The 56539-nt window shown below is 58.4% G+C and carries 53 protein-coding genes, 1 tRNA gene and 1 pseudogene (1 of these 55 cut by a window edge); 20 read left to right on the plus strand and 35 right to left on the minus strand.

Annotation, left to right across the window (positions count from 1 at the left end):
• The 12 genes from MK208_RS04800 to MK208_RS04855 all read right to left on the minus strand — a co-directional run.
• Positions 1–956, minus strand: partial view of an LLM class flavin-dependent oxidoreductase gene (locus MK208_RS04800; RefSeq protein WP_294114464.1) — the 5' portion only. It extends 34 nt beyond the left edge of the window; the window shows 956 of its 990 coding nt (coding positions 1–956); it begins with the start codon at positions 954–956; the stop codon falls past the left edge of the window.
• A gap of 130 nt (positions 957–1086) precedes the next feature.
• On the minus strand, positions 1087–2304 hold the full coding sequence (locus MK208_RS04805; RefSeq protein WP_294114466.1) for an aminotransferase class I/II-fold pyridoxal phosphate-dependent enzyme: 1218 nt from the start codon (positions 2302–2304) through the stop codon (positions 1087–1089).
• 114 nt (positions 2305–2418) lie between these two features.
• Positions 2419–3723: an FAD-binding oxidoreductase gene (locus MK208_RS04810; protein ID WP_294114468.1), complete on the minus strand. Its 1305-nt coding sequence runs from the start codon at positions 3721–3723 to the stop codon at positions 2419–2421.
• A 76-nt stretch (positions 3724–3799) separates the two neighbouring features.
• Positions 3800–5170: a glutamine synthetase family protein gene (locus MK208_RS04815; RefSeq protein WP_294114470.1), complete on the minus strand. Its 1371-nt coding sequence runs from the start codon at positions 5168–5170 to the stop codon at positions 3800–3802.
• Complete coding sequence (locus MK208_RS04820; RefSeq protein WP_294114472.1) at positions 5167–5850, minus strand: type 1 glutamine amidotransferase; 684 nt, start codon at positions 5848–5850, stop codon at positions 5167–5169. Before MK208_RS04820 ends, MK208_RS04815 begins: the two co-directional genes overlap by 4 nt.
• A 59-nt stretch (positions 5851–5909) precedes the next feature.
• Positions 5910–7226: a glutamine synthetase family protein gene (locus MK208_RS04825; RefSeq protein ID WP_294114473.1), complete on the minus strand. Its 1317-nt coding sequence runs from the start codon at positions 7224–7226 to the stop codon at positions 5910–5912.
• A gap of 192 nt (positions 7227–7418) precedes the next feature.
• Positions 7419–8225: an ABC transporter permease subunit gene (locus tag MK208_RS04830; protein ID WP_294114475.1), complete on the minus strand. Its 807-nt coding sequence runs from the start codon at positions 8223–8225 to the stop codon at positions 7419–7421.
• Complete coding sequence (locus tag MK208_RS04835; protein WP_294114567.1) at positions 8222–9112, minus strand: ABC transporter permease subunit; 891 nt, start codon at positions 9110–9112, stop codon at positions 8222–8224. The genes MK208_RS04830 and MK208_RS04835 overlap by 4 nt, the downstream gene beginning before the upstream one ends.
• Positions 9113–9225: 113 nt before the next feature.
• Positions 9226–9933 (minus strand): transporter substrate-binding domain-containing protein, encoded by a 708-nt coding sequence (locus MK208_RS04840; protein ID WP_294114477.1) that lies wholly within the window; start codon positions 9931–9933, stop codon positions 9226–9228.
• A gap of 27 nt (positions 9934–9960) precedes the next feature.
• A complete protein-coding gene (locus MK208_RS04845) occupies positions 9961–10734 on the minus strand; it encodes an ATP-binding cassette domain-containing protein (RefSeq protein ID WP_294114479.1) in 774 nt (257 codons plus the stop codon).
• 128 nt (positions 10735–10862) lie between these two features.
• Positions 10863–11597 (minus strand): PhnD/SsuA/transferrin family substrate-binding protein, encoded by a 735-nt coding sequence (locus MK208_RS04850; protein ID WP_294114481.1) that lies wholly within the window; start codon positions 11595–11597, stop codon positions 10863–10865.
• Positions 11594–12034, minus strand: coding sequence for a TerB family tellurite resistance protein (locus tag MK208_RS04855; RefSeq protein WP_294114482.1), 441 nt, complete (start codon positions 12032–12034; stop codon positions 11594–11596). Before MK208_RS04855 ends, MK208_RS04850 begins: the two co-directional genes overlap by 4 nt.
• Positions 12035–12205: 171 nt before the next feature.
• On the opposite strand from MK208_RS04855, the gene MK208_RS04860 reads away from it, so the two are divergent.
• From MK208_RS04860 to MK208_RS04880, 5 genes are all read left to right on the plus strand, one after another.
• On the plus strand, positions 12206–13939 hold the full coding sequence (locus MK208_RS04860; RefSeq protein ID WP_294114483.1) for an ATP-binding protein: 1734 nt from the start codon (positions 12206–12208) through the stop codon (positions 13937–13939).
• Entirely contained in the window at positions 13936–15276 is a 1341-nt protein-coding gene (locus MK208_RS04865) for a sigma-54 dependent transcriptional regulator (protein WP_294114485.1), read from the plus strand. Before MK208_RS04860 ends, MK208_RS04865 begins: the two co-directional genes overlap by 4 nt.
• A gap of 123 nt (positions 15277–15399) precedes the next feature.
• Positions 15400–16410, plus strand: a complete 1011-nt coding sequence (gene dctP, locus MK208_RS04870) for a TRAP transporter substrate-binding protein DctP (protein WP_294114487.1) — start codon at positions 15400–15402, stop codon at positions 16408–16410.
• A 217-nt stretch (positions 16411–16627) separates the two neighbouring features.
• The gene (locus MK208_RS04875) at positions 16628–17260 is read left to right on the plus strand and encodes a TRAP transporter small permease (protein ID WP_294114489.1); all 633 of its coding nucleotides are present in this window, start codon (positions 16628–16630) and stop codon (positions 17258–17260) included.
• Positions 17261–17274: 14 nt separating this feature from the next.
• Positions 17275–18675 (plus strand): TRAP transporter large permease, encoded by a 1401-nt coding sequence (locus tag MK208_RS04880; RefSeq protein ID WP_294114491.1) that lies wholly within the window; start codon positions 17275–17277, stop codon positions 18673–18675.
• A gap of 21 nt (positions 18676–18696) precedes the next feature.
• Here MK208_RS04880 and MK208_RS04885 read toward each other — a convergent pair whose 3' ends face one another.
• From MK208_RS04885 to guaA, 8 genes are all read right to left on the minus strand, one after another.
• Positions 18697–19128: a TerB family tellurite resistance protein gene (locus MK208_RS04885; RefSeq protein ID WP_294114494.1), complete on the minus strand. Its 432-nt coding sequence runs from the start codon at positions 19126–19128 to the stop codon at positions 18697–18699.
• Positions 19125–19418, minus strand: coding sequence for a DUF1330 domain-containing protein (locus tag MK208_RS04890; RefSeq protein WP_294114496.1), 294 nt, complete (start codon positions 19416–19418; stop codon positions 19125–19127). The genes MK208_RS04885 and MK208_RS04890 overlap by 4 nt, the downstream gene beginning before the upstream one ends.
• A 67-nt stretch (positions 19419–19485) precedes the next feature.
• Complete coding sequence (locus MK208_RS04895; protein ID WP_294114497.1) at positions 19486–20403, minus strand: DMT family transporter; 918 nt, start codon at positions 20401–20403, stop codon at positions 19486–19488.
• 103 nt (positions 20404–20506) lie between these two features.
• Positions 20507–21625 carry an outer membrane protein transport protein gene (locus MK208_RS04900; protein WP_294114499.1) on the minus strand — a complete coding sequence of 373 codons (1119 nt, stop codon included), beginning with the start codon at positions 21623–21625 and terminating at the stop codon, positions 20507–20509.
• A 113-nt stretch (positions 21626–21738) separates the two neighbouring features.
• A complete protein-coding gene (locus tag MK208_RS04905) occupies positions 21739–22611 on the minus strand; it encodes a DMT family transporter (protein WP_294114501.1) in 873 nt (290 codons plus the stop codon).
• Complete coding sequence (locus tag MK208_RS04910; protein WP_294114502.1) at positions 22608–22886, minus strand: antibiotic biosynthesis monooxygenase; 279 nt, start codon at positions 22884–22886, stop codon at positions 22608–22610. Before MK208_RS04910 ends, MK208_RS04905 begins: the two co-directional genes overlap by 4 nt.
• Positions 22887–22966: 80 nt before the next feature.
• Positions 22967–23314: a hypothetical protein gene (locus MK208_RS04915; RefSeq protein WP_294114504.1), complete on the minus strand. Its 348-nt coding sequence runs from the start codon at positions 23312–23314 to the stop codon at positions 22967–22969.
• A gap of 106 nt (positions 23315–23420) precedes the next feature.
• Positions 23421–24980: a glutamine-hydrolyzing GMP synthase gene (guaA, locus tag MK208_RS04920; RefSeq protein ID WP_294114506.1), complete on the minus strand. Its 1560-nt coding sequence runs from the start codon at positions 24978–24980 to the stop codon at positions 23421–23423.
• Positions 24981–25206: 226 nt separating this feature from the next.
• Here guaA and MK208_RS04925 point away from each other — a divergent pair, with 226 nt between their 5' ends.
• Positions 25207–26757 (plus strand): trimethylamine methyltransferase family protein, encoded by a 1551-nt coding sequence (locus MK208_RS04925; protein WP_294114508.1) that lies wholly within the window; start codon positions 25207–25209, stop codon positions 26755–26757.
• Here MK208_RS04925 and MK208_RS21065 read toward each other — a convergent pair whose 3' ends face one another.
• On the minus strand, positions 26758–26964 hold the full coding sequence (locus MK208_RS21065) for a DUF6477 family protein (protein ID WP_366010510.1): 207 nt from the start codon (positions 26962–26964) through the stop codon (positions 26758–26760).
• Between the two features lie 980 nt (positions 26965–27944).
• Between MK208_RS21065 and MK208_RS21070 the strand changes: the two are divergent.
• Positions 27945–28378, plus strand: a pseudogene (locus MK208_RS21070) (DUF6456 domain-containing protein).
• Between the two features lie 52 nt (positions 28379–28430).
• Here the strand turns inward: MK208_RS21070 and MK208_RS04935 are convergent.
• Positions 28431–28979 (minus strand): peroxiredoxin, encoded by a 549-nt coding sequence (locus MK208_RS04935; RefSeq protein ID WP_294114510.1) that lies wholly within the window; start codon positions 28977–28979, stop codon positions 28431–28433.
• 219 nt (positions 28980–29198) lie between these two features.
• Between MK208_RS04935 and lipA the strand changes: the two genes are divergently transcribed.
• Positions 29199–30149, plus strand: a complete 951-nt coding sequence (lipA, locus tag MK208_RS04940) for a lipoyl synthase (RefSeq protein ID WP_294114512.1) — start codon at positions 29199–29201, stop codon at positions 30147–30149.
• Between the two features lie 93 nt (positions 30150–30242).
• On the opposite strand, the gene MK208_RS04945 is transcribed toward lipA, so the two are convergent.
• From MK208_RS04945 to soxR, 3 genes are all read right to left on the minus strand, one after another.
• On the minus strand, positions 30243–31781 hold the full coding sequence (locus MK208_RS04945) for a trimethylamine methyltransferase family protein (protein ID WP_294114514.1): 1539 nt from the start codon (positions 31779–31781) through the stop codon (positions 30243–30245).
• A gap of 230 nt (positions 31782–32011) precedes the next feature.
• Positions 32012–33196 (minus strand): aminotransferase class I/II-fold pyridoxal phosphate-dependent enzyme, encoded by a 1185-nt coding sequence (locus tag MK208_RS04950; RefSeq protein WP_294114515.1) that lies wholly within the window; start codon positions 33194–33196, stop codon positions 32012–32014.
• A gap of 140 nt (positions 33197–33336) precedes the next feature.
• On the minus strand, positions 33337–33828 hold the full coding sequence (gene soxR, locus MK208_RS04955) for a redox-sensitive transcriptional activator SoxR (protein ID WP_294114517.1): 492 nt from the start codon (positions 33826–33828) through the stop codon (positions 33337–33339).
• 99 nt (positions 33829–33927) lie between these two features.
• On the opposite strand from soxR, the gene MK208_RS04960 reads away from it, so the two are divergent.
• Complete coding sequence (locus tag MK208_RS04960; RefSeq protein ID WP_294114519.1) at positions 33928–34302, plus strand: VOC family protein; 375 nt, start codon at positions 33928–33930, stop codon at positions 34300–34302.
• Positions 34295–35329, plus strand: coding sequence for a DMT family transporter (locus MK208_RS04965; protein ID WP_294114521.1), 1035 nt, complete (start codon positions 34295–34297; stop codon positions 35327–35329). Before MK208_RS04960 ends, MK208_RS04965 begins: the two co-directional genes overlap by 8 nt.
• On the opposite strand, the gene MK208_RS04970 is transcribed toward MK208_RS04965, so the two are convergent.
• Positions 35279–35626 carry an MmcQ/YjbR family DNA-binding protein gene (locus tag MK208_RS04970; protein WP_294114522.1) on the minus strand — a complete coding sequence of 116 codons (348 nt, stop codon included), beginning with the start codon at positions 35624–35626 and terminating at the stop codon, positions 35279–35281. The genes MK208_RS04965 and MK208_RS04970 overlap by 51 nt on opposite strands.
• A 223-nt stretch (positions 35627–35849) precedes the next feature.
• On the opposite strand from MK208_RS04970, the gene cysS reads away from it, so the two are divergent.
• The 3 genes from cysS to MK208_RS04985 all read left to right on the plus strand — a co-directional run bounded on the left by cysS (position 35850) and on the right by MK208_RS04985 (position 39767).
• Positions 35850–37238, plus strand: coding sequence for a cysteine--tRNA ligase (gene cysS, locus MK208_RS04975; RefSeq protein WP_294114523.1), 1389 nt, complete (start codon positions 35850–35852; stop codon positions 37236–37238).
• 85 nt (positions 37239–37323) lie between these two features.
• Positions 37324–38955, plus strand: coding sequence for a citramalate synthase (cimA, locus tag MK208_RS04980; RefSeq protein WP_294114524.1), 1632 nt, complete (start codon positions 37324–37326; stop codon positions 38953–38955).
• A gap of 38 nt (positions 38956–38993) precedes the next feature.
• Positions 38994–39767, plus strand: coding sequence for a squalene/phytoene synthase family protein (locus MK208_RS04985; protein WP_294114525.1), 774 nt, complete (start codon positions 38994–38996; stop codon positions 39765–39767).
• A gap of 16 nt (positions 39768–39783) precedes the next feature.
• Here MK208_RS04985 and MK208_RS04990 read toward each other — a convergent pair whose 3' ends face one another.
• The gene (locus MK208_RS04990; RefSeq protein ID WP_294114526.1) at positions 39784–41013 is read right to left on the minus strand and encodes an MFS transporter; all 1230 of its coding nucleotides are present in this window, start codon (positions 41011–41013) and stop codon (positions 39784–39786) included.
• 91 nt (positions 41014–41104) lie between these two features.
• Between MK208_RS04990 and MK208_RS04995 the strand changes: the two genes are divergently transcribed.
• A complete protein-coding gene (locus MK208_RS04995; protein ID WP_294114528.1) occupies positions 41105–41737 on the plus strand; it encodes a DNA-3-methyladenine glycosylase 2 family protein in 633 nt (210 codons plus the stop codon).
• Positions 41738–41795: 58 nt separating this feature from the next.
• The gene (locus MK208_RS05000; RefSeq protein WP_294114530.1) at positions 41796–43010 is read left to right on the plus strand and encodes an MFS transporter; all 1215 of its coding nucleotides are present in this window, start codon (positions 41796–41798) and stop codon (positions 43008–43010) included.
• Between the two features lie 75 nt (positions 43011–43085).
• Here the strand turns inward: MK208_RS05000 and glnA are convergent, their stop codons facing one another.
• The gene (gene glnA, locus MK208_RS05005) at positions 43086–44492 is read right to left on the minus strand and encodes a type I glutamate--ammonia ligase (protein WP_294114531.1); all 1407 of its coding nucleotides are present in this window, start codon (positions 44490–44492) and stop codon (positions 43086–43088) included.
• 39 nt (positions 44493–44531) lie between these two features.
• The gene (locus tag MK208_RS05010; protein WP_164642114.1) at positions 44532–44870 is read right to left on the minus strand and encodes a P-II family nitrogen regulator; all 339 of its coding nucleotides are present in this window, start codon (positions 44868–44870) and stop codon (positions 44532–44534) included.
• Between the two features lie 175 nt (positions 44871–45045).
• On the opposite strand from MK208_RS05010, the gene MK208_RS05015 reads away from it, so the two are divergent.
• The 5 genes from MK208_RS05015 to MK208_RS05035 all read left to right on the plus strand — a co-directional run bounded on the left by MK208_RS05015 (position 45046) and on the right by MK208_RS05035 (position 49809).
• Positions 45046–46842: an NAD(P)H-hydrate dehydratase gene (locus tag MK208_RS05015; protein WP_294114536.1), complete on the plus strand. Its 1797-nt coding sequence runs from the start codon at positions 45046–45048 to the stop codon at positions 46840–46842.
• An 83-nt stretch (positions 46843–46925) separates the two neighbouring features.
• Positions 46926–47984 (plus strand): Hint domain-containing protein, encoded by a 1059-nt coding sequence (locus MK208_RS05020; RefSeq protein ID WP_294114537.1) that lies wholly within the window; start codon positions 46926–46928, stop codon positions 47982–47984.
• Positions 47985–48063: 79 nt separating this feature from the next.
• A tRNA-Leu gene (locus MK208_RS05025) sits at positions 48064–48148 on the plus strand.
• 184 nt (positions 48149–48332) lie between these two features.
• Complete coding sequence (locus tag MK208_RS05030) at positions 48333–48704, plus strand: BlaI/MecI/CopY family transcriptional regulator (protein ID WP_294114538.1); 372 nt, start codon at positions 48333–48335, stop codon at positions 48702–48704.
• The gene (locus MK208_RS05035; protein WP_294114539.1) at positions 48694–49809 is read left to right on the plus strand and encodes a M56 family metallopeptidase; all 1116 of its coding nucleotides are present in this window, start codon (positions 48694–48696) and stop codon (positions 49807–49809) included. The genes MK208_RS05030 and MK208_RS05035 overlap by 11 nt, the downstream gene beginning before the upstream one ends.
• Before the next feature lie 370 nt (positions 49810–50179).
• Here the strand turns inward: MK208_RS05035 and MK208_RS05040 are convergent, their stop codons facing one another.
• The 6 genes from MK208_RS05040 to MK208_RS05065 all read right to left on the minus strand — a co-directional run bounded on the left by MK208_RS05040 (position 50180) and on the right by MK208_RS05065 (position 56344).
• Positions 50180–50458 carry a DUF2160 domain-containing protein gene (locus MK208_RS05040; RefSeq protein ID WP_294114542.1) on the minus strand — a complete coding sequence of 93 codons (279 nt, stop codon included), beginning with the start codon at positions 50456–50458 and terminating at the stop codon, positions 50180–50182.
• A gap of 1 nt (position 50459) precedes the next feature.
• Complete coding sequence (locus MK208_RS05045) at positions 50460–51257, minus strand: carbohydrate ABC transporter permease (protein ID WP_294114544.1); 798 nt, start codon at positions 51255–51257, stop codon at positions 50460–50462.
• A gap of 14 nt (positions 51258–51271) precedes the next feature.
• Positions 51272–52135, minus strand: a complete 864-nt coding sequence (locus MK208_RS05050) for a sugar ABC transporter permease (RefSeq protein ID WP_294114547.1) — start codon at positions 52133–52135, stop codon at positions 51272–51274.
• Between the two features lie 106 nt (positions 52136–52241).
• Positions 52242–53333 (minus strand): ABC transporter ATP-binding protein, encoded by a 1092-nt coding sequence (locus MK208_RS05055; RefSeq protein ID WP_294114549.1) that lies wholly within the window; start codon positions 53331–53333, stop codon positions 52242–52244.
• A gap of 13 nt (positions 53334–53346) precedes the next feature.
• Entirely contained in the window at positions 53347–54408 is a 1062-nt protein-coding gene (locus tag MK208_RS05060) for an ABC transporter ATP-binding protein (protein WP_294114551.1), read from the minus strand.
• 199 nt (positions 54409–54607) lie between these two features.
• The gene (locus MK208_RS05065; RefSeq protein WP_294114553.1) at positions 54608–56344 is read right to left on the minus strand and encodes an ABC transporter substrate-binding protein; all 1737 of its coding nucleotides are present in this window, start codon (positions 56342–56344) and stop codon (positions 54608–54610) included.
• Positions 56345–56539: the final 195 nt, after the last annotated feature.

Here is a 56539-nt window from a genome sequence, read left to right on the forward strand (position 1 = left end):
ATCTCAAAAGATTTCAGGCGCGCAGCGTGGTCATGGATCATGCCGGTGAGCATAATTTCATCCGGTTGATAGGTGCCGATCAAGTCACGCAATTGGGTGGCGACCGTGTCTTTGGTGCCGACAGCCGTCACACGGAGCGCTGCGTTGACCAGACGCGCTTCGGCGGGGCTGGCGACGTCTTCAAATTGCGCGACAGGTTTGGGCAGCGGGCCGGGCGTGCCTTTGCGCAGGTTGAGGAAGGCTTGCTGCGGAGAAGTGCGCAGGCGGCGGGCTTCCTGCTCTGAGTCGGCGACAAAAACGTTCACGGCCATCATGAAGTGCGGCGTTTGGGTTTTGCCTGCGGTGAAGCGGTGGCGGTAGAGCTCGGAGGCTTCTTCCAGCGCATCGGGGGCGAAATGCGAGGCAAAGGCATAAGGCAGGCCAAGTTGTGCGGCCAATTGCGCGCCAAACAGGCTGGAGCCCAGAATCCAGATTGGCACATCGGTGCCGTCGCCGGGAATGGCGCGCACGGGTTGGTCGGCGGAGGATTTTTGGAAAAGCCCAAGCAGATCAATGACATCTTGCGGGAAGTGGTCTGCGCCGGTCATGCCGCGCCGCAGGGCAGTGGCGGTTTTCATATCTGTGCCCGGCGCGCGACCAAGGCCCAGATCTACGCGACCTGGATAGAGTGTCGCCAAAGTGCCAAATTGCTCTGCCACGATCAGCGGTGGGTGGTTGGGCAGCATGATGCCGCCTGAGCCCACGCGCATGGATTTGGTTGCCGCCAGAATCTGACCAATGAGTACAGCTGTCGCGGAGGAGGCGATGCCCGGCATGTTGTGATGTTCAGCCACCCAATAGCGGGTGAAGCCCCACTCATCGGCATGACGCGCCAGATCAAGCGTGTTTTGCAGCGCGTCTGACGCAGTTCCGCCCTCGGGAATGGGCGACAGGTCGAGCAGGGAAGAAGGGATCATGGCGCGCTCCGGCTTTCACAGGGTTTCCAGCATATAGAAAGCCAATTGCGGAAAGCTAGGGGGCAGGGCGTGCGGACAAAAGAATAGCGGGCCACAGGGACCCGCTTCTCCGTAAAATTGTCGTGGTGTGTCAGGTGCCGTAGGCCTGCACCGCGCCCATCACATCTTCGGCGGCCCCAGTGAGCGCCCCTGCGATCAGGTCAAGCTCGTCGCGTTTCAGGCGGGCAGGAAGGCGCACGTCACAGGCGGACATCAGCATGGCGCGGGTCTGTGGAAGCTCTTGCTTTTCGGGCACAAACTGCCAGTTCCAGAAGGCGCGGGCATTGTCGGTGGATTGGCCAAAGACCTGCACTTTGATGCCGCGCGCATTGGCGGCTTCCTGGAAGGCCAGGATCTGCGTGTTGTCCATGCCTTCGAGGTTGAACTGAATGGAATCCGGCGCGCGCTCTTCCGGTGTCAGCTTTTCGGGCACTTGCAACCAAGGCGAGGCATTTAGCAATCCGGCGACATAGTCGTGGTTGGCGCGGCCATCGCGCACGCGGCGGGGGACTTCGTCCAGTTGAGGGCGAATGATGGCGGCGGCGAGGTTGGAGAGACGCAGGTTGTAGAGCGGCAGTTGGTTCTGCCAGCGGGCAAAGGCCGTTTCCAGTTCGCCGGTGTTGTCGCCTTCAGGCGCTTTGTGCTTTTTCCAGTTGTGCTCATAGGCACCGGACATAATCACCGCGCGGGCGATCAGGTCGGCGTCATCTGAGACCATGATGCCGCCTTCGCCGGAGTTGACCAGCTTGTAGGATTGGAAAGAAAAGCAGCCCACTTTGCCAATGGTGCCGATGTTGCGGCCATGCCATGTGGTGCCAAGGCTGTGGGCGGCGTCTTCGATCACAGGGATGTTGCGCGCTTCACAGAGGTCCTTGATGGCGTCCATGTCAGAGGTGTGGCCGCGCATGTGGCTGATGATCACGGCCGAGATGTTATCATCCAGCCGCGCTTCAAAGTCAGCGATATCAATGCGGTAGTTTGTGCCGACTTCACACAGTACCGGCACCAGATCAGCGTGCACAACGGAGGAGGGCACAGCGGCGAAGGTGAAGCCAGGCAGCAGCACGCGCGCATCGCGTGGCAGGTCCAGTGCTTTCAGCGAGAGAAAGAGCGCGGCGGAGCAGGAGGATACAGCCAGCGCGTATTTGCTGCCCAACATAGCGGCGAATTCCGCTTCCAGCAGGGCAACAGGTGCGTTTTCAGCAGCGGTGTAGCGGAACAGGTCGCCGGTTTGCAGGAGGCGCTCGATTTCCTCACGGGCGGACGCCGGAATTGGTTCGGCGTCATACACATTGGGTGGCAATGTCATAGTTTTCAACTTTCTTAAGTTGGGATTTCGAAAACATAAAACAATGTGCCGTGACAAGGAAGGGTAAACACAGCTGCGGGTGTGAAACTTCGATGAATAAATGTCGCGGTGGGATCAGACGCCAAGCCGGTCGCGCAGGGCGTACCAAGTCATCGCCAACGCCAGTAGAGGACTGCGCATTCTGGCGCCACCGGGGAATGGTGTCGCGGGCACGCGGGCCATGGTGTCAAAGCCCTCAGCTTCGCCGCCAAGCGCCATGGCAATCAACTGCCCTGCGTGGGTGGCGGTGCCAACGCCGTGGCCGGAATAGCCGGAGGCGGAAATCACATTGGGGGCCAGGCGGCGCAGATAGGGCATGCGCTTCATGGTGATCGCGAGGGTTCCGCCCCAGGCGTAGTCGATGCCGATGTCTTTGAGGTGCGGGAAGATCTCAACCATGGGTTTGCGCACGGTGGCCGCAATGTCGGTGGGGAAGGTGTAGCCATAGCTTTCGCCACCGCCAAACAGCAGGCGATTGTCGTGGCTGAGGCGGAAGTAGTTGATGACAAACTTGGTGTCCGCCACAGCCACATCACGCGCCAGAACCTTGGCGACATCCGCGCCCAAAGGTTCGGTGGCGGCGATGAAGTTGTTGATCGGCATGACGCGGCTGGCGACTTTGGGCTCCAGATCGCCGAGGTAGCCATTGCAGGCCAGCACGAGGTGATCGGCCGTTACGGTGCCTTTGTCCGTGGTGACGGTGACTTTGCTGCCGTGGTCAATTTTGGTCACGCGGGAGGTTTCATGGATGGTTGCGCCTGCGTCCGAGGCTGCTTGGGCGAGGCCAAAGGCGAAGGCCAGCGGGTGCAAGTGACCCGCACCCAGATCCAGTGAGCCGCCGACATATTTGGGCGAAGGGCAGATCGATTGCAGCGCGTCGCGGTCCAGAGGTTCGATCTGGTCATAGCTATAGCGGGTTTGCAGGTGCTCGGCATACTCGTGTTCTTCGCGTACCTCTTTCGCGGAAAAACAGGCGTGGGCGATGCCGGGTTTGTAGTGGCAGTTGATATTATGTTTGGAGATCAGACCTTTGACGAGCTCTTTGGAGTCTTCTGCCAGCTGCCAGAGCTTGGTGGCATCGTCCTGTCCAACCAGTTTTTCCAGCCCGTCCTGTTCCATGCGTTGGCCGGAGCCGAGCTGCCCGCCATTGCGCCCGGAAGCGCCAAACCCCACGCGGTGGGCTTCCAGTAGGACCACGTCAAAGCCGCGTTCGGCCAGATGCAAGGCCGTGGAGAGACCGGTAAAGCCGCCACCAATCACGCAGACATCTGCTGTGCGCGCGCCTTCCACTGGGGCAAAAGGGGGCAGCGGCTTGGCCGTCGCCGTATACCAGCTGTCAGGATAGTGACCTGTGCGGTCATTGGCATCGAGCAGGTTCATCGTGCCCCTCGCTTTCTCTTTCTGAAAATACCTCCGCCGGAGGCAGCGGGTTGGCCGCTGGCCAACCGCTTGGCTGTTACACGTTCAGCAATAGGTGCTCGCGCTCCCATGGGGAGATGACGGCGAGGAATTCCTCGTACTCCGCACGCTTCACGATGGAGTACACGCGTGCAAAGTCCGGTCCCAGAATGTCGTGTAGATCCTTGGCTTCGTCAAACAGATCCAAAGCGCCGCCCAGGATACGTGGAATGGCTTCTTCACCGTCGTATGCGTCGCCCTTGAATTGCTTGTCGGGGCGCTCTTGCTCTAGCAGGCCAAGGTAGCCACAGGCCAGCGAGGCCGCGATGCCTAAGTAGGGGTTGCAATCCATACCGGCGATGCGGTTTTCCACGCGGCGGGCTTGTGGCGAGGAAATCGGGATGCGGATGCCGGTGGTGCGGTTGTCTCGCGCCCATTCCAGATTGATTGGGGCGGCGTGATCGCGCACGTAGCGGCGATAGGAGTTCACATAAGGCGCCATGACGGCGATCGCGGCGGGCAGGTGGTTCTGCAGGCCAGCGATAAAGTGGAAAAACGCGTCCGTTTCTCCGCCCTGAGGACCGGAGAAGATGTTCTGGCCGGTTTCCGTATCCACAACCGAGTGGTGGATGTGCATGGCCGATCCGGGTTCGTCTTCGATCGGTTTGGCCATAAAGGTGGCGTAGCAATCGTGGCGCAGCGCGGCTTCACGGATCAAGCGTTTGAAGTAGAAGACCTCGTCCGCCAGTTTAAGCGGATCGCCGTGCACCATGTTGATTTCGAGCTGACCAGCGCCGCCTTCCTGTGTGATGCCATCGATCTCAAAGCCTTGGGCTTCGGCAAAGTCGTAGATGTCGTCGATCACCGGGCCAAATTCGTCCACGGCGGTCATGGAGTAGGCCTGACGTGCGGCGGCAGGGCGGCCTGAGCGGCCCATCATCGGTTTGATTTCCTGCCGCGGGTCGGTGTTGCGGGCCACAAGGAAGAATTCCATCTCCGGCGCCACGATGGGCTCCCAGCCTTTGTCGCGGTAAAGCTGGATCACGCGTTTGAGCACGTTGCGCGGGGAGAATTCGACCGGGGTTCCATCCAAATTATAGGCGTCGTGGATCACTTGCAGCGTCCAATCGGCGGTCCAAGGCGCGGCGGTGGCGGTGGACCAATCCGGGCGCAGGATCATGTCTTTTTCGATAAAGCCTTCGTCTCCGGCGGCTTCACCCCAACCGCCGGTAAGCGTCTGGTAGAAAATGGAATCTGGGAGGTGGAAATACTCTTGGCGGGCAAATTTGGTGGCCGGTACGGCTTTGCCGCGGGCAATCCCCGGAAGGTCGGAGATGATGCATTCAACTTCGTCGAGACGGTGGCCCTCCAAATAGGCGCGGGCGGCGTCTGGGGTTTTGGAAAGCCAGTCGGATTTGGGGGCGTTCATCGGGGGCGCTCCTGTCGGAAGAAGTCTGCAAATTGATCTGCAATGGTTTGACTGTTGGTCGGCTCATCAAGGTCGTCGATGGCGGCGTCGAGGATGTCGTCTGGCACCACGCCGCGGCCGCGGGTGTTGATCAGGCCGTCGACAAAGTCGGCGGAGAATTCAGGGTGGGCCTGCACGGTGAGGGCGCGGTCTCCATAGAGAATGGCTGCGTTCTTGCAGAAATCGTTGGAGGCGATGGTCACGGCGCCGGGGGGGAGTTCGGTGACCTGGTCCTGGTGCCAGGCGTTCATCGACAGTTCTGTACCGGCGAAGTCGTAGGTTTGATGGCCCACAGCCCAGCCGCCGTCGAATTTTTCCACTTTGCCACCAAGGGCTTGGGCGATGATCTGATGGCCAAAGCACACGCCGACAATTGGGATGTTTTGTGTGACGGCTTCCCGGATCAGATCCTCCAGAGGGGGGATCCAAGGGTGGTCTTCGTAGACGCCGTGTTTGGAGCCTGTGATGAGCCAGCCGTCGGCGTCGGTGACGGCTTCGGGGAATTCTCCGTCCACAACTTTGTAGCCAGCAAATTCAAAATTCTGCCCGGAAAGCAGGGACTTAAACATCTCGATGTAGTTGCCGTAGTGCGGTTCAAGCTCTTCAGGCGCGTGGCCGGTCAGAAGGATGCCGATTTTCATGTGTCACCAGAATTTGATCAAATTTATGGTAGCGGGAGACAGGCGCTCGCGCAAGCGTGTCATACACGCTCCAGATAGGTTTTCCAGCGGACCGCTGCGTCGATCTCGGCGAGTTTTCGCGCCTCTTGGCGTTTGGTCATCACCAGATTGTCGATCAGCTGCTTTGGCAGGCAGCGCGCGATAAAGGCGTCACTTTCAAACAGCGCAATGGCGTCGTCCCAGCTTTGGGCCAGTTGCGGCAGGTCCTGCGCATAGGCGTTGCCGCTGGTTGGGTTTGGGGGCTGCAAACCTTCCGCGATGCCTTCGATGGCGGCGCCAAGGATGGCGGCGAGCATCAGGTAGGGGTTCACATCCCCCCCGGAGACCCGATGTTCGATGCGGCGGGCGGCGTTGGGGCCACCGGGAATGCGGATTGCAGCGGTGCGGTTTTCGTAGCCCCAGCACACGGTTGTGGGGGCGTGGGCGCCGGGTGCAAAGCGGTCATAAGACGGCCCGTGTGGCGCAAAGATCAGGGTCGAGGCGCGCATGGCCTCTAGGCAGCCTGCTACAGCGGACTTCAGCAGGTCGGAGCCTTCTGCGGTGCCATCGTCAAAGACGTTTTTGTCGTTCTCATCCACAACAGAAAAATGCACGTGCATGCCGTTTCCGGCGTCATCGCCGTAAGGTTTGGCCATGAAGGTGGCGGCAAAGCCATGGTTGCGGGCGGTTTCACGCAGCAACTGCTTGATCAGCAAGGCATCGTCGGCGGCTTTCATCGCGGTTTGGTGGTTGAGGGTGACCTCAAACTGCCCCACGCCGCCTTCGCAGGTCATGGTTTGCAAAGGGATGCCCATGGCCGCAGCGCCATCGTAGATGTCGCTGAAAAAGCCATCAAAAGCATCAAGTTCCGAGACGCTGAGGATCTCAGATGCGTCGAGTTGGCGGCCATTGCGGGGGTGCTTTGGCGGTACAAGATGCGCGCCGCTGTCGTCCACCAGCGTGAATTCCATTTCGGTGGCGGCCACCACGGTCCAGCCGCGGGCGGCGTAGCGTTCCAATACGGTGGCCAGAGCCTGAATCGGGTCGCCCATGAAGGGGCTGCCGTCTTCGTTGGTCATGCCCATAAGGACCAATTGGGATGGTGTCTTGAGCCATGGCATCGGTACGGCGCCGCGGGGGGACGGGGTGAGCACGCCATCGGCGTCGCCGCTTTCAAAGACCAGCGGGCTGTTCTCGATGTCACAGCCCCAGATGTCCAGATTGAGGGCGGAGAGGGGCAGACGCGCGCCGCCTTTGTCGAGTTTTGCGAGATGTTCAGACGGCAGTCGTTTGCCGCGCAATTGGCCGTTGAGATCTACTGCGCCAATCCGGAAGGTTGCGCTTTGTGCCGGGTCCATGGGTCACCATTTCGATAATTTGATCAAAATATCGGGGGCGCGGGATGAATTGTCCAGAAGAATTTTTAGCAGCCATTTTCCACGTCGGTATTGCGTCTGTATCGCGACTGTATTGCGGAGGTGGCGTAAATGCAGAAACACCCGCCAAGTTTTGGCGGGTGTTTTGCAGATTTTCAGGTGGTCTGACCTCGATTAGCGGATCAGATTTGGTCGTACCCGCAGCTTTTTCACAGACGCCTGAGGCAGGTGTTTGTTCAGGCGTTTGTTGACCAGGCCGAAGATCCAGATGATCACCAGTGTGAGCATGATGAAATACATCGCCAGGATCGGATAGGGCACAAACGGGTTGTAGGTTTTGTCCGCAAAGTAGTTTGCATAGTAGAGCGCGTCGCCCTGTTGCCGCCAGGCCGGGAAGCCGGAGAAGAACACCAGCGTGGTGGCGTGGAACAGGAAGATGGCTTCGTTGGTGTAGGCCGGCCACGCCAGGCGCATCATGGTTGGGAACATGATGCGGCGGAAGCGGAACCAGCCGGTGATGCCATAGGCGTCCGCGGCTTCGATGTCGCCTTTCGGGATGGACCGCAGAGCGCCATAGAAAATCTCTGCCGAGTAGGCTGAGGTGTTCAGGAACAGCACAATCAACGCGCCCAGTGCCGCCGAAGACAGCGGGTTGAAGATCGGCGAGACGCCTTTGAGCGAGAGGAACAGGAAGTAGCCAAAGAAGAACTGGATAAACAGCGGGCTGCCCCGGAAGAGGAAGATGAACCACTCTGCCGGTTTGCGGGCCCAGTAGTTGTTGGAGTTTTTGGCCACCGCCAGAAGATTGGCAAAGAAGAAGCCGGTCAGCACGGCGAGCACGCCATAGTAGACGTTCCAGATCAGGCCGGAGCCAATCAGGGTGAAGTGCTCACACAGGGTGAAGTCCGTGCGCGGCAACATGCGCTCGCCATAGCCCAGAGAGCGGAAGGCGTAGTTCTGAATGGTGTCGATACAGCTCATGCCGCGCTCCCTGCTTTGCGTTGGGCTTCACCGTCGATGGTGGCCTGACCATGGGACAGGCGCTTGGTGATGCGTGCGAGGACAACCTCGGAGACGCGGGTGAAGAGCAGGTAGAAAATCAGCAGCGCAAGGAAGTACCACATGCGCCAGTCGCCGTGCGGGTAGTCAGTGAAACGGGCGGTCTTGGACGCGCCGAGATCACGAGCCCAGTAGACGATGTCTTCGACGCCGAGCAGGAACAGCAAGGGGGTGGCCTTGATCAACACCATCCAGAGGTTGGACAGGCCGGGCAGGGCGTAGATCCACATTTGCGGCATCAGGATGCGCCAGAAGGTCTGGCGCGGGGTCATGCCATAGGCCTCGGCGGTTTCCAGCTGTGGCCGGGGCACGGCCTGCATGGCGCCAAACAGGACGTTGGCGGCAAAGGCGCCAAAGACGATGGCAAAGGTGAAGACCGCCAGCCAGAAGCCATAGATTTCGTGAATCCATTGGGGCGAGGAACTAAGCGGAATTTTGGCGATGTCACAGACGAGGAACTCGCCGCCTTGGCGGACCGGTTCCGTCCAGTCGGGACATTTGACCTTGTGGCGCATCCATTCGATCGCTTGATCCAGCGCAATCACAAAGAAGAGGAAGAAAGCGATATCCGGCACGCCGCGCACAATGGCGATGTAGCCCTTGCCAAACCAACGCACGAGGAAGAAGCGCCCGCGGGCGGCCATGGCGCCACCGAGGCCAAACAACAGCGCGGTTGGGGCGGTGATTGCCAGCAGCAACAGCACCGTGCCAAACGAGGCGTAGAAGGCCATGTGCTTCCCGGTGGTGAGATAGCAGTTAAGCCAGGACAAACCTTCTAGGACCGAAGGATCTGAGCAATAGGCAAAAATGGCTGGCCTCTTTCGTCTGATCTTGGGGGCAGTGTGGCCGCGCAGGGCGGTCCGCCGGGTGGGAAAAGGGGGAGCCAACGCCCCCCCTTAAGTGGTTTGCAAATGGGGAAGGCTTAGAACTTGCCTTCGATTTCCCACTTGTCCAGCAGGGTGTTCAGCGTGCCGTCTGCCTTCATGGAGGCGATGGCTGCGTCGAACTTGCCGCGCAGTTCGTCGTCAGACTCGCGGAAGGCCATACCGATGCCGCCGCCGAGGTATACGTCCTCGATGAAGGTCAGGTCGGTTTCAGCCACAAATGGCGCCAGGAAGTCTTTGTCCGCCATCACGGCGTCCACTTCGCCCGCGTTCACAGCTGCGATGGTTTCATCTGGGGTGTTGAATTCCACCAGAGTTGCGCCAGTGGTGGCCACGTGGCTGGACTGGATGGTGCTGGTTTGCGCAGCAACGATGGCGGAGTTCACGTCAACGTCGGCAGACAGAGCTGCATATGCGGATGGGGATGGGCGGGTGTAACCTTGGGTGAAGTCCATGGTCTCTTCACGCTCATCGGTGATGGACATGCCTGCGATGATGGCGTCGTAGTTGCCGGACTGCAGGTTCGGAATGATGCTGTCCCAGTCGTTGGTGACCCACTCGCAGGTCAGCTCCGCGCGTTTGCAGAGCTCGTCGCCCAGCTCACGCTCAAAACCGTCGACTTCACCAGCGTCGTTGATGAAGTTGTATGGAGGGTAGGCGCCCTCGGTGCCAAGGCGCACGGTGTCGGCCATGGCGAAGCCTGCGGTCAGCGCCAGTGCGGCGGTGCTCAGGATCAGGTTTTTCATAGTATTGCTCCCTATGGTTGGTTGTTTTTATGCGGCGGTTGAAGACAGGAACTGTTTCAAACGCTCGGATTTTGGGTTGCCGAACAATTCGTCCGGCGCGCCTTGTTCTTCGATCAGGCCTTGGTGCAAAAACACAACGTGATCAGACACATCGCGGGCCATTTTCATGTCGTGGGTCACGATCATCATGGTGCGGCCTTCTTCGGCCAGCGCTTTGATCACACGCACAACTTCTTGTTCCAGCTCCGGGTCGAGCGCCGAGGTGGGCTCGTCAAACAGCAGCGCTTCAGGCTCCATCGCCAAGGCGCGGGCAATGGCGGCGCGCTGTTGCTGGCCACCGGAGAGCTGCGCCGGGTAGGCGTCGTGTTTGTCGGCGATGCCCACTTTGTTCAGATACGCATGCGCGGCTTCTTCCACTTCCCCCTTGTCGCGGCCCAACACGGTGACTGGCGCTTCCATCACATTTTGCAGGATGGTCATGTGGGACCACAGGTTGAACTGCTGAAACACCATCGACAGGTTGGTGCGGATGCGCAGGATCTGTTTGGGATCAGAGGGCTCACGGCCATGGCCGGTGCCTTTCCAGGTCACAGGCTCGCCTTTGAAGAGGATCTCGCCCTGTTGGCTGTGCTCCAGAAGGTTGGCGCAACGCAGGATGGTGGATTTGCCGGAACCAGACGAGCCAATCAGCGACACCACATCGCCGCGGTGCGCGGTGATGTCCACGCCCTTGATAACTTCGAGATTGGCATAGGCCTTGTGCAGGTCGCGGATTTGCAGAACGGGCGTGGCTTCGCTCACAGTGTCCCCATCAGTATTGGGTTAATCATTGGTTGCCCAATAGGAATGAAAATTTGCGCAATTGCAACTTTCAAAAGGGCGGCTGAGCCCCCGGAAGCGACATTTTGGTCAAAGATTTGGCCAATTGGTCAGGGGGCTGGCGGGTTTGGCACAGCCTCATAAGAGCTTTGCGGCAGGGTCACCAGACCTTGCAGAAACAATTCCTCGCGTTGACCTAACGTCAGGTTTTGAATGGCGTCATGTAACGCTTTCTGGATTCGGGGTGCATCTTGGTAACGTGCGGAAATAAATGGCAAAGCTGGCGTGGGCGTGGTCGGATCGACGACAACAAGGTTTTCGGCAAAAGCGTCATGGCGCTGCATCAATTTCCAGCTGATCACATCCAATGCGGCGAAATCTGCCGTGCCATCGGCCACCAAACGGGCTGATTCCCGATGGGCGCCGCTTTGAATTCGGGTCCCGATTCGTAAGCCGCGTTCGTCAAAATGACGCCAGACGGCGGCCCAACCGGATTGCGAGAGAGGCTCATTGTAGGCGAGCGTGGCGCGGTTCAGCGCAGACAGCTCGCGGCCCTCAAATCGGCGGTGCGTGACAATCACGGAACAATAGTGGCCTGCAGGGGCTTCCAGAATGCCGTGATCCGGCGCGCCGATCAGGGTGACGTTGTTCTTGAGCCGTGTGCGGTAAGGGAAGCCGCAGGTTTGGGCCAGCAAAAGGTCCGGGCTTTGCCAGATGTCCCAAAGATCGCCATCGCGAGACAGGGTGTTAGGTCCATCCCCGTAAGCGTCGCGAAACAGACGCAAAAGTCGATCCCATGTGGCGGCCACCTCGGGCCGGTCATACATGGGAAAGGCAGCGATCATGCTTGCGCGGCCATACGTTGGCGGGCCAAGGCGCTGTCTCGGTCAGAAATACCCAAAAGATTGGCGGCCAATCGGATCAGGCTGTCTTCTTCGGCATCGCGTTCCCCGTCCGCCAGCACCACCTGCCACATGGCTTCGATCACTTCGATGCGCGCCTCCAGCGGCACCGCGTCCTTGATCGCGCGGGTGAAGCGCACGGTGTCGGGCGCTTCAGACTCCAGCGTTTCGGCCTCTTTGCGCAGAGCGGTGGCCTCAAACGGGCTGAGGCCATAGCGGCCAGTGACAATGAGCTCAATGCGTTCCGCTTCGGCCGGGTCATAGACCCCGTCGGCACGGGCAATACGCACCAGTAAGGCACTCAGCGCCAGGCGGGCGTCAGAGTCATTCAAAGTCTCGGGGGCGGGCGCCGTCAGGCGTTTGAGAAAATCTGCAAACATAAGCAAAGATGTAGGTTGCGCTGCAAAGTCTCGCAACCACTCATTCTCATTCCACAAATATCCTGGGGGAGGCGCCGTTGGCGGTGGCGGGGGCAAAGCCCCCAGAATCCCGTTTCCAAGCGCGCGGCATTGGCCTAGCCTGCGCCAACTTTTGCAACTGTGCCCGGCCCAATGTCTCGACGTCCCTTGATCCTTTCTGCGATTTTGACCCTGTTGGTGGGCTTTGTGGTGCAACGGGCGGCGTTTGACTATTTCGCCCAAGAGGAATGGAGCAAGGCGCAGGGGCAGCTCTCGCTCTATCGCAGCACAGTTGTGGCGGAGCTGGAGCAGCACAGTCATCTGACGCACATTCTGGCGCGGGACACCTTTGTGACCGAGGCGGTGGCCGGTGGTGGCACAGGGCCGCTGAACGCACGGCTTGAGGATTTTGCGCGGCAATCGGGGCTGGAGGCGATTTATCTGATGGATGCCAATGGGGTCACCATTGCCGCGTCCAATCACGCCAGCGAAACCAGCTTTGTCGGCCACAATTACGGGTTCCGCCCCTATTTCAAAGACGCACTTCAGGGCAAGCACGGGCGGTTTTATGCCATTGGTATGACCACAGGCTTGCCGGGGCTGTTTCTGGCGGATGGCGTGGTGGTCGAAGGCCATGAGGTGGCGGGTGTGATCGCCATCAAGAAAGGCTTTTCTGTTTTGGAAGACAGCTGGCGGCGGGCCGGGCAGCAGGTGATTCTGACCAACAGCGACGGCGTGGTGCTTTTGGCCTCTGATCCCGCATGGCGCTATCGCGCGCTAACACCTTTGACAGAGACACAAAAGCAAAAGATTGGCGCGGTGCGGCAGTTCTCCGGGCAACCGTTGGACCCGCTGCAGTGGCGGGTGAAGGCGGACAATCGCGCGGTGATTGGTGGGGACGAGCGTATGCATCTGGTGGCGGATGATCTGCCGGACGGCTGGCAGCTGCATTATTTTGCCGATGATGACCGTGCCGTGGCGCGCAGCTGGCTGGCGACGGCAGCGGTGGTGTTTCTGGCGGGCGCGCTGATGATTGTGTTTCAGGTGCAGCGGGCGCGGCGCGTAGGGCGGGCGCTGAAGCGGGCGGAGAAGGAAGAAGCGCAGCTGCGCAGCTCGAACCAGAAGCTGGCCGTGGAAGTGACAGAGCGCAAGGCGGCTGAGGCGCGGTTGCAGAAGACCCAGAAGGAGCTCGAGCAGGCCAGCCGCTTGGCGGCTTTAGGACAGTTGTCGGCCTCAGTGACTCATGAGTTAGGGCAACCGATTGCCGCCATGCGCAATCATCTGGCGGCGGCGGAGATTAATCCACAGAATGCGGCGCGGCTGGGGGGCGAGATCAGTGGGCTGGTCGGGCGCATGGAAGGCATCACCCGGCAGTTGAAATTTTTTGCAACCAGCAGTGAAGAGGCCTTTGAGGTGTTTGATCTGCGCGCGGCGATGCAGGCGGGGGTGAGGTTGTTGGCGCCCAACATCGAGAAAGGTGCTGTGCAGGTGGATTTGCAGCAAGCAGAAGAGCCAGTTTGGGTGCGGGGCAACCGGCTACGGTTGGAGCAGGTGATTACCAATGTGCTGCGCAATGCCTGTGACGCGATGGAAGAGGAGAACGCGGTGTCGCGCCTGTCTGTGACAGTTGGGCAAGAGGGCGAGGTTGCCTACTTCGAGGTGGCAGATACTGGGCATGGGCTAGGGGCCGCGAGCCTTCCGGATTTGCAGGAACCCTTTGTGACCACGCGGGCCAGCGGGCGCGGCATGGGGCTGGGTCTTGCGATTTCTGCCAGCATTATCAAGGATCACGACGGCACCATGAGCGCAAAGGATCGGCCCGAAGGGGGCGCGGTGTTCCGCGTGGAACTGCCTGCGGTGCAGGACAACAACGAGCAGATGATATGAGCGACGAGCAACCTTTCAGCCTTTTGATTGTGGATGATGACAAATCCATGCGCCAGTCGTTGCTGGCGTTGATGGAAGCCGCAGGATGGCAGGCGGAGGCCGTGCCACGGGCGGATCGTGCGCTCGATAAACTGGGCGAGATACATCCCGATGTGATCCTGTCGGACGTACGCATGCCGGGGATGAGCGGGCTGGACCTGTTGGCGCAACTCGATCGCGATTTCGCGCCGCCTTTGGTGCTGATCTCGGCCCATGGAGACATTCCGATGGCGGTGGAGGCGATGCAGGCGGGGGCCTATAGCTTTGTTGAAAAGCCTTATGAGCCGCGTCGGTTGCTGACCATCCTGACTCATGCGGCGGAGCAAAGCCGGATGAAGGCCAGCAACGCGCGGCTGAAGGAGCGGCTGTTTGCCCTGTCCGGTTTGGACCGCGTGTTGCTGGGACAAACGGCCGCGGTTGCAGCCCTGCGCGAAGAGGTACTGGACTTGGCCGGGCTGGATGGCGCCGTCATGGTGCTTGGCGAGACGGGTACCGGCAAGGAGTTGGTGGCGCGGGCTTTACATGATCTGAGCACCCGGTCGGATCGACCGTTTTTGGCGGTGAACTGCGCGGCGCTGCATCCGGACAGTTTTGAAGCGGAGATGTTTGGCGTTGCCGGTGGCCCGGAGGGGCGGTTGCAAGCGGCCTCAGGCGGGACATTGTTTCTCGATGAGGTCAGCAGTTGCCCGCCGGTGGTGCAGGCCAAGCTGTTGCGGGTGATCGAGGACCAGCAGGTGTACCCGGTGGGTTCCGGCGTGCCAGTGAAAGTAGACTTGCGGATTGTGTCGGCCACCAATGAGGATGTGGATCAGGCGGTGGCGGATGACCGGTTGCGTGCGGATCTGCTGTTTCGCCTGAACACGTTTGTGTTGCTGGTGCCACCTTTGCGACAACGTCGCGATGATCTCTCTCTGCTGGCGGGGCACTTCATGGGGGAATACGCCCAGATGCATGAGATGGAAGTGCCAGCGTTAAGCCATGAGGATATGGCAGCGCTTTTGGCGCATGACTGGCCGGGCAATGTGCGCGAGCTGCGCAACGTCTGCGCCCGGCGGGTGATGGCCGCGCGGCGGGGGGGCGGCTCAATGGCGGCGGCTTTGGCAGGGGATTTGGGCACCGAAGATGTGCCAGACACCTTGCGCGAGGCGGTGGCGGCTTTTGAGCGGGAGCTGATCGGCAAGGCGATCAAGGCGCATCAAGGCCGAATGGATGCGGCGGCGGCGGCGTTGGGGATTGGCCGGCGGACGCTCAACGAGAAGATTGTGAAGCTGGGGCTGAACAAAGACGCGCTTTTGTAGCGCATAGCTCAGCCCTGCGGAAATCCGCAGGGCAGGGGCGTTGGCCTACGCAAATTCTCTCATTGGCATTTGACGCGCCTTTGCGGCATGCTCCCCACAGAAAAACGCAAATGGGAGGAAATCATGCGTAAGATTTTGAGCCGGACGGCTGTGGCTGCTCTGTCGATGGCCTTTGTCACCGAAGCGATGGCAACCGAGTGGAATGTGTCCCTCTGGGGCAAGCGCCGCGCGTTTACCGAGCATGTTGAGAAGCTGGCGGAGCTGGTATCCGAGAAAACCGGCGGCGAGTTCACCCTGAACATCAGCTATGGTGGCCTGTCCAAGAACCGCGAAAACCTCGATGGCATCTCCATCGGCGCGTTTGAAATGGCGCAGTTTTGTGCCGGCTATCACCGCGACAAGAACCCATCCATCACCGTGCTGGAACTGCCGTTTTTGGGCGTGAGCTCGCTGGAGCAGGAAATCGACCTGTCCATGGCGGTCTATCAGCACCCTGCGGTTGTGGAAGACCTGGCTCGCTGGGACGCAACTCTGCTGATGCCGTCGCCGCTGCCACAGTACAACCTCGTGGGCATGGGCGATGCGCCAGCCAAACTGGATGATTTTGCAGGTCTGAGCGTGCGCGCCACCGGCGGTATCGGCAAAGCCATGGAAACCGTGGGCGCTGTGCCAACCTCCATGTCTGCGACCGAAGTGCGTCAGGCAATGGACAGCGGCGTTGTAAAAGCGGTGGCCTTCGCGCCGCACGCGCATATGTCCTATGGCACCATCGAAAACGCCACCTGGTGGACCACCAACCTGAACCCGGGCACCGTGAACTGCCCGGTAGTGGTGAACACCGAAGCGCTGAACAGCCTGTCTGACGCGCACCGTGAGGCGCTGTTGGGCTCTGTGGAAGAGTCTCTGGATCACTATGTGACCACCTACAACGGCAAGACCATGGACGCCTGGGGCCCAGCTCTGGATGAGCGCGGCATCACCAAAGTCTCCTTCACCGACGAAGAGATTGCGGCGTTCAAAGAAGCAGCGGCAGCCCCAGCCGCCAAAGCCTGGATCGAAGAGAACACCGCGCGCGGCCTGCCTGCGCAGGAGCTTTACGACATGGTTACAGGCATGATCGCAAACGGCAGCTAAGCTGTCCGGTAGGCGGGGGCGCTGCCCCCGTCTCACACCAATTTGGTGTGAAACTCCCCCGGGATATTTTGCGAATGAGAAGCGGTATGTACCTACATGTCTTGTTTCTCATTCTCACAATATCCCGGAGCGCGAGGCAGCGCCTCGCCTAGGGCGCATCACAAGATGCGCAAACCCTGTGCGCCGCAGGCGCGCCTCATGACAAGCGGGAGGTTTTATGGCCAGCGCAACTTCGGTGCTGACGGACAACAGCACCCTCAGCAAAATTGACACGCAGTTCTACAAACTCGAAAAAGCCTTAGCTTTGGTGAGCGGACTGGCGGTGTTCTCTCTGATGCTCATGGCGGTGTTTTCCGTCGCAGGGCGAAATTTCTTCAACTCGCCTCTGCCGGGCTATGTGGACTGGATCGAGCAGGCGATGCCGCTGATTGCCTTTATGGGCGCGTCTTATGTGATGCGCGACGGTGGGCATATTCGCATGGACATCCTTGTGGGCCAGCTCAAAGGCCGTGTACTTTACTTGGTGGAGTTCATCACCACCAGCGCGGTTCTGTTCCTAATGGTGCTGCTGGTTTGGGGCACTTGGGCGCATTTTGATCGCAGTTTTGACTTTGGATCGCCGATGTGGAGCCGGGACAGCTCGATGGACATTGCTTTGCCTCTGTGGCCTGCCAAGCTTTTGGCACCGGTGGCCTTCTCGGTGCTCTGTGTGCGGCTGGTGTTGCAGCTTTGTGCTTTTGCCAAAGCCTTTGTGACCAATGCCACCACGCCGGTGGCGGTGCCTTTGGTGATTGATGCGGCCACGCAGGCGGCGATGGAAGCGGAGCATGTCTCCGGCCATGATTCCTAGGAAAGAACAAGAACATGGAACCGATTGATATTGGGTTGGTGGTCTCCGGCGGATTGCTGGTGATGGTTGTGTTGGGCATGCGGGTGGCGTTTGCGGCCGGTTTGGCCGGGATGATTGGTCTCATCTGGATTTTCTGGGCCAAGTTTGGCTACGCGCCCGAGCGGTTTGGCAAGGCGCTGACCGTGGCGGTCAAAACTGCCGGGCAGGTGCCGCATTCCAAAGTGTCGAGCCAGGCATTGAGCCTGATCCCGACGTTTATCTTGATTGGCTATCTGGCGTATTACGCTGGGCTGACCAAGGCACTGTTTGAGGCGGCCAAACGCTGGCTGGCCTGGGTACCGGGTGGCTTGGCGGTGTCCACGGTGTTTGCTACCGCGGGTTTTGCGGCGGTGTCTGGTGCATCTGTGGCAACCTCGGCGGTGTTTGCGCGGATTGCGATCCCGGAGATGCTGGCGATTGGCTATGACAAACGTTTTGCAGCGGGCGTTGTGGCGGCTGGCGGCACTCTAGCGTCCTTGATCCCGCCGTCGGCGATCCTGGTGATCTATGCCATCATCGTGGAGCAGGACGTGGGTAAGCTCTTGCTCGCGGGCTTTATCCCGGGGGCGTTTTCGGCGGTGATTTATGGCCTGCTGATCATCGGCATGGCGATGACCATCAAAGGCTTTGGCCCGCCCGTGTCTGGCTTTACCTGGAAAGAGCGTTTCACCGCACTACCACCGGCCTTGCCGATTGTGTTTGTGGTCGTGACCATCATCTTTTTTGTCTACAACCCGTTTGGCGGCGATGCCTGGGGCACGCCAACTGAGGGTGGGGCGATTGGGGCTTTTGTGGTCTTCCTGATGGCGCTCTATCGCGGCATGCGCTGGTCTGAGCTCAAGGATGCGCTGCTGGAAACCGCGAAGCTGTCGGTGATGATTTTCACCATCATCTGGGGCGTGTTGATCTACGTGCGCTTCCTGGGCTTTGCGGACCTGCCAAGCGCGTTCTCGGATTGGATCACCTCGTTGACCATGTCACCTATGCTGATCCTGATCTGTATCCTGCTGGCCTATGCGGTGCTGGGGATGTTTATGGATGCGATTGGCATGCTGCTTTTGACCCTGCCGGTGGTCTATCCGGCGGTGATGGCACTGAATGGCGGTGAGTTTGTCTCCGCAGCCGACAGCACCTTTGGCATGAGCGGGCCGATGTGCGCGATCTGGTTTGGGATCCTGGTGGTGAAGATGGCGGAGTTCTGTCTGATCACGCCGCCGATTGGCCTGAACTGTTTTGTTGTGGCCGGTGTGCGCGATGATCTGAGCGTTCAGGACGTGTTCACAGGTGTAACGCCGTTCTTCATCGCCGATGCCATCACCATCGCGCTGCTGGTGGCCTTCCCGGCGATTGTGCTCTGGTTGCCAAGTCTGGCATAAACAAAAGCCTGTCGGCCCTGCTTAGGAAGCGGGGCCGATTGGTGTGTCTTCGGGCTTGATGCCCATCAGCTTGGAAATCTCCAACAAGCTGGCGTCCTCAGCCGGGACGTGTTTACCATCCGCCTCAATCACATCAACCATCTTTTGCGCCACTTCCAAGCGGTGCGGGTAGTCTACGTTTTCGCGGATCAGCAGTGCGAAATCCGGTGTGCCAGGGGCGTTGTGCTCCAGTTTCTCGCAGGTGGCACGCAGTTTGGCGGCCTCAATCGGATTGAGGTCAAAGGTGGTGGCGAGAATGCGGTCAATCTCGCTGATTTCCAGCGCGTGGTAGTTGTCATCGGATTTGGCAACCCGCACCAAGAGCGCGCCAAGGGCGAGCTTTTCATCCGGTTCTGGCAGAGGATCGGCGTCGGTTTTGCCGCGCAGGCGGTCGAGCAGGTGGTCCCAGATCATGGATCGTAGCCCTCGATAATGACGATGTCGCCGGTGCTGACTGGATCACGCAGGGCTTTGGCGGCTTGGTAATCGGCGCTTTTGTAGCAATCGAGGGCGGCCTGGTAAGTTGGGAACTCGATGACCACATTGCGGCTGCGGGCGCTGCCTTCAGGGTTTTCGAATTGCCCGCCGCGGATCAGGAACTTGGCGCCGAAATCCGCAAACGGTTTGGCGTTGGCCTGTACGTATTTTTGATAGCCGTCGATGTCGTCCACGTCGACGCGACCGATCCAGTAGCCTTTGGCCATTCTGGCCTCCCTTGTTGGTTTTGTTGTCCTGCAAGGTGCCAAGCGGGGGGCGTGTTGGCAAGCGGTGTCAGGTCGGTTTTTTGCGGCGGAGTCGCGCGAGGAGGCGACCGTCCAGCACGATGAGACCAAGGGTGAGCAGGGCAAAGCCTGCAAAGGCGCGCGGGGGAAGCGCTTCGTTGAGGAAGGCGGTGCCCAGTAGGATGGCAAAAGGCGGGATCAGCAGTGTGACCACCAGCAGATTGCCGGAACCCGCAGCGGCGAGGACGCGGTAGTAGAGCAGGTAGGCGGCGGCGGTGCCGAGGATGGCGGCATAGGCTATGGCGGCCCATGTGGGAGCGGACAGGTTGAGTGTGAAAGGCGCCTCGGTGACATGGGCCAAGGGCAGGGCCAGAAGGGTTGTGCAGGTAAGCATGCCCGCGGAGGCGACCAATGGAGAGCAGCCGGCGAGATGTTTGCGGGCCCAAACGCCAGCGAACCCGTATGACAGCGTGGCGAGTAGGGCGGCGATTTGGGCGAGGGAACGCGGGTCCAGTGCCGTTAGATGGCTGAGGCCGATGGCGGTGGCGACACCGCTAAAGCCAAGGCCAATGCCGAGCGTTTTGGCCAGCGTGAGGCGCTCGTCGGGCAGGAAAAGCCCGGCGAGCAACACGCCCCAGAACGCCGTGGCGGCGTTGAAAATCGAGGCGAGACCGCTTTCGATGGTGAGTTGGGCAAAGTTGAGCAGGCCGAAGGGGATCAGGTTGTTGAGCAGGCCCATCACCAGAAATGCGCCCCAGAGACGCGGACTGCGCGGGAGAGGGGTTTGGGTTGCAAAAATCACCAGCCACAGCAGGAGCGCCGCCCAGAGGGTTCTGTGGGCGACCAGTGTGAGGGGGCCGATCTCATCAAGCGCAATGCGGTTGGCAAAGAAGACCGCGCCCCAGAGGACAGCCAGCAGGAAGAGTTCGGCCCAGACGCTGGGCGAGAGGTGTTTTTGTGTGCTCATGAGGAGGGTTTAGTGGTTTGCGCAGTGGCACTCACTCCGAAACCTGCGCAAAAGAAAAGCCCCGCCAAAGGGGCGGGGCTTTAGAGAATTGGTTTGCGCTCACTTAGAAGCGGTAGCCGATGCGGATACCTGCGCCCCATGCAGAGTTGTCGTTGAAGTCGAGTGTGCCAATATTTGTTCCTGTTGCCGGGTTAGCAACGTTTACACTTTGATCACCAGGCATTGCATAAGTGAGGCCTCCGGAAATGGAAAGCTGCTCATTTACTTGATAGGTCGCGCCTAGGCCGATGCTTGTCGAACCCGTTGTTGGGGCCAGGGCCGTGGTGGATGGGCGAGAGCCTGGTTCTTCAAAGCCAAGTTGAAGCGCCAAAGACAGTTTGTCGTTGATACGCTGCCCAACACCTATGGTGTAGGAGATTGTATCGTCGTCGAAGTTCACCCAGTTTCCGTCGGTTGTGTCCAAGGCGAAGCCGCCCCAACCTGCCCAGCGAATGGAGCCGAAAACCAGAGTATTGGCGGCAACGCCGGTTTGAAAGTCAAGGTTAACGCTTTCTGGAAAGTCTACGGAGAACGTCCGAGGGTCAAAATCCGTTGGGGAAGTTGGTGCTGCACGTTGACCTGTAAAGTCCGAAGAGATTGCAGAGGCATAGGTCAGAGCAACGCGGAGTGCAATTTCCGGCTTCTCATAAGCCACACCCACAACGCCGCCAAAGTCATAGTCGCTGTCTGCGCGCAAAATACCATTTCCGGACTGGATAACACCATCCACTTTAAGGGCGCGTGCACCGCCATGTACGCTGAATCCGTTACCAAGATCGTATTGCAACAAGAGGGTCAAAGCGTCGCTGTTGATTTCTGCCGTGCCATCGTAGGGTAATGGGCCTTCGGTCGCCGAGAATGGTCCGTCAGTGTAGAGGACGTGAGCACCAAATGGTTGATCATAGATCAGAGCGACATCTAGTTTTTCTGTCGCTTCGTATTTGAAGCCAAAACCTGCTGAGTTATAGGACTGCGCGACGTTGCTGGCGTCGGTGAACAGCCCAGGCGCAATTGGATTTGCTTCGCCGTTCACCTTTGGCTTTGCATAGGAATAGGTGAACTGAAGGAAGTTGCCTTCCTCAAAGAGGATGTTGACCCCTTGGCCGGAGCGGTCGATACCGCCGGCGAAAGACGTGCTAGCGACCAGTGTCAGTGCGGTCGCTACCCAAAGCGCTTTTTTCATCTTCATATGTCCCGTGTTTTTTTGAGTGTTATTTTATTTGTCCGCCACAGGCTATTCGGGCAACTTTGTTTAAGTCAACGTTAAGGTAAGGTGCCATTTGCCATGACTTTGCGTCACTTTGGCGCAGGTTTTGTGCGCACTTGGGACAATATGTTAAGGTAATTGCCCGCAAAAATCACTGCGGCTCCGACCAGCACCCACAGATCGATTTGTTCTGCGTACAGTGTCATTCCTACAACAGCTATAAGCGGCAACCGAATGAAGTCGATCGGCATAACAACCGATGCGGGTGCGAGTCGCAGCGCCGTGGTTAGGCAATAGTGGGCCACCAGTCCGGCGCAGGCGATCAACACGATCCAAGGCAAGCTGTTGGCTGAGGGCAAAGCAATGTCGCCGTCGAACCCCGCAAAGATCACGCCGAAAGCAGCTTGCATGAGCGCGAGGTAAAATAGGATGCAGGTGATGCTTTCTGTGCGGGTCAGTTTGCGGGTGAATAGCGCAGAGAGCGCGAAGCCGATGGCGGCGCAGGCGGCTGTAATTTGGCCGACGTCAAGCGTTTGGGGATTGGGACGGGCGACAATCAGGATGCCAAAAAAGCCAATCAGGGCGGCAAGTAACCCGATGGGGCGCAGTTTCTCTCCCAGGATCAGCGGGGAGAGCAGGATGGCCCAGATGGGGGAAGTAAACTCCAGGGCAAAGACCTGAGCCAAGGGGATCACGGTGATGGCGTAGAACCAGAGGTTTTGGCCGGCAAAATGGCTCAGGTTGCGGATGAAATGCAAACCCATGTTGCGGGTGGAGATCTGGTTTAAGGTGCCTGCAAGTCCGGCGACCCCAACTACAAGCAGAACGCCGACAAAGCTGCGGTACATCATGATCTCAAACGTATCGAGTTCAAAGCTCACCGCGCGGCCGGCAATCGCCATTGAGGTGAAAGACAGAATTGCGCCACTCATCCAGAAGGCGGCTTTAAAGGTGTCGTTCATTCCGTGAGGCCTTCGATTTGATAGCTGCGGGGGATGCCGTCTGTGATTTTGGCCCATTCGGAGGCTTTTGTGCGGGTTTGATGGGCGTCAAAAGCTGCGCGATCCACAAAGAGCTCGGCGACCTGGAAGCGTCCGGCATGTGCCGCATCCGGTGTGACCTCAAACGAAAGGCAGCCTGCTTCGGCGCGGGTTAGCGCGATGTGCTTGGGCAGCGCGTCTGAGACGGCCGCGAGGCGGGTGGCGGGCACGTCGATATATCCGGACAGCTTGATCATGCGCGGACCGTGGCAGGTCTTGCTCAGAGGAACAAGTGCGCTTGTGTACTAATTTCGCGACGTCTGGAGCTGGAGCTAGATCACTCCGCGATGGTGCAGCAGCCGGAGCGTTGGCCGAGGCCAAGTGTGTTGAGGGACACAGAGAGCGGAAAGGTGCCGTAGTCGGTTTGGCAGGTGCCTTCGGAGACCAGCAACATATGTGCATTTGGCGGCTCTTGTAGCAGCCAGACGCGGGGCCAGCCCTCGTGATCTTGCGGAAGGGCTTTGGCGGGCAGGGTGCGGGATTTCTCGCCGGTGCGCATGTAGACGGCTTTGTCGGTGACCGTGAAGACCAACGGAGAGTTGCGCATTTCACAGGCCAGCGGCGGTGCAGCAAAAGCTTGTGTAGCGGCCATGGTGAGAAGAATTGATGTCAAGAGTGCGCGCATGTGTCCGTTCCAAATCCTTGGCCAGTGTGGCGCAAGGGATCGGGAAGCGGAAAGCAAAAATGCGAGATCGGTTAATCTCGCATTTTAGGTAACTTTTAGCTGACTGTTATTCCCACTCGATGGTGCCCGGAGGCTTCGAGGTGATGTCGTAGGTACAGCGGTTGATGCCCTTGACCTCATTGATGATCCGTGTGGCGGTTTCACCAAGGAACTCGTGGCTGAACGGATAGTAATCCGCGGTCATGCCGTCCACTGAAGTCACCGCGCGCAGCGCACAGGCGTAGTCGTAGGTGCGGCCGTCGCCCATCACCCCCACGGTGCGCACGGGCAGGATCGCCACGAAGGCTTGCCAGATGTCATCATACAGGCCGTGCTTACGGATCTGATCGATGTAGATGGCGTCCGCTTCGCGCAGGATCTCCAGTTTCTCGCGGGTGATCTCACCCGGGCAGCGAATGGCAAGGCCCGGTCCCGGGAAGGGGTGACGGCCGATGAAGTGCGCTGGCAGGCCCAACTCGTGACCCAAGGCGCGGACTTCGTCTTTGAACAGTTCGCGCAGAGGCTCAACCAGCTTGAGGCCCATTTTCTCTGGCAGGCCACCGACGTTGTGGTGGCTTTTGATGGTCACGGAAGGACCGCCGGAGAAGGACACGGACTCGATCACGTCAGGATAGAGCGTGCCTTGTGCCAGGAATTCGGCACCTTCGATCTGGTCTGCGTATTTCTGGAACACGTCGATGAAGAGCTTGCCGATAATCTTGCGCTTGGTTTCGGGGTCAGACTGACCTTCGAGTTCCCCAAGGAAGAGTTCGGTTTCATCCGCGTGGATGACTTGCAGGTTCATGTGGTCGCGGAACATGCCGACCACTTCGTCGGCTTCGTTCTTGCGCAGCAGGCCGTGGTCGACAAAGACACAGGTCAGTTGGTCGCCAATGGCTTCGTGCAGCAGGGCGGCGGCGACAGAGCTGTCCACGCCGCCAGAAAGCGCACAGATGACTTTCTTGTCGCCAACCTGGGTTTTGATTTTCTCGACCATCTCGGCGCGGTAGGCGCCCATGGTCCAGTCACCTTTGAAACCCGCCAGTTTCACAAAGTTCTCATAGAGCTTTGCGCCGTTTGGTGTGTGGTGCACTTCCGGGTGGAATTGCACGGCGTAGAAGTGGCGGGACGTGTCGGCGGTGATGGCGTAAGGCGCGTTGGGCGAGGTGCCGTAGACCTCAAAGCCCGGAGCGATTTCGCTGACGTGGTCGCCGTGGGACATCCAGACCTGCTCGTCACCGTCAGCAAACCAGCCGTCGAGAATGTCGAGCGAGTTGTTTGGTGTCACATAGGCGCGGCCAAATTCGGCTGTGCCGTGGCCGCTTTCGACCTTGCCGCCCAATTGGGTCATCATGGTCTGCTGACCGTAGCAGATGCCAAGGATTGGTACACCGTAGTCAAAAATCTCTTGCGGCGCGCGTGGGGAACCTTCGCGGGTCACGCTGTCGGGGCCACCGGAGAAGATCACAGCCTTGGGCGCATAGCTGCGTACAAAGTCCATGTCGACGTTCTGATACGGGTGGATTTCACAGTAGACGTTCAGCTCGCGCAGGCGACGGGCGATCAGCTGGGTAACCTGGCTGCCGAAGTCAATGATAAGAAGGCGGTCGTGGGATGTCTGGGTCATGGCGGACGCATAGAGAAGAGTGGCGTTTTTCGCAAGATCGTTCGCGCGTTCAAATCAGGGTTTTTGCCGCAAGAGGCAATCAACCGCAGGAGAGCGGAGAGGAAGGGTCTAAAACGACTGGTCAATGTCGCATTTTTGTTTCAAAGGACGCTAACCAACCGGAGAGGCCTTGGTGGGAGGGGTAGACCTTTCACAAGGATATCAATTCAGCCTGTGAGGATAGGACATGGCAGAAGCAGCGACACGGCGTCGGGGACGCGGCGGCGGAGGGGCAGCACGACGCGCAGCCCGCACCGGTGTAAAAATCGAGGCCGCAAAGTTCATTGAACGCAACATGCCGCTGCTGGAGGTGCTGAACGAAGAAGCGCTCCAGATCATCGAAACCAATGCCGATATTCTGCTCGAAGAGGTGGGCGTCAACTTTGTGAACAACAAAGCGGCGCTGGACCGGTGGAAAGAGGCTGGGGCCGATGTGGACTATCAGGCGGAGCGCGTGCGCATTCCCAAAGGTATGGCGCGGGAGCTGTGCAAGACGGCGCCGTCGCGGATCACCCAACACGCCCGCAATCCGGAGCGCAATGTTGAGATTGGCGGAAACACGTTGGTCTGCGCGCCGGTTTATGGGCCGCCGTTTGTGCGTGATGCCGAAGGAGGTCGCCGCTATGCCACGATGGCGGATTTCGAAAAGTTCGTGAAACTGGGCTATATGTCCAAGTGGTTGCACCATTCCGGTGGCACCGTGTGTGAGCCGACCGATGTGCCAGTGAACAAGCGCCATCTTGATATGCTGCTGGCGCACATGACGCTAAGCGACAAGCCGTTCATGGGCTCTGTAACCGAGCCAAGCCGCGCGCAGGACAGCGTTGAGATGTGCGAAATCCTGTTTGGCAAGGAGTTTGTGCAGAACAACACGGTGATGACTTCGCTGATCAACATCAACTCGCCGATGACGTTTGACGACATCATGATGGGCGCGTTGGAAGTTTATGCGAAGAACAATCAGGCCTGCATCGTGTCGCCGTTTATCGTTGGCGGCGCGATGGCACCGGTGAGTGTGGTTGGAACGTTGACGCAGGTTTTGGCAGAGGTGCTGGCCGGCATCGCCTACAGCCAGTTGATCCGCCCCGGTGCGCCGGTGATCTTTGGGGCCTTTGTGACCTCGATTGACATGAACTCCGGTGCGCCGACTTTTGGCACGCCTGAGGCGAGTCAGATCCTGTCTGGCGCAGGACAGTTGGCGCGCCGTTTGGGGCTGCCGTTCCGCTCTGGCGGTGGGCTGTGTGGCTCCAAGCTGCCAGACGCGCAGGCAGCTTATGAGACAGCCAACACGTTGAACGCGGCGCTGACTGGTGGTGTGAACTTCATGCTGCACAGCTGTGGCTGGCTTGAAGGCGGGCTGGTGTCCAGCTTTGAGAAGTTTGTGATGGATGCGGATCAGCTTGGCGCTCTGCACAAGATGGCGGCGGGTGTGGCTTACGACGAGAACGCGCAGGCGATGGATGCGGTGCGCGAGGTTGGCCCGGGTGGGCACTATCTTGGCTGTGCGCACACACAGGCGAACTTCAAAGACGCCTTCTGGCGCTCTGAGTTGCTGGATTACAAGCCGTTTGAGACCTGGTCTGACGAAGGTGGTCGGGACACGCAGGCGCTGGCGTCGGCACGGGTGACCGAGCTGCTCGATGCCTACCAACAACCGGCGCTTGATCCGGAAATCGAAAAGGCGCTGCGGGCTTATGTGGCCGAGAAAAAGGCCTCTATGCCGGACAGTTTTGTCTGATCACAAATGATGTGATTGCGTGGCCCGCGACAGGCGGGCCTCGCTTTGCGTGGCGATCAAAAGGTCGACATGTTTCTCTATGAAGCAAGCCGCCGCATCCGCGGGACGCCGCTGCTTAAGGGGGCTTTCCAAAGATAACAGGAACATCAGTGCTTCTCCCTTTTTTGGGGGGGCGTGAGATGTTTCGTCTAAAGTTTTGATATTTATTGCATTATTGGGTTCCGAATTTGGCTGTTCTAATGAGAAATCACGGGCGGTTGAGGTGGTCTAGCTTGGTAAGACACGCCCGCATGGAATCACCCTTTCTGCTCTGAGGGCAATCAGGGGAGCACGACTTTTCGCGTGTTGCATGAATTCGTTTTCAGCGTTCGCTGCTAGAGAGTGCTGTTCACAATTTCAAAACAATCCTTAAGGGCAGCGACACCAGATGCGCTCGCCTACACAGCTCAAAACCGCTGTGCAAAACTTTTTGGATAACCCTGTGGATATGTCCGTCAGTGGTTATGACCCAAGGTCTTTGTAAGGAGTAACGAGAGATGCAACCGGAGCAAGTACCCCTGAAACTGCCAACTTGGCTGCCACAAAGCGTGGCGCGCTATGTGGCGCACACGGAACACGGCCTGTCGATCCGGGAATTGGCGCGACGAGATGGGTGCCACGCCTCTACGGTCAGTCGACAAATTCACAAGCTGGAAGCGATGCGCGATGATCCCCTTGTGGATGCGGCGTTGAAGACGTTCCGGCAGAAATCGCGAGCAAAGGGGACGGGCGCGCCTTTGTTGGAAGGTGCCGAGGATCTGCCAGATGAAACCATGGTGCAGGAAGAAGGGCAGCGTGTGTTGCGGCGCCTTGTAGAGACGGGTGCGGTTTTGGCGGTGGCGAGTGACATGGATACGGCAGTTGTGATGCGCGACGAGACCACGCGCACCGCGAGTCTGACGCGGCAGGTGGCGCAGGCGATGGCGCTTAAGGGCTGGATTACTTGTGTGCAAGCCGGCCGGGTGAGCCGCTATGTGATTTCGGCGCAAGGGCGCGGTCATCTTAGCAAGATGGTGGCGGCGGCGGAAAACCAGGCACAGGAACGCGCGCAGGGATTTGCAGAAATGCAGACGGTGTTTGGCAGAGCCTCTTCGGAAGCGAGCAAGGGCCATCTGACGGCGCATGGTTCGTCGCCGCAGGGGCGGTTTATGGCCTCTGAAAGTCCGTTGTCCATTTTGGCGCGCCGGAAGGATCGCGACGGACAGAGGTTTCTGTCAGAAGATCTCGTGCATGCGGGTAGCGTTTGCGTGAGGACTACGAGCTGGCGCAGATGGGGGCGGACCAAGGCGCGTGGCAGCGCTATCTAAAGGCGCCGCATCAGGAAGCTTATGTCGGCGCTTCCGCGGAAATGGGCGGAGCGGCGCCTGCACGGGCACGGGTTGTGGCCGCGTTGGAGGCTTTGGGCGAAGGGCTGACCGACGTGGCGCTGCGCTGTTGTTGCCAGCTTGAAGGGCTGGAAGCGGCGGAGAAGCATCTGGGTTGGTCGGCGCGGTCCGGCAAAGTGGTGCTGCGGATTGCCTTGATGCATCTGCGGGATCACTACCAAGGCGAGGCTGGCTGTGCCGGGGATTACATCGGGTAAACGAAAAAGGCCCGCCAATTGGCGGGCCCCTCCGAATGTCATCTGGCCTGATTTAGGCTGCGGATTCGGCTTTGGCGGTTTCCAGATACTTCAGCAGGTTCTCTGGGGAGCTTTCGCCATATGGGTCTTCGCCAAGGTTGTCTTCCAGACCGGGCTCTTCAAACCATGCTTCAACAACACCGTCGTTGATGATGGCGGCGTAACGCCAGGAGCGCAGGCCGAAGCCGAGATTGTCTTTGCGCACCAGCATGCCCACTTTGCGGGTGAACTCGCCGGAACCGTCAGGGATGACGTCGACGTTTTTCACGTCCTGCGCTTGGGCCCATTTGTTCATCACAAAGCTGTCGTTTACGGACATGCAGTAGATGCCGTCGATGCCGTTTTCCTGGAACTTAGCGAAGTTCTCTTCGAACCCTGGCAGCTGGTAGGTGGAGCAGGTTGGGGTGAAGGCGCCTGGCAGCGAGAACAGGATCACGCGCTTACCTTTGAAGTAATCGTCGCTGGTCATGTCCTGCCAGCGGAATGGGTTCGGGCCTCCCACCGCTTCGTCACGCACGCGGGTTTTGAAGACAACATTGGGGACTTTGACGCCAACTTGCATTGAAGATTTCCTCGGTCAGATTTTGTTCAGGCGTGATCTATAACGATTCTAAAAACCTGTGCAATGCTGCAAAAGCGAAACATCTTTTGAGGGTGCGGGAAACTGCTGATTTGTCCGGATTTTGACCAGAAATGCATAGCTGCCTTGCATTTCTGGTAGTGGCGGGCGGGATCACTTATGTTAAAGAGCGCAGACACAAGTTGGCCGGAGGACCATCAGTTGCGTGATTTGAAGATGCCAGAGCAGCGCCACCCAGAGAAGGCGCACCGCAAGGACAATGCTCAGCCCAAGAAGCCCAAGTGGATTCGTGTGAAGGCCCCAACCGGGGATGGCTACAACGCCACGCGGAAAATCATGCGTGAAAACAAGCTGACCACGGTGTGTGAGGAAGCGGCTTGCCCAAACGCAGGTGAGTGCTGGAGCCAGGGCCACGCCACCATGATGATCATGGGCGAAATATGTACCCGCGGGTGTACGTTCTGTAACATTGCCACCGGTAAACCTGACGGTTTGGATGCGTTTGAGCCCGGCCGTGTGGCCATGGCGGTGCAAAAGCTTGGTCTGAACCACGTTGTGATCACCTCGGTGGACCGCGACGATCTGGAAGATGGCGGTGCGGAGCATTTTGCGCAGACCATTCGTGCGGTGCGCCACCGGTCCCCCAAAACCACCATCGAGATTCTGACCCCGGACTTCCTAAAGTGTAAGCCTGAGGTTCTGGAAGTGGTTGTTGAGGCGCGTCCAGATGTGTTCAACCATAACCTCGAGACTGTGCCTGGTCTCTATCCTAAAGTTCGCCCTGGGGCGCGCTACTTCCACAGCTTGCGGCTTTTGCAGCGGGTCAAAGAGCTAGATGCGTCTATCTTCACTAAATCCGGTATCATGGTTGGTCTGGGAGAGGACAAACAATCCGTGCATCAGGTGATGGACGACATGCGCGCTGCGGACGTGGATTTCCTGACCATCGGTCAGTATTTGCAACCAACCCCAAAACACCATGGTGTCGATCGGTTTGTGACGCCTGAAGAATTTGGAAGCTACGAGAAAGCGGCTTTTGGCAAAGGATTCCTGATGGTGTCCGCAACGCCGTTGACACGATCCTCTTATCACGCTGGGGATGACTTTGCCCGTTTGCGCGATGCGCGTGAAGCGCTGCTGGCGAAGGGCTAAGGCCAGACAGTTGGCATGGGGGCGCAGCCCCCGGACCCCCAGGTATTTGGGGAAAGAGAAAGCAGGCGCCGCGGGTTGAGCGGCGCCTTTTTCTTATTGCGGTAAGTGGATGTTGAAGCGGTCGCGCAGGGCCTGGTCCAGATCGGGAGAAAAGCGTGCCGCCGAGGTCTGTAACAAAATCTCTGCCTTCCGGGCTTTGGCTTTCTCTACAAGATCCGGTTTGTCGATTTCGGCCCATTCCTTGGGGGAAGTGCGGTCGCCAAATGTCGGATAGACATGATCTTTTTGCATGCGGCTGAGTGTGGCGTCAGTGCCAAGGTAATGGCCAGGCCCGTCCAGACAGACGTTGCGAATTTGATCGAGCGCCAGCGTTTCGTCGTCCACTTCAATGCCGCGCACGCAGCGCAGGGCTTGGCCAATCAGGTCGTCGCCAAGGATCAGGCTTTCGTGGCAGAAGCCCAGTAGAGAGGCGTGCATGCCGGCGGCTTCGTAGACCATGTTGAGGCCGGACAGACCAGCCATGACATTGGAACACATCTGCTCCCATCCGGCCTGCATGTCCGGCAGTTTGGAGTCGCTGGCGCCTGCAGCGGCGCCGCCGGGCAGACCGTAGAACTTGTGCATCTGGGCGCAGCCTGCCGACAGCAGCGCCTGTTCACCTGAGCCCACACTCATAGCGCCGGTGCGCAGGTCGAGACCAAAAGGCCAGGTGCCAAAGATGGCGGGGTGGCCAGGGGCAATGGCGTTCACGTAGACAATGCCGGCGAGACATTCGGCGGTGGCCTGCACAATCGCTCCAGCAATGGTCGACGGGGCGGTTGCGCCAGCCATGCCCGCGGAGAGAAGCAGAACCGGCATGCCGCCTCGGATACACTGCTCCATGGCCTCACAGCTTTCGGTGGCAAATTTCATCGGCGGGACAACAAAGCAATTGGTGTTGCTCACAAAAGGGCGCGCGCGCCAAGCGTCTTCGCCACCGGCGATCATGTAGAGCATTTCCAAGCCGTCTTGCACGTAGCCCGGATCAGAGAAGGAGACGCCGATGTGCTTCGTTGTGCCAGCGCAGCAGGCGTAGATGGTGTTGAGGTCCATTTCCCGGTTGTCGGTGATGTCGCGCGCCACCATGGGCCGTTGCAGGAAGTGGATGTTGTCCAGTTGGTCGGCGATGCGTGCGGCGTCGTGCAGGTCCTGCAGCGTGCTGTCGCGGTACTCCTGCGTATCCACGTCTACCATGTGCACAGCAGCTCCAGCGGTGCCGAAGTGGACACGGTTGCCGGAGAGTTTCAGGTCATGTTTGGCGTCACGTCCGGGCAGGGTGACGTCTTTGTTGGCCTTGGCCAGCATGTCCTCAACAAGAGCACGGGGAAAGCGCAGGCGGCCGTCGTCGCCCAAGATCGCGCCTGCAGCGGTCATGATGTCGATGCCGGATTGCGGCGCGTCCGCGAGGCCAATTTGTTCCAGAGCATCCAGCGCGGTTTCGTGGATGCGCATCATGTCATGGTCGCTGAGTGGTTTGTATTGGCCACCTTCCATACCGGCGCGGATGGGGCGCACGTCTTGAGACAGCGGTGCGGCGCGGGCGGCACGACGGGCGGAGCGACCGCCGGAGCGGCGGGAAACAGGGGCATTCATAGAGATAGGGTCCTTTGCGTGTTGATGAGAAATGAGATCACATCAACAGGCAGGGCGCCCCCGTGCGGCGCGTCCGCGCTCTGCGCCGATGGTGAGCACCACCAGCTGGATTTTGCTGCGTATGGCTTGCATGTCGCGCTCCTTGTTCTTGGAGTGTGCGACTCAGTTTTGGCGGCGTCATGTCCAATTGCGACAGATGTCGTTTTTGGATCATGACGCCATCTGAAGGGTCAGGTGGATTGCTTTGCTAGTTTTTCTGCATGATCCACAAGGGTTTGTAGAGCTTCTTTGAAGCGGTCATCAGCCACGGTCATTGCCACGCGAATGTGGCCATAGGCCGATTGACCAAAGCTCTCGCCCGGCATGGTGGCGATATGGTGCGTGTCCAGCAGTGAGTTGGCAAAGGCCTCGCCAGATAGTCCGGTCGCGCGGACGTCGAGCATGATATACATCGCGCCCTGAGCCGGAACGAGGCCGACAGTGATTTGATTGGCTAGGATGTCTTTGGCAATTTCCCGGCGGCGCTGGAAGGGAGCGGCGATTTCTTCTTCCAGACCTTCGCCTTGAGCCAGTGCAGACACGGCGGCGTCCTGAATGAAGCCGGGCACGCCGTAGGTGGTGTGGGTGGCGAGGTTGATCAGGTGGGCGATGACCTCCTTTGGACCTGCGATCCAACCAATGCGAGAACCGGTCATGGCGTGGGACTTGGACATGGAGCCCACCACAAGCGTGCGTTCAGCCATGCCAGGGAGCGTACGGGGGCTGATGTGCTCGCCCTCCCAGACTTGGGTGTCGTAAACTTCGTCGGAGATCAGCCAGAGGTCATGATCCTTGCAGACTTGTGCGATGCCATTGAGCGTGTCGCGGCCATAGACCGTGCCGGAGGGGTTGTTTGGCGTGTTGACTAGGAGCGAGGCAGCGCCTTTGGCGGCTTCTTCGGCAATTTCCTCGGGGCGCGGTTTGAACGCGTTGGAGGCATGGGTCTGGATGGGGACCGGCTCCGCGCCAACGCTGCGGATGGTGCCAGGGTAGGTGGCATAATAGGGGTCGATGTAGAGTGCGCGGTCACCCGGTGAGCATGTCGCGACATGGGCGGCAAACAGCGCAGACTGACCACCGGGCGTAATCAGGATGTTTTCATATGTGGTGGGCACACCGGTGCGCTCGGTCAGGCGGGCGGCAACGGCTTCGCGCATTTCTTGCGTGCCAGGCACCATGGCGTAGCCGGTGTGGCCACCGCGGGCGGATTGGTCCATGGCGCCGAGGATCACCGGATCGGTGCGGATGTCGTGTTCGCCGATGGTCAGCTCGGTCACGTCGACGCCTTCGGCGATCATGCGACGGGCTTTGTAGAAGACATCCCAGCCGTCAGAGCCGCCGCCAGTGATGTTGGTGATGCGCTGCGAAAGTTTCATGTCCCGCACTCCCTAAAAGTAATTTGCGCTCAGGTGGCAGGGAGTGGAAGAACAAGTCAAATTCAATGTTGTGATGCCCCACATTTCCGTTGCGGCGCTTTGTGTGAGGGATTGAACCCCTCTAAGTTCCAGCGCGTCAGTTAGGTGCCGTTTCCCAGATCAGACGGGCTGTCACCCATCAGGTAACGCGGGCCGGTGCCGCGTGTGCGGGCGCGATCGTCGGGGTTGTAGAGTTTACAGTTGGACAGGCTGAGGCAGCCACAGCCAATGCAGCCGTCGAGTTGGTCGCGCAGTTTGGTCATTTGCGCAATGCGCGCATCAAGGTCTTTGCGGAAGCGTTCGGAGATTGCTTGCCAGTCGGCTTTGGTGGGCGTGCGGTTGGAGGGGAGGCTGTTCAGAGCCTCGCGAATTTCCGCGATCGAAAATCCCAAGGATTGCGAAATCATCACGAATGACAGGCGGCGGATGTCGGCACGTTCATAGCGGCGTTGACCAGTGTCGGTGCGATGCGGGTGCACGATGCCTTCTTCTTCATAATATCGGATGGCGGAAGGCGCGAGGCCGGTGCGTTCCGAGATGAAACCGATGGTCAAACCCGTAGGTCGCAATCGTAGTTTTGGCTTTTGTTTCATTAGGTGTCTGTTTTCAAAAGAAAAGAAGTTCTTGTGGTGAAGTTAACTTGAGGAATTAGCCTAAGTCCATCAAGAAATTCAAAAGAAGGACCTAGAGCAATGAAACTGGAACATGTGAACCTGACTGTGCGCGATCCTAAGGCGACGGCGGCGATGCTGTGTGAGCTGTTTGATTGGCGGGTCCGCTGGGAGGGCGACTCGATTTATGGCGGGCACACCGTGCATGTGGGGGACACCGAGAGTTACCTGGCGCTTTATGCGCCGCCCAAAGACATCCAGAATGCAGAGGAAAGCTACTATCGCGCGGGTGGTCTGAACCATATCGGTATCGTTGTTGCAGACCTTGATATGGTTGAGGCGCGTGTGAAGGCGGCGGGATTTGTTCCTGGCAGTCATGCGGACTACGAACCAGGTAAGCGGTTCTATTTCGAGGGACCTGACGATGTTGAGTATGAGGTGATCAGTTATGCCTGATGTACGCAACGTTGGGCCCGTGGGCCTTTTGATTTGGTGTGGCGCCCTTTTGGGCGTCGGATTCCCGCTCAGCAAAGTCTCGGCAGAAGCAGGGGTGTCGCCGATGGTTTGGGCTTTGCTTGTGTCTATGGGCGCCAGCCTGAGCCTGTTTCCGGTATTGGCCATCCAGGGGCACTTAAAGTTGCCGCGGGGAAAGTTGCTGCGCTATGTGGTGATCTCCGGCCTTGTCAGCTTTGCTGGCATTAACTTGCTGATATTTGGCTTGGTGCCAAAGCTTGGTGCAGGGCAGGTGGGCATGATGTTCGCGTTGTCGCCGGTGGCGACACTGGCACTGTCCGCAGTGTTTGGCTTAAAAACACCGTCTCGGTTGGGCTTGGCCGGAATTGGATTTGGTCTTGTTGGAGCCTTGATGGTTGCATTTGGCCGTGGAAGCCTCGACGGCACGCTCTTGTGGTCGTTTGTAGGTTTGACGATCCCGCTTATTTTGGCAGCAGGCAATGTGTATCGGACATTGGATTGGCCTGACGGTGCTCACCCCATGGCGCTGGCTTTTTGGAGCCACGGCGTAGCAATCATAGCATTGGTGCTGGTGATGGGCGCTCGCGGAGAAAGTGTGGCCTTACATTCGGTTGCAGATGTTCCTTGGGCCGCAAGCATGCAAGTTGTTGCTGCCGCTCTGACTTTCCCGGCGTATTTCAAGCTGCAGAAAATCGGTGGCCCCGTGCTTCTGAGCCAGATTGGCTATGTGGCTGCGGCTGTTGGGTTGGTGGTTGGCGTGCTGTTCTTAGGTGAGCGATATGGGTCAATAAGTTGGGCGGGAGCCGCTATCACTGCGATAGGCGTTTCACTGACTATTTTGGCGCAGTCCGGTCGGAGCTTTAAATTGCCGCAACACTTGCCATTGGGGCGGATGACGCGGGCGCGACTGTGGTCTGGCAACTGCGAAAGTGAGGCCCGTGTGCCGAAACAAGCAACCTTACTCGCTGCGCGGCGGCAGGCTGTTCTGAAGCTTCTTCGTCAGGCCTGAACGTACAATATCGTAGGACACTCCCAGACGGTGGCGCAGTTCTTCTGCGTCGCCGTCGAGCGGTATGTGGATCCAGCTGCGATGAAAATAGGGGGCTTTGACGCCCACACCGGCGTCAATCAGCATCTGTGCGGTTTCAATGCTGTCGGTTTTCACGGACACAACGGTTTTTGCGGCGCCGATGCAGGCAAACATTTTGCCACCCACTTTCCAGGCGTCATGTTCACCACCCCATGGGTCGGACAGTTCTGCCCCTGGAAAGGTGACACAAATGGTGTTGATGGTTTCGCGGCTCATGTCGGCAGAGTGCGCCACAGGGGCGAATTGGTCAATTCAGAGATGTCGGGCTTGACCGCCGTTCGCGCCGCGCATAGGGTCGCCGCCATGAACACTGTACGCACCATTATTATTTGCTGCTGCATTACCTGCTGACATCGTCAGGCGGGCCGTTCTTCTATTTCAAACATGTTTGAGAATTGGTAAGCCCGCCACGGACCAACCGTGTGCCGAGGAGCCACTTATGACTGAGATCAAGCTGCACAACACGCTGAAACGCCGCAAAGAGGTGTTTGAGCCGATCGATCCTGAAAATGTGCGGATGTATGTCTGTGGGCCGACGGTGTATGACCGCGCGCATATTGGCAATGCGCGGCCTGTGGTGGTGTTTGACGTGCTCTATCGCCTGCTGCGCGAAGTCTATGGTGCCGATCAGGTGACCTATGTGCGCAACTTCACGGATGTGGATGACAAGATCAACGCACGGGCGGCGGAAAGCGGGCGTGCGATTGGGGACATCACTGCGGAAACCACGCAGTGGTATCTCGATGACATGGGCGCGTTAGGGGCGATGGAGCCAAACCATATGCCGCGCGCCACACAGTACATCGGCGAGATGATCACCATGATCGAGAAGCTGATTGCCGATGGCTTTGCCTATGCCCATGACGGCCACGTGTTGTTCCGGGTGCGCAAGTATGACGACTACGGCAAGCTCTCTGGCCGGTCTGTGGATGACATGATCGCTGGCGCGCGGGTTGAAGTGGCGAGCTACAAAGAAGACCCGATGGATTTTGTGCTGTGGAAGCCATCCGATGGCAACTTTCCGGGTTGGGACAGCCCTTGGGGACGGGGTCGTCCGGGCTGGCATATTGAATGCTCGGCGATGTCTTACGAACTGTTGGGCGCGCATTTTGACATCCACGGCGGCGGCAACGATTTGATGTTCCCGCACCACGAAAATGAGATTGCCCAGAGCTGCTGCGCCAACGGTGGGCAGCATATGGCGAACTACTGGCTGCACAACGAGATGTTGCAGGTGGAAGGCAAGAAGATGTCCAAGTCTTTGGGTAATTTCTTCACTGTGCGCGACCTGCTGGATGGGCACGATGGGCATCCGGGTGTGCCGGGCGAAGTGATCCGTTTTGTGTTCCTGAGCACGCATTACGGCAAGCCGATGGACTGGACCGCGAAGAAGGCGGCGGAGTCCGAGGCGACGTTGCGCAAGTGGCGGACGTTGACAGCGGGCGTCGAGCCCGCAGCCACCGTGCCTGCACAGGTGTTGGATTGTGTGGCAGATGACCTGAACACAGCTGGCGCGATTGCCGCACTGCACGGTTTTGCCAGTGCAGGGGATGCGGCGGCGCTTTTGGCTGGGGCGCAGTTGCTGGGTCTGTTGACGGAGGAATTGGCGGACTGGGTGCATGCCGGGGATGTCGATCTGGGCGCGCTGGCCGATAAGCTGGCCGCATTGCGGGCAAATGCGATGGAAAGCAAAGATTTTGCGCCGGTGGATGCGCTGAAGTCGGCCTTGGTCGACGCCGGTGTCGAAGTTCGTATGAGCAAAGCGGGGGTGGATCTGTCTCCAGCCGCAGGATTTGACGAGAGTAAGCTGGCAGGACTGCTGGACTAAGACAAGCAGGCGTGCGCAGGTGAGCGCGCGCCTTTTTCGTGTGGGCGCTCCGGCCTGCATTTGAGACACGCAGGAAGGCCAAGCTATGCGCAAGGAACGCCTCTATCTCTATGACACCACGCTGCGCGATGGGCAGCAGACTCAGGGTGTGCAGTTTTCCACCGGTGAAAAGGCGCAGATTGCGGCGACCTTGGACGCGATGGGCATCGACTACATTGAAGGCGGCTGGCCGGGTGCGAACCCAACCGACAGCGCGTTTTTTGAGACCAAGCCAAAGCTCCACGCCACGTTCACGGCCTTTGGCATGACCAAACGTGCAGGCATGTCCGCGGAAAACGATGATGTCTTGGCGGCCGTCATGAATGCGGGCACGGAGGCTGTGTGTCTGGTGGGCAAGACCCATGATTTTCACGTCACCACGGCGCTTGGCATCACACTGGAAGAGAACACCGACAATATCGCGAAGTCTGTGGCCTATATGGTGGCGCAGGGACGCGAGGCGTTGTTTGATGCGGAACACTTCTTTGACGGATACAAGGCCAACCCGGCCTATGCGCTGGAGGCGGTGAAAGCGGCCTACACGGCGGGCGCGCGGTGGGTTGTGTTGTGTGACACCAATGGCGGGGCGTTGCCTCGTGAGGTCTATGAGATCACCAAAGCGGTGATTGCGGCGGGCATTCCGGGGGACCATCTGGGCATTCACACGCACAATGACACGGAACATGCGGTGGCCAACTCTCTGGCAGCGGTTGATGCCGGTGCTCGGCAGATACAGGGCACTTTGAACGGCCTTGGTGAGCGGTGCGGCAATGCCAATCTGACAACGCTGATCCCGACGCTTTTGTTGAAAGAACCCTATGCCAGTACGCTGGATATTGGCGTGAGCCTTGAGGCGCTGGAAGGGCTGACCCGGGCCAGCCGGATGTTGGATGACATATTGAACCGCGTGCCGATGCGACAGGCGGCCTATGTCGGAGCCAGTGCCTTTGCTCATAAGGCGGGGTTGCACGCTAGCGCGATCCTAAAAGACCCCAGCACCTATGAGCATGTGGACCCGTCTGTTGTGGGTAACGAACGGGTCATTCCGATGTCCAACCAAGCGGGCCATAGCAACCTGCGCAAGCGCTTGGCGGATGCGGGGCTGGAGGTCCAGAAGGACAATTCTGCGCTCGGAGATATTTTGAACCGTATCAAAGAGGCTGAGGACAAAGGCTATTCCTATGACAGTGCGCAAGCGAGTTTCGAACTCTTAGCGCGGGATTCCCTGGGGCTTGGCGAGCGGTTTTTTGATGTTGAACGTTATCGGGTGATTTCTGAGCGTCGCCGCAATGCGCGGGGGCATTTGGTGGTCGAGAGCGAAGCGGTGGTCACCGTGCAGCTACCCAATGGCGATAAGACCACTAGCTATTTCAAAAACGATCATGCGGATGAAATGAGCGATGAAGGACCGGTGAACGCTTTGTGGCAGGCTTTGAAGTCCGACCTTGGGCCGTATCAAAGCGTGATTGATGACGTGCGGCTTGTGGACTTCAAGGTGCGGATCACAAATGGCGGTACCGAGGCTGTCACGCGGGTTATCATAGATTTTGAGGATGACAGCGGGCGGCATTGGTCCACAGTTGGCGTGTCAGCCAACATAGTGGACGCCAGTTTTGAGGCATTGCTGGATGCGCTGAACTGGAAGCTTGTGCACGATGGCGCGCGGGTGGTCCATTAGGTGATGGCAGGTGGAGAACCAATGTCTGAGGACATGACGTGAGTCAGCAAGACCTGAATGCCTGTGCCGAACTGGTGCAACGAAGTGATCCGGACCGTTTTGCTGCCGTGTTGGCGGCGAAACCTGCGGCGCGGGACGTGCTGCTGCCGATCTATGCGTTTAACGTCGAAGTTGCGCGGGCGCCCTGGGTGACGCAAGAGACCATGATTGCCGAGATGCGCCTGCAATGGTGGCGCGATGCGCTGGAGGAAATCCGCGAAGGCAAGCCGGTGCGGCGGCATGAGGTTGTGTCGCCTTTGGCGGAGGTCTTGAGCGTTGAGGATGCATCTGTTTTGGATCGGCTGATCGAAGCAAGACGGTGGGATATTTATAAAGATCCGTTTGAAGATCTGGCGCATCAAACAAAATACTTGCAGGACACAGGTGGCGGATTGCTTTTGGCTGCTGCGCGCAGTTTAGGGCCTTGTGAGGAAAATGTCGCTCTGGATGCTGGTTACGCCTTGGCCCTGGCCAATTGGTTGGTGGCGATCCCGGCACTGGAAGGACAGCAGCGTGTGCCTTTGGTGGATGGCCGCTCCGAAACAGTGCGCATGTTGGCCAAAGATGGCTTGGCGCGGTTGTCCTCAGCACGCGGTAGACGCGAGTCCGTTTCCAAGGAAGCCGGTCAGGCCTTCTTAAGTTGCTGGCAGGTCGAAACAGTGCTGTCCCAGGCGGAAGCAGAGCCAGAGCGTGTCGCACAAGGCGCCCTTGGCATGAGCGAGTTTGGCAAACGCGTTGGTTTGCTGTGGCAGGGCATGAGCGGGCGCTGGTAAACGCCCGCCGGATTGTTTAGGCGGTTTTTTCGTCAGCAGGGCGGAACATCAGCCAGATCAGCGCACCACCGGCCAGCATCAGGAAAGGTGCCATGGCCAGGTTCACGCTGGTCCAGCCGGTCACGGCGTCGCCGCCAGAGCAGTTCATCAGACCGCCAGAGGCCAGAGAGGCCACCGTCACACCACCAAACACGATCACGTCGTTCATACCCTGCATACGGCCGCGTTCCTCGACGGTGTGGGCTCCGGCGAGCATGGTGGTCGCGCCGATAAAACCGAAGTTCCAGCCAAGCCCCAACAGGATAAGAGCGATGTAGAAGTTCTCTAGATTGACACCCTGAAGCGCGACGCCTCCGGCGGCGGCAAGAATTAGAATACCTGTGGCCAGGATCTTTTCGACGCCAAATTTTGCGATCAAATGGCCGGTGAAGAACGATGGTACAAACATTGCCAAAACGTGCGCCGTCACAATGTCTGCAGCGTCATCTTGCTCAAACCCACAGCCGACTACAGCAAGTGGGGTGGAGGTCATAACCAAGTTCATCAAAGCATAGGCCACCATGCCGCAAATCACCGACACAGCAATGCGTGGGGTGGTGATCAATTCCCAGCGGCTGCGCCCTTTGGGTGCGTCTGCTGAGGGGGCAGGGGGTTTGGGAATGTCCACAAAGAAAAACAACAGAGAGCCGACCAAGTTGATGCCTATGACAGCCACATAGGCGCCGAGGAAAGGCACAACCATGGCATCCGCAGTGACTTTCACAATTTGGGGGCCAATGATGGCGGACAGTAGTCCCCCAGCCATCACGTAGGAAATGGCTTTGGGGCGGAAGGAGTCCGAGGCGGTATCCGCGGCGGCGAAACGGAAAAACCCCTGGGCAGACATGTAGATGCCGGTGAGGAACGATCCTGCCAGGAAAATCGGGAAGCTATTTAGATAGAGACCATATGCGCCAATCGCGCCACCTAAAGCTCCACCCATAGCGCCAATCACAAAACCGGTGCGACGGCCATACTTCTGCATGATTGATGAGAGCGGCGTTGCCGAGAACATCGAGCCCAAAACAATCAGAGAAATTGGTAGGGTGGCAAAGCAAACGTTGGAGGCCAAAGACTGTCCCGCAAGCCCACCAATTGTGAAGATCAGTGGCATCTGGGAGCCGAGGAAGGCCTGTGCCAGAACCAGAATAAACACATTGCGCTTTGCACGGCTGTCGTCGGTCGGGAGGGTCGCTGTATCACTCATGCGCCAAGCGTTAGCTTGTTAAATAGGTAAGGTCCAGAGGTTGCACTTCACCAAGGCGCGATTAAGGTGCCCCACAATCGGGGAGGCACGTGTGAACGTAGGGCGGATCATCAAGACAGAGGACTGTGTGGCGGAGGGAGCGGCATGGCTTGCGGCGCAGGATGTTCGGTTTGCGCGGGCGCTGGAGTTGACAGGCCCCTTGCCGTTGCGGCTGCGTCCGGATGGTTTTGACCAGTTGCTGAGTGCTATTGTTAGCCAGCAGGTGAGTGTGGCTTCAGCTGCGGCGATTTGGAAGCGGATGCAAGACGCAGGGCTGGTGTCGCCAGAAGCCATTATGGCCGCATCAGAGGATGATTTGCGCGGGGCAGGGCTCAGCCGCCAAAAGATGCGCTATGCGCGGTCCTTGGCAGAAGAAGGCATTGATTTTGAGGCGCTGCGATTTGCGCCCAACGACGAGATTTTCAAGACCCTGACCAAGGTCAGCGGCATCGGGATTTGGACGGCAGAGATCTACGCGATGTTTTCTCTCGGCCGCGCGGATGTGTTTGCGCCGGGCGATCTGGCGTTGCAGGAAAGTGCGCGGATGCTGTTTGATCTGGAGGAACGTCCAAAGGAGCGCGCGTTGCGCCAAATGGCGGAAGACTGGTCGCCCTGGCGATCGGTGGCGGCGCGGCTGTTGTGGGCCTACTATCGGGTTGATAAAGGTCGTGAAGGTATTGGTTGAGGCTCCTCTACGGTTGGAGTGAGTGTATCGGGATGTGCCCGAGACAGGAGATTTCTAAATGATAGCCCCATTTGCCGCTGCGCTGCGGGACCCGCTGTTGCGCGTCGCGTTTCTTTGCATTTTGCTGTTCGGTCCTGCGGGGGCCTCGATTGGGCCTTTTCAATCCGTTATCGGTATCGAACGCCTCGAATTGAGCAATGAGGTGTACGCTGTGGTGGTCACGGTTGGCGCGTTGTTCAGTGTGATCGCGTCGTTGATTGTGGGCATTCTACTGGACCGGACCCAAAACTACCGCAACACGCTTTTGTTATGTGTTGTTGTTGGTATTTGCGCCGGCATCCTTATGGGCGCATGGCCGGGCGTGGCGAGTTTTCTTGCCGTTCACCTACTTTTGTTTCCGCTCGCGTCGACCACGTTCACGCAATATTTCACGCTAGCGGCGGTGGCGACGGAGCGAAATCCGTTGCTGGATAAAGATATTGGGTTGTCGCTGATCCGAGCGGCTTTTGCTGGGACCTTTGCGGTTAGTCCACCTTTGTGGGGCATCGCCTTGGCGCGCGGCGTTGATCTTTTGTCGGTGTATTGGGTGATTGCCTTGATCAACGGGATCATTTTTGTGGTGATCCTCGTGATGTGGCCTTCTGACTCTGAGCCTGAGGTAAAGGAAGGGTCCGGTCTCACGTTTTTTGAGGCGTTGAAAGAACTGGCGGCGAAACACCTTCTTTTACGGCTTGGGCTAATCTCCACGGTTTCGTCTGCTGTCGGATTGTTTGGCATCCTGCTGGGGCTGTTGGTGGTGACAACCCTTGGCGGGCAAGAATCCGACATTGGGTGGTTTGCAGGAGGCGTTGCCGCAGTGGAACTGCCGGTGATGCTTGTGAGCGCGCTCTTGCTGAAACGTTTTGCAAGATTGCAAGTGATCCTGGCCGGAACAGTGATTTACGCCTTTAGTATTGCGATGTTGGCAGTGATGCCTTCGATGCAAGCTGCCTGGTGGTTGATTGTGCCATTTGGGATTGGCGCGGGTATTATTTTGTCCGTGCCGGTTGGCTATACCCAGAGCCTGCTGGAACACCGACCTGTGGCGGGAAGCGCGTTGATTTCGATGTCCCATTTTGGCGGCATGATGATTGCGTCAGCAATCTTTGCGGTGTTCTCGGAGGTCTTTGGATATTCGGGGGTTGCCTTAGCTGGGGCTGGATTTTCGTTGGCTGCTGCGGTTATGCTCTATGTCATCGACGGACCGAAATCTAAAGCACAACTGACCGCCTAACTGCGAAACCGCGGACTTCTAAAAAGAAAAAGGGCGCTCCGAAGAGCGCCCTTTGGTGTTTGATCCGACCCGGAATTAGCAGCTGTAGTACATGCCAAATTCGACTGGGTGTGGGGTGTGCTCGTAGTGCTCAACTTCACCCATTTTCAGCTCAATGTAGCCTTCGATCTGGTCTTTGGTGAACACGTCGCCAGCCAGCAGGAAGTCGTGATCCGCTTCCAGGCTTTCCAGAGCTTCGCGCAGGGAGCCACATACGGTTGGGATGCCAGCCAGTTCTTCAGCAGGCAGATCGTAGAGGTTCTTGTCCATGGCTTCGCCTGGATCGATCTTGTTTTTGATGCCGTCAAGGCCAGCCATCAGCAGGGCTGCGAAGCAGAGGTATGGGTTCGCGGATGGATCCGGGAAGCGGGCCTCAACGCGCTTGGCTTTTGGGCTTTCGGTCCATGGGATACGGACACAGCCGGAGCGGTTGCGTGCGGAGTAGGCGCGCAGAACTGGTGCTTCAAAACCCGGGATCAGACGCTTGTAGGAGTTGGTCGATGGGTTGGTGAAGGCGTTCAGGGTCTTCGCGTGCTTCAGGATGCCGCCGATGAAGTACAGCGCTTCGTCGGACAGATCGGCATATTTGTCGCCCGCAAACAGTGGCTTACCGTCTTTCCAGATGGACATGTTCACGTGCATGCCGGTGCCGTTGTCGCCGTAGATCGGCTTTGGCATGAAGGTGGCGGATTTGCCGTAAGACGCGGCCACGTTGTGGATCACGTATTTGTATTTCTGCAGCTCGTCGGCCTGTTTGGTGAGCGTGTCAAAGATCAAGCCCAGTTCGTGCTGACAGGACGCCACTTCGTGGTGGTGCTTGTCGGTTTTCATGCCCAGACGCTTCATGGTGGAGAGCATCTCGGAACGCAGGTCGTGGCTGTCGTCGGTTGGGTTTACAGGGAAGTAGCCGCCTTTGATGCCAGGACGGTGGCCCATGTTGCCCATTTCGTATTCTGTGTCGGTGTTCCAGGAACCGTCAATCGCATCAACTTCGTAGGATACTTTGTTGATTTTGTTCTCGAAACGAACGTCGTCAAACAGGAAAAATTCCGCTTCTGGACCCATGTAGGCCGCATCGCCGATGCCGGAGGACTTCAGGTAAGCTTCTGCTTTTTCGGCAGTGCCGCGTGGGTCACGCTCATAGGCTTCGCCGGTGTCTGGCTCAACGATGGAGCAGTGGATGCAGATGGTTTTCTCAGCATAGAACGGATCAACGTAGGCAGACGTGGTGTCCGGGATCAGTTTCATGTCGGAGTTTTCGATGGATTTCCAGCCTTCGATGGAGGACCCGTCAAACATGAAGCCTTCTTCGAGGAAGTCTTCGTCTACGAGATCCACGTCCACGGTCACGTGCTGCAACTTGCCGCGTGTGTCGGTGAAACGGATGTCGACATAGGCCGCATCTTCGTCTTTGATCAGCTGGAGAACTGCGTCTGCGCTCATTCCCTTAGTCCTTCTGATTGCTTTGAATTCTGGTTAAATTTACAGCGCGTCCGGGCCGGATTCACCGGTACGGATGCGGATGGCTTGCTCCACAGGGGAGACAAAGATCTTGCCGTCGCCGATCTTGTCGGTTTTGGCAGCGCCCACGATGGCCTCGATTGCGCCGTCAACCTGATCGGCCTCAAGCACAACTTCGATTTTCACTTTGGGCAGGAAGTCCACAACGTATTCCGCACCGCGATACAGCTCCGTGTGGCCTTTCTGACGGCCGAAACCTTTGACTTCGACAACGCTCAGACCCTGGATGCCAAAATCCTGCAGGGCTTCTTTGACTTCATCAAGTTTGAACGGCTTGATGATGGCTTCGATCTTTTTCATGTGGAGGCTCCTCCTCAGGTGCGTTCTTGAAATTCGACAGACCACTTTCACTGCGGGGTCACAATTGGATAGGGTGACGCAGGGCTCTCTGGATGGGCGGATTTCAGGGTTGTGCTTAAAAATTAGGCAATGTGGCGCGAGAATGCGCTGAATTGAATCGCAGGATGTTTCACAAATGAGCGAATTGTTAACCGCTGCCCAAATGCGCGCCATCGAGCAGGCCGCAATTGAGTCGGGTGATGTGACTGGTCTGGAGTTGATGGAGCGCGCCGGGCAGGGTGTGGTGGAGGCGATTTTTGAGGAATGGCCGGAGCTTGGTGCTCGGGATAATGAGGCTGGGGGCCAGCCCCCAGACCCCCGGGATACTTCTGTCAAGACGAAGTGTGCGGTGGTGCTGTGCGGGCCGGGCAACAATGGCGGCGACGGGTTTGTGGTGGCGCGGCTGTTGCATGAACTGGGGTGGACAGTTGAGGTGCTTCTCTATGGAGATGCCGAGAAGCTGCCGCCGGATGCGCGGGTGAACTATCAGCGGTGGTGTGCGTTGGGGGACGTTGATCCGCTCACTGAAAAGAACCTACGGAAAGGTGGCTTCGCTGACATTTATGTCGATGCCTTGTTTGGGACTGGGTTAAAGCGAGGATTGGAAGGTGAGATTTTTAGCGTCGTAAGACATCTTTCGGGCGTGGGTGGAGATCACTACCAGGACCGAATGATTAGCATTGATGCGCCGTCTGGTCTTTGTTTGGATAGTGGACACGTGTTGCAGCAAGAGCCTATTGCGGTTTGGCCAGACGAGTTGCTGCGGAACCTTCCCAAAGAAGTGAAAGATCGAATGGCGCCCATTGGCGGCCCACGGGCTTTGCATGATCGATTTGCCGCGTTGACCGTGTGCTTTGATAGCCCAAAACCGGGACATTTTTTGGCGCAGGGACCGGACCTTTGTGGCCAGGTTGTTGTCAAAGATATCGGGATTTCTAAACAGCGATGCCAGTACAATGGTGATCCTTATGATGACGCGTTTGCCTTTGGACCGAAATCACCGAGTCCTGTGATGAGGCCTGTATTTCTGAGGCTTGTTGAGCAGCAAAGCCGCTCAGAGGATCCGCGCCCCTTTGGAAGATTGGCGTTGCATCATTTGCAAAAAAATCGAGGTAACCACAAATTCTCCCACGGCCACGCCCTTATACTCTCCGGCGGTTCCGGCAAAACTGGCGCGGCTCGGTTGGCGGCGCGGGGGGCTTTGCGCATTGGGGCGGGGCTTGTCACGCTGGGCGTGCCGCCCAATGCACAACAAGAGGTGGCTTGTCAGATCACCGCCTTGATGCTGCAGCGAGTGGGGGATGCTCAGGCATTTGCGGACGTCTTGCAGGATGAACGCCTAAACGCGCTGTGTTTGGGGCCGGGCTTGGGACTGGAGCGGGCGCGAGAGTTGGTACCGGTGGCGCTTTCCTCTAAACGTGCTGCGGTGCTGGATGCGGATGCGTTGAGCGCTTATGCAGGTGACCCGACAGAACTTTTTGATCTTTTGCATGAAAACGTTGTGTTGACGCCGCATGGCGGCGAGTTTGCGCGGCTGTTTCCAGACATTGCGGCCAAGCTGGCGGAACCACCGACCAAAGGCCCTGCCTACTCTAAGGTGGACGCCACGCGGGAAGCTGCCGCGCGGGCAGGGTGCGTCGTTCTGTTCAAGGGGCCGGATACTGTGATTGCCTCGCCAAATGGGTTCTGTGCGGTGAATGCGGCGGTCTATGAGCGCGCTGCGCCCTGGTTGGCGACGGCGGGATCAGGAGATGTTTTGGCAGGGTTCATCACCGGGCTTCTGGCGCGTGGGTTGGCGCCACAACAGGCCGCGGAGGCAGCGGCGTGCTTGCATGTGGAGTGCGCGCGGGCGTTTGGGCCGGGGTTGATCGCGGAGGATTTGCCAGAGATGCTGCCGCAGGTATTGCGCTCTTTGGACAACGCGCGGCGGTAATATGCGGCGGCTTGCTGGTCTTTGCTTCAAATTTGACGTAGCCTGATTGCAACAAAAAAACGCAGGTCGGGCAGGTCTGTTCCATGGCAACTTATTCTTTCTGGGCGTTGGGCGAGTCCCATGTCTCTGTGTCTGGTGGCGTTTCGCTGGACGGGATCACGCAGGGTGATGGCAGCCACCTTGTGGGAGAAACCATCACGTTGACGGACAACGCCTGGGAACAGATCTCCGTCCGAGATCGCGGCAGCGACACCAACTTTGACGATAATGACGGCAATCAAAGATTGGCGGGATCTCAAACGTTTGACGGCACCACCTACGGCAACAATACGCGGATCGAAGCGGAATACGAGTTTGTTCTGTTGGATCCCAGCACAGGACAGACCTATCGCGTCCTCTCGGTGAACTTCAACAATTCCACTCCAGCCTACGGCACGGTGGAGGGCTTGGCGTTTGTGGACGAGTTCCCTCCAGTTGGCGTGCCGTTGACGGTGATTTCGGCCCGAGAAGGCCCCACCGGCGGCACCGCGGTGGATCAGTCAAATATTGCGGCGCCGCCGTGTTTCACACCTGGGACAATGATCCGGGTACGGGGAGGCGCCAAGCCGGTTGAAGAAATCATGGTTGGTGATTTGGTCAAGACATTGGATCGCGGGTTTCAGCCGGTGCGTTGGGTGGGCGCTGTGAAGCTGGGCCGTGCGGCGCTGCAGGCAAATCCGACATTCCGACCTGTGGTGATCCGCAAAGATGCGTTTGGTGCAGGGCGGCCGCGCCGAGACATGATGGTGTCGCCGCAGCATCGCGTGCTGCTGGACGGCTGGCGGGCCGAGTTGATCTGTGGCGTGCCACAGGTGCTGGCCGCAGCGGCGCATTTGGTGAACGATCGCACGGTGCGCGTTGCGACGCTGGCCGACCAGATCACGTACATTCACCTACAGTTTGATCAGCACGAGATTGTCGAGAGTGACGGGTTGTTGACCGAAGGCCTGTATGCGGGGCCTATGGCATTGAAGAGCTTGCCAAAAGACAGTCGTGCAGAGCTGGGGGCACTGTTCCCTGGTCTGACAAGCGGTGGGTGCGGCAGCCTCGTGCGACCCCTGGCGTGCAAGCAGGAAGTGCAGGCTATTCAGTTGGCTGGGTGACGGATTTGCGAGAAATTGCGCTGTGATGCACTTTACCTCTCGCATCCCGCAAAAAGCTTTGCTAAGACGCGCGGACCATGCGGGTGTGGCGGAATTGGTAGACGCACCAGATTTAGGTTCTGGCGCCGCGAGGCGTGGGGGTTCAAGTCCCTTCACCCGCACCATGGTAACTCTCAGATAGAGCTAAAGATGTGCAAAAGGCCCGAGCGTCTTGAGTGCCGAACAATCTCCGTTGGTGTGAGCTGATCGGCGTGCTGCAAAAAATACTTCCCCTAATTCCCATGATGCAGTACTAATTTCCTAGTAATCAAACACGGAGTGGCCACGTTGGCACGTCGACGCAGCGAGATGCTCACGGATGTTGAGCTGGAGTTTATGATCGCCCTTTGGGAGATCGGCACAGGGTCTGTGCGCGATATTATGGGGGCGCTCAACGACGATCAGCAGCGCGCTTATACGTCTGTTGCTACCGTGATGAAAATTCTCGACGACAAGGGATTTGTGACCTCGGACCGCAAAGACCGGGCTCTGGTCTATACCCCTGCCGTTCAGAAGCGCGACTATGAAGGTCGCAGCCTCAAAAATCTGTCTAAAACCTTGTTTGGAGGAACCCCGACGGCGCTGGTGGCGCGACTGGTGGATAATGAGGACCTGACAGACGAAATGATCCAGGAAATCAAAGAGATCATCGACACAAGGATCAGAAAGGATGACGGTTGATCAAATCGTAGGGGGGGCGATCTGGGTTCAGTTACTGATCCTGTTAGCCGCGATTGTTTTTGCCATCTTTGAGGGCCTCTTTGTGCTGACCGGCGGGCGGCGCAGTTTTTCGACGCGACGACGATTGGGCATGGCAGCCATTGCCTGTCTGGCCGTGGTGCCTGTGGTGACGCCGTATCTGATGACGACGTCTTATGCGGCCTCTGTGAACGCCACAGATGTTGTGGTTTCTCAGGTGCTTAACGGAAATCTTTCCTTGTCGGCGCAAGAGATGTCGGCGCTGCTGGCGATGAAAACACAGTGGTTGGATCAGATGTCAACCGGTGGCTCGATTGTGGCGCAAGTGTTGATCGCGGCTTTTGCCGCTGGATTTGTGATGCGCGGTATCTACTTGACGATCAACATTGGGCGTATCCGCCGAGCGATTTCGGCGGGTCGTGTTGTTCAGCGCACAAAATGGGTGTCCGTGGTCGTATCTCCCGCGGTGGACGTGCCGTTTTCAACACGTGGGGTGCTGCGCTACTATGTGGTGCTGCCAAGGTCGTTGTTCCGCGATGGGGCGGGTGTTAAGATGGCACTGGGTCATGAGATGCAGCATATCCGTCAAGGGGACGTGGATGCCGAGGTGTTGCTGTCTTTGATCTCTCCTTTGGCAGTGCTCAATCCCGGTTTTTGGTTTCTTTCCAGCCGCTTGCGTAAGCTTGGCGAGCTGGCCTGTGACCGGGCCTATTTGGCGCGCAAGGGCTTTGATGCGCATGGCTATGCGCTTCGGTTGTTGGAAATCGCTCGGTTTTCGCAAGCGCAGGCCAAAGCGCAGCCGACGGCTTTTGGTGTGCCTTTGGTGGGGCGCAAGATCCCTTTCTTATCACGTCGGTCTATGTTGAAAGATCGCATTGTGGAGATTGCGCGGGATCAGGATGATCCGGCCAAGGAAGCCCTGGTTTTGGGCGCTGGTATGTCGGTGTTGATGGCCGGTGTGGTGCTGCTTGGCGCGGTCTCGCTGACCGAGCCAGAGGATTGGAGCCATGAGCGTATCATGCTCAGCACGGTGGCCAATCTGGACCGACTAAACGAGCTTAACACACTGGCGCAGCGCAGCTGGTAACGCCCTCCGAATTTCCTAAGAAACGGTCCCGTCACAGTATCCTGCGGCGGGGCCGTTAACGTTTGAAATCCACGTCGGTATTCTGTCGGTATCGCGGCTGTTTTGCGGCGGTGCGTGTTTTGAGAACGTGGCGGCGTTAAGGAAGGTTTCGGCCGCTTAAGAATTGAGGCGCAGCCCCCGTCGCTAGTGGCGATTCCCTCGATGTATTTGGGAAAGGAGAAGCAAATCGCCTCTGCTTCTTCTTGCCTTAAATATCCCCGCCGGAGGCATCCATGCGTGCGGTTGGGAGCGGGTGGTGCGGCTCCTGCCCAAACAGAAAGGGCAGCGCTGTGCTTGGCGCTGCCCTTTGGTCTTCTCTCAGTTTTGGGGGTCAGACCTTCCAGAAGCAAAAGGTGCCCCAGCCAATCGCCAATCCCAGCGGCCACCAAAGCGGTTCGCCCATCAGGCCGAGCCAGGCGAGGAAGATGAAGCTGCCTCCGAGACAGGTGAGAAACAGTCGGTCACCGCGGGTGGTGGTGAGGCCAAGCGCGCCTTTGCGCTCAGCTCCGCCGGGGTACTTGATCTCCAACACAATCAGCAGGCCAATTGTGGAGAACAGGCAGATGAAGATTGCGGCCGTGGGCCAGGTCCATGCCATCCAGCTTAGCATATCAAACTCTCCCCATCGCGAAGCCCTTCGCGATGTAGTTGCGGACAAAATAGATCACGATGGCGCCGGGGATGATGGTGAGCGTGCCGGCAGCGGCCAGCAGTCCTAATTCATATCCCGCCGAAGAGGCGGTTTTGGTCATCGTGGCGGCGATGGGCTTGGCGGCCACAGCGGTCAGGGTTTTGGCCAAGAGCAGCTCCACCCATGAGAACATGAAGCAGAAGAAGGCGGCGACGCCAACGCCAGCTTTGATCGTGGGGATGAAGATCGTCAGGAAGAAGCGTGGGAAGGAATAGCCATCCACATATGCGGTTTCATCCAGCTCTTTGGGTACGCCACCCATGAAGCCTTCCAAGATCCACACGGCGAGCGGGATGTTGAAGAGGCAATGCGCCAATGCCACGGCGAGGTGCGTGTCAAACAGGCCCACGGCGGAGTAGAGCTGAAAGAAGGGCAGGGCAAACACGGCCGCGGGTGCCATGCGGTTGGTCAGCAGCCAGAAGAACAGTTGTTTGTCGCCCAGGAAGCGATAGCGGCTGAAGGCGTAGGCCGCTGGCAGGGCCACGGCGATGGAGATCACCGTGTTCAGAGACACGTAGATGATCGAGTTGATGTAGCCCCAATACCATGTCGGATCGGTGAAGATCGTGACGTAGGCCTCCAGCGTGAAGGTCTGTGGGAAGAGCGAAAACCCGGAGAGGATCTCGTTGGTGGTTTTGAAGCTCATCGCCACCAGCCAGTAGATCGGCAGCATCAGGAACAGGATGTAGAGGATGGGGACAAGAGAACGTTTGCGCATTGTCGTGTCCTTTCTTAGTTCAAGTCGTCTTTGGTCATGAGTGTGTAGAACAGCCAGGACACAAAGAGGGTGATTGCGAAGTAGATGAGGCTCATCGCGGCGGCAGGGCCGAGGTCAAATTGACCCAATGCGATTTTCACCAGATCGATGGACAGGAGCGTGGTCGAGTTGCCGGGGCCACCGCCCGTGAGCACGAAAGGTTCCGTGTAGATGTTGAAGCTGTCCATGAAGCGCAGAAGGATGGCGATGGTCAGAACGTTCTTCATCTTGGGCAATTGGATGTAGCGGAACACGGACCAGTTGGAGGCGCCGTCGATCTTGGCCGCCTGATAATAGGCGTCGGGGATCGAGACGAGACCGGCGTAAGCCAGCAGCACAACCAGAGAGGTCCAGTGCCACACATCCATGGTGATGATGGTGATCCAGGCCGCCACAGGGTCCTGTGTCATGTCATAGTTGATGCCCAGCACGTGGTTCAGGAAGTAGCCGAGCAGGCCAATGTCTGGCAGGGCAAAGATGTTCCACATCGCACCTACCACGTTCCAAGGGATCAGCATGGGCAGGGCCATCAGCACAAGGCAGACTGGCACCCAGAAGCCTTTGCGCGGCATGGCCAGCGCGATGGCGATGCCGAGCGGCACTTCGATGATCAGGATCATGAAGGTGAAGAAGAACTGACGTCCCAAGGCGGCGTGGAAACGTTCGGAGCGCAGGATCTGTTCAAACCAGGTGAGGCCTTCCCAGAAGAAGAGGTTGTCGCCGAAGGTTTCCTGCACCGAGTAGTTGACCACCGTCATCATTGGGATGATGGCGTTGAACGCCACGAGGATCAGCACCGGGAGCACAAAGAACCAGGCTTTTTGGTTTTCGGTTTTCATGTTTTGGTCCCCTGACTATCGGCACCCGTCCCGGACGTGATCCGGGACCTCTTGATGTTTTGCGCGAGGCCCCGGATCAGGTCCGGGGCGCGAAGGTGTGGTTCGCTCATGTCGCGCTCTCCTTTTGAGCGGGCGTGGTGGCAATCCAGCCGTCGGCATAGAGCCGGGTTTGATGCGGTGTGAATTGCAGATGCACGGTGTCGCCCACGGCGGGCGGGGTGTCATTGATGATGGCGGCAACTTTGCTGTCGCCAACGGAGACCTCGACCACGGCGTGGCGGCCGACGTCCGCGACACGTTTGACGGTGCCTGCAATGCCACTGTCGCCAAGGGAGACAAACTCTGGACGGATGCCGATTTCCAACGTGCCGCTCGTGCCTGCCGCGATGGGGCCTTCGAGAGTCACGGGTTGGCCATTGAAGATCGCCTGACCGTCTTTGACCTCGGCAGGCAGCACGTTCATGCCAGGTGAGCCGATGAAGTGGCCCACAAATGTGTGGGCGGGGCGTTCAAAGAGCTCTTCGGGCGTGCCGATCTGCACCACTTCGCCCAGTTGCATGACCACCACCTGATCGGCGAAGGTGAGGGCTTCGGTCTGGTCGTGGGTCACGTAGATCATTGTGTGAGAGACACGCTGATGCAGCTCTTTCAGCTTGGTGCGCAGTTTCCACTTGAGGTGCGGGTCGATCACAGTGAGCGGCTCGTCAAACATCACAACGTTCACGTCGTCCCGCACGAGACCACGGCCCATGGAGATTTTCTGTTTGTTGTCAGGTGACAGGCCAGCCGCTTTGCGGTCCAGAATGTCAGTGACTTCCAGCATCTCGGCAATCTCGGCCACGCGCTTTTCGATGATCGCGGGATCAACGCCACGGTTTTTGAGCGGGAACGCGAGGTTCTGACGCACGGTCATGGTGTCGTAGATCACCGGGAACTGGAAGACCTGCGCGATGTCGCGCTGATCAGGTGGCAGTTTGGTGACGTCTTGGCCGTCAAACAGGATTTGGCCCTCGGATGGTTCCAACAGGCCGGAGATGATGTTGAGAAGGGTGGATTTGCCACAGCCGGACGGGCCAAGCAGAGCGTATGCGCCACCGTCCTGCCAATCCAGATCGACTTCTTTGAGGGCATAGTCTTGCGGGCCTTTGGGCTCTGGAAAGTAACTGTGCCGCAGGTTTTTGAGTGTGATTTTCGCCATTGATCTGTGCCCTTTAGCCGACGCGGGCGCCGTCGGGCGCGAAGTAGAAACAGGTGGTTGGATCAAGGAAGAAGTTGTGATCTTCGCCAATCCGGTAGGGGTGGGTGCCATGGGCGAGGCTGACCCAGCTGTTGCCGTCAAACTCAAAGTGGGCTGAGCTTTCCGAACCGGAGAGTTCGGTCACACCGACATGGCCGGTCAGGGCCACGTCGGAGCCGTCGTGCGCATGGGGCAGCACGTGGTGCGGGCGCACGGCCATGATGTAGTCGCCATCGGTCAGGCCAGCGGCCTCGCCAGACGCGGTCCAGCTAAGATTGCCAAGATGTATGGCGTCGCCGCGTTTGGTGACTGGGGCGTGGTTGATGGGCGGGTCGGAGAACACGCGCGCTGCGGTCAAAGATGCCGGGGCGCGGTAGATGTCGGCGGTGGGGCCAAACTGCGCCACGTTGCCGTCCACCATCAGGGCGGTTTCGCCGCCCAGCAGTAGGGCTTCTTCAGGCTCTGATGTCGCATAGACCACCACGGCGCCACGACCGGCGAAAAGTTCGGGCAACTGCTCGCGCAGTTCTTCGCGCAGTTTGTAGTCGAGGTTGGCCAAAGGCTCATCCAGGAATACAGCGCGGCTTTCTTTGGCGATGGCACGGGCGAGGGCGCAGCGTTGTTGTTGGCCGCCGGAGAGCTCATGCGGACGGCGGTGCAACATGGGGCCAAGTTGCAGGATGTCTGCGGCCTCTGCGACGCGGTCGTTGATCTCGGATTTGGCCATGCCTGCGACCTTCAGGGGTGAGGCGATGTTATCAAACACGGTCATGTGCGGGTAGTTCACAAAGAACTGGTGCACGAGGCTGATCTTGCGTTTTTGCGTGGTGAGGGCGGTGACGTCTTCGCCCTCCATGAGGATCTGACCGGAGGCGATCGGGTCAAGCCCAGCCATCATCTTAATCAGAGAGGTTTTGCCAGCGCCGGTTTCGCCCAGCAGCACGTTGAAGTGGCCTTTTCTCAACGTGAGGGTCGTGGGTTTGATGTGTGTCACACCCTGCACGACCTTCGTAATATTATTTATTTCCAGTGCCATGGATGCACCTTTTGATCCTTGTGTCGCCCTGTGGAGGAGGGACCCGAGTGGGTGGGGAGTTGGGCAGGTTGGCCGGGGCTTAGAGGGTAAGCCCTGGCCAGTTCGACCAATTTCACGGGGAGTGAATGGTCTGGAGGAACTTTAAGTTGCCGCTTGTTCGGGGAGCGAATGCCCGCTCCCCAAATTTGCGCGACAGCTTTTAGTTAGAGCTCCAGCGGGCTACGAGGTCGTCGTAGTTGACGGTCTCACCCTGTGGCTTTTCGTTGTCCAGCTTTGGCTTCGCGCCGCCGTTGGCAAACCACCACTCTGCGTCTTTCTCTTCGTTCAGACGTGGGCCGCAGCCGCCGTAGACATTCTGAGCTTCGTCTGCACGCTGCATACGGGCCATGGTGATGTCCATTTCTTCGGCCAGACGGTCCATCGCTTCCTGCGGAGTAAAGGCACCGGAGTTCACGTCACCGATCTGCTGCCACCAGATTTGGGCGAGCTTCGGATAATCCGGCACGTTCACGCCGGTTGGGGACCATGCCACGCGATCAGGCGAGCGGTAGAATTCCACCAGACCACCCAGTTTTGGGGCACGCTCGGTGAAGCTTTCGTGGTTCACAGAGCTGTCACGGATGAAGGTCAGACCCACGTGGGATTTTTTCACGTCAACCGTTTTGGAGGTCACGAACTGTGCATAGAGCCATGCGGCCTGGGCGCGGTCCGAGGGGGTGGACTTCAGGAAGGTCCAGGAGCCCACGTCCTGATAGCCAACCTTCTGACCTTCTTCCCAGTAGGGGCCGTGCGGGCTTGGTGCCATACGCCACAATGGGTTGCCGTCGCCGTCCACGGTGTTGTTGCCTTCAGACTGTGGCTTCACCATGTCTGCGGTAAAGGCGGTGTACCAGAAGATCTGCTGGGCCACGTTGCCTTGTGCCAGAGCTGGCAGCGACTGATAGAAGTCATAAGACGCCGCACCGGGAGGGGCGTAGTTGCGCAGCCATTCGTCCCATTTGCGGATCGCGTAGACCGCAGCTGGGCCGTTTGCTGCACCACCACGGGTGACGGATGCGCCAGCCGGGTTACAGGAGCCTTCTTCCATGCGGATGCCCCATTCGTCGATGGGCACACCGTTTGGTTCGCCTTTGGAGCCTGCGCCCGCCATGGAGAGCCATGCGTCGGTCATACGCCAGCCAAGGTCAGGGGCGCGTTTGCCGTAGTCCATGTGGCCGTAGATGTCGACACCGTCGATGTTCTTCACGTCTTTGGAGAAGAACTCTGCGATGTCTTCGTACGCGGACCAGTTCACAGGCACACCGAGGTCATAGCCGTATTTCGCTTTGAAGGCCTCTTGCAGGTCTTCGCGGTCAAACCAGTCTTTGCGGAACCAATAGAGGTTTGCGAACTGCTGGTCTGGCAGCTGATACAGGTCGCCATCCGGACCGGTGGTGAACTGGGTGCCCATGAAGTCATCCAGATCCAGCGTCGGAGAGGTGGTGCCGGACCATTCGCCCGCCATCATGTCGGTCAGGTTGTAGGCCAGCTGCAGGCGGGAGTGCGTGCCAATCAGGTCGGAGTCGTTGACGTAGCCGTCATAGAGGTTCCGTTTGGTCTGCATCTGTGTCTGCACCGCCTGAACCACTTCGCCCTCGCCGAGGATCTGGTGGTTGACCTTGATGCCGGTGATTTCTTCGAAAGCCTTGGTCAGAACTTCGGCTTCATAGCCGTGGGTCGGAATGCCTTCCGACAGCACGTTGATTTCCATGCCCGCATAGGGCTGTGCAGCGGAGATGAACCACTGCATTTCGCTCATCTGCTCGTCTTTGGACAGCGAAGACGGCTGGAATTCTGCGTCGATCCAGCGCTTGGCTGCCGCTTCGTCGGCATAAAGCGATTGTGTACCCGCAATCACGGCAGACGCCGCGACGGCGGAGATAAGATACTTCCGCATCTTGTCCTCCCAAATGTTTGTAGACCAGCCTAGCAGACCGGATGCCTAAAGGTGTCAAATGCGCTTTTTTCAGTCAACTAATAATTTAGTAGATAGTCCTATCGCCGGCGCTCTTTGCGTTTAAGTAATTGCAAAATATTATGAAAATGCAAACGCTAACTTAGCGGAAGTGAGAAGCTCTGCCCCAAAATTGCG

This window comes from Shimia sp., from assembly GCF_022448905.1.
In the GTDB taxonomy this organism is placed as follows: domain Bacteria; phylum Pseudomonadota; class Alphaproteobacteria; order Rhodobacterales; family Rhodobacteraceae; genus Shimia.

Bases quoted from the DNA above. Each gene is read 5' to 3' on its own strand.
- MK208_RS04915 (WP_294114504.1), bottom strand. From the start codon at position 23,314: ATGCGCGCACTCTTGACATCAATTCTTCTCACCATGGCCGCTACACAA.
- MK208_RS04970 (WP_294114522.1), bottom strand. From the start codon at position 35,626: ATGAGCCGCGAAACCATCAACACCATTTGTGTCACCTTTCCAGGGGCA.
- MK208_RS04895 (WP_294114497.1), bottom strand. From the start codon at position 20,403: ATGAGCACACAAAAACACCTCTCGCCCAGCGTCTGGGCCGAACTCTTC.
- MK208_RS04925 (WP_294114508.1), top strand. From the start codon at position 25,207: ATGGCAGAAGCAGCGACACGGCGTCGGGGACGCGGCGGCGGAGGGGCA.
- cysS (WP_294114523.1), top strand. From the start codon at position 35,850: ATGACTGAGATCAAGCTGCACAACACGCTGAAACGCCGCAAAGAGGTG.
- MK208_RS04820 (WP_294114472.1), bottom strand. From the start codon at position 5,850: ATGAAAATCGGCATCCTTCTGACCGGCCACGCGCCTGAAGAGCTTGAA.
- MK208_RS04850 (WP_294114481.1), bottom strand. From the start codon at position 11,597: ATGATCGCTGCCTTTCCCATGTATGACCGGCCCGAGGTGGCCGCCACA.
- cimA (WP_294114524.1), top strand. From the start codon at position 37,324: ATGCGCAAGGAACGCCTCTATCTCTATGACACCACGCTGCGCGATGGG.
- MK208_RS04885 (WP_294114494.1), bottom strand. From the start codon at position 19,128: ATGATCTGGGACCACCTGCTCGACCGCCTGCGCGGCAAAACCGACGCC.
- MK208_RS04825 (WP_294114473.1), bottom strand. From the start codon at position 7,226: ATGGACCCGGCACAAAGCGCAACCTTCCGGATTGGCGCAGTAGATCTC.
- MK208_RS04890 (WP_294114496.1), bottom strand. From the start codon at position 19,418: ATGGCCAAAGGCTACTGGATCGGTCGCGTCGACGTGGACGACATCGAC.
- MK208_RS04880 (WP_294114491.1), top strand. From the start codon at position 17,275: ATGGAACCGATTGATATTGGGTTGGTGGTCTCCGGCGGATTGCTGGTG.
- MK208_RS04855 (WP_294114482.1), bottom strand. From the start codon at position 12,034: ATGTTTGCAGATTTTCTCAAACGCCTGACGGCGCCCGCCCCCGAGACT.
- guaA (WP_294114506.1), bottom strand. From the start codon at position 24,980: ATGACCCAGACATCCCACGACCGCCTTCTTATCATTGACTTCGGCAGC.
- MK208_RS04900 (WP_294114499.1), bottom strand. From the start codon at position 21,625: ATGAAAAAAGCGCTTTGGGTAGCGACCGCACTGACACTGGTCGCTAGC.
- MK208_RS04805 (WP_294114466.1), bottom strand. From the start codon at position 2,304: ATGACATTGCCACCCAATGTGTATGACGCCGAACCAATTCCGGCGTCC.
- MK208_RS05065 (WP_294114553.1), bottom strand. From the start codon at position 56,344: ATGCGGAAGTATCTTATCTCCGCCGTCGCGGCGTCTGCCGTGATTGCG.
- MK208_RS05010 (WP_164642114.1), bottom strand. From the start codon at position 44,870: ATGAAAAAGATCGAAGCCATCATCAAGCCGTTCAAACTTGATGAAGTC.
- MK208_RS05045 (WP_294114544.1), bottom strand. From the start codon at position 51,257: ATGCGCAAACGTTCTCTTGTCCCCATCCTCTACATCCTGTTCCTGATG.
- MK208_RS04965 (WP_294114521.1), top strand. From the start codon at position 34,295: ATGCCTGATGTACGCAACGTTGGGCCCGTGGGCCTTTTGATTTGGTGT.
- MK208_RS04830 (WP_294114475.1), bottom strand. From the start codon at position 8,225: ATGAGCTGTATCGACACCATTCAGAACTACGCCTTCCGCTCTCTGGGC.
- MK208_RS04810 (WP_294114468.1), bottom strand. From the start codon at position 3,723: ATGAACCTGCTCGATGCCAATGACCGCACAGGTCACTATCCTGACAGC.
- MK208_RS04865 (WP_294114485.1), top strand. From the start codon at position 13,936: ATGAGCGACGAGCAACCTTTCAGCCTTTTGATTGTGGATGATGACAAA.
- MK208_RS04950 (WP_294114515.1), bottom strand. From the start codon at position 33,196: ATGAAACTTTCGCAGCGCATCACCAACATCACTGGCGGCGGCTCTGAC.
- soxR (WP_294114517.1), bottom strand. From the start codon at position 33,828: ATGAAACAAAAGCCAAAACTACGATTGCGACCTACGGGTTTGACCATC.
- MK208_RS05040 (WP_294114542.1), bottom strand. From the start codon at position 50,458: ATGCTAAGCTGGATGGCATGGACCTGGCCCACGGCCGCAATCTTCATC.
- MK208_RS05020 (WP_294114537.1), top strand. From the start codon at position 46,926: ATGGCAACTTATTCTTTCTGGGCGTTGGGCGAGTCCCATGTCTCTGTG.
- MK208_RS05030 (WP_294114538.1), top strand. From the start codon at position 48,333: ATGCTCACGGATGTTGAGCTGGAGTTTATGATCGCCCTTTGGGAGATC.
- MK208_RS04945 (WP_294114514.1), bottom strand. From the start codon at position 31,781: ATGAATGCCCCTGTTTCCCGCCGCTCCGGCGGTCGCTCCGCCCGTCGT.
- MK208_RS04860 (WP_294114483.1), top strand. From the start codon at position 12,206: ATGTCTCGACGTCCCTTGATCCTTTCTGCGATTTTGACCCTGTTGGTG.
- MK208_RS05055 (WP_294114549.1), bottom strand. From the start codon at position 53,333: ATGGCGAAAATCACACTCAAAAACCTGCGGCACAGTTACTTTCCAGAG.
- MK208_RS04815 (WP_294114470.1), bottom strand. From the start codon at position 5,170: ATGAACGCCCCCAAATCCGACTGGCTTTCCAAAACCCCAGACGCCGCC.
- MK208_RS05035 (WP_294114539.1), top strand. From the start codon at position 48,694: ATGACGGTTGATCAAATCGTAGGGGGGGCGATCTGGGTTCAGTTACTG.
- MK208_RS05050 (WP_294114547.1), bottom strand. From the start codon at position 52,135: ATGAAAACCGAAAACCAAAAAGCCTGGTTCTTTGTGCTCCCGGTGCTG.
- MK208_RS05060 (WP_294114551.1), bottom strand. From the start codon at position 54,408: ATGGCACTGGAAATAAATAATATTACGAAGGTCGTGCAGGGTGTGACA.
- MK208_RS04935 (WP_294114510.1), bottom strand. From the start codon at position 28,979: ATGCAAGTTGGCGTCAAAGTCCCCAATGTTGTCTTCAAAACCCGCGTG.
- MK208_RS05015 (WP_294114536.1), top strand. From the start codon at position 45,046: ATGAGCGAATTGTTAACCGCTGCCCAAATGCGCGCCATCGAGCAGGCC.
- glnA (WP_294114531.1), bottom strand. From the start codon at position 44,492: ATGAGCGCAGACGCAGTTCTCCAGCTGATCAAAGACGAAGATGCGGCC.
- MK208_RS04905 (WP_294114501.1), bottom strand. From the start codon at position 22,611: ATGAACGACACCTTTAAAGCCGCCTTCTGGATGAGTGGCGCAATTCTG.
- MK208_RS04875 (WP_294114489.1), top strand. From the start codon at position 16,628: ATGGCCAGCGCAACTTCGGTGCTGACGGACAACAGCACCCTCAGCAAA.
- MK208_RS04990 (WP_294114526.1), bottom strand. From the start codon at position 41,013: ATGAGTGATACAGCGACCCTCCCGACCGACGACAGCCGTGCAAAGCGC.
- MK208_RS05000 (WP_294114530.1), top strand. From the start codon at position 41,796: ATGATAGCCCCATTTGCCGCTGCGCTGCGGGACCCGCTGTTGCGCGTC.
- MK208_RS04910 (WP_294114502.1), bottom strand. From the start codon at position 22,886: ATGATCAAGCTGTCCGGATATATCGACGTGCCCGCCACCCGCCTCGCG.
- dctP (WP_294114487.1), top strand. From the start codon at position 15,400: ATGCGTAAGATTTTGAGCCGGACGGCTGTGGCTGCTCTGTCGATGGCC.
- MK208_RS04960 (WP_294114519.1), top strand. From the start codon at position 33,928: ATGAAACTGGAACATGTGAACCTGACTGTGCGCGATCCTAAGGCGACG.
- MK208_RS04840 (WP_294114477.1), bottom strand. From the start codon at position 9,933: ATGAAAAACCTGATCCTGAGCACCGCCGCACTGGCGCTGACCGCAGGC.